Raw genomic sequence first — 55,323 nt, 5'->3', positions numbered from 1 at the left:
CTGCTGCAGCAGCGGCATTTCTGCGATCGTCTGGACAGCCAGTTGGCCCGTATTGCCGAGCAAGGCGGGGCTGCACACCGGCAGTGAGTGTTCCGGCATGAGGCGATGAGCCACGGTGCCGGACCAGTCGCCGTCGCCGAAGTAGATGGCCGCATCGAACTCGGTATCGGCGAAGAGGAAGGGGCGGGTGCGATTGGTCAGGTTGACGGTGATTTCCGGGTGCAAGGCCTGGAACTGACGTAGGCGCGGCAGTAGCCACTGGGTTCCGAAGGTCGGCACCAGCGCCAGCTCAATATTCTGAGCGCCCTGCTGCCCCATGACCGACAGGGTGTCGCGTTCCACCGCATCGAGCTGAGTGGCGACGCGGCGCGCATAAGACTGGCCTGCCTCGGTCAGCTTCACGCCTCGGCGTGAGCGGCGAAACAGCTCCAGCCCAAGGAATTCCTCCAGCCCGCCGATCTGTCGGCAGATGGCGCTCTGGGTCAGCGCCAGCTCCTCGGCGGCACGGGTAAAGCTCTGATGACGCGCCGCCGCTTCGAAGGCGACCAGCGCGGCGGTGCTGGGAATCTTGCGGCGCATTATGCGGCTGCCTCACTAATAGCCGAATATTCAGGCCGTTTAGCATACTCTGAAGTGAGTAAATCGCACAGATTGATGCGAATTACTCGTTTGCTGGGTGCGCCGGCAGCTTCTAGTATCAATCCATCCAATGCTGCACCGGGCCCTGTGCCCGGTTCATCGTCTACGACAAGAGGACCACCCATGGCCGGCAAAGCAAGCTTCAACTGGATCGACCCGCTGCTGCTCGATCAGCAGCTCACCGATGAAGAGCGCATGGTGCGTGACAGTGCCCAACAGTTCGCCGCCGACAAGCTGGCGCCTCGGGTCCTCGAAGCCTTTCGTCACGAGCGCACCGATGCAGCGATCTTCCGGGAGATGGGCGATACCGGTCTGCTTGGCGCGACGATTCCCGAAGCCTACGGCGGCAGTGGTCTGAACTATGTGTGCTACGGCCTGATCGCTCGCGAAGTCGAGCGTATCGATTCGGGTTATCGCTCGATGATGAGCGTGCAGTCTTCGCTGGTGATGGTGCCGATCAACGAGTTCGGCAATGAAGAAACCAAGCAGAAGTACCTTCCCAAGCTGGCCAGCGGCGAGTTCATCGGTTGCTTCGGCCTGACCGAGCCTAACCACGGTTCCGACCCTGGCTCGATGGTTACGCGGGCCAAGAAGGTTGATGGCGGCTATCGCCTGTCCGGCGCCAAGATGTGGATCACCAACAGCCCGATTGCAGACGTCTTCGTCGTATGGGCCAAGGATGACGAGGGCGCGATTCGCGGCTTCGTGCTGGAAAAGGGCTGGGAAGGTCTGTCTGCTCCGGCGATTCACGGCAAGGTTGGCCTGCGCGCCTCGATCACCGGTGAGATCGTCATGGATAACGTGTTCTGCCCGGAAGAGAACGCCTTCCCCGACGTGCGCGGCCTGCGTGGCCCGTTCACCTGCCTGGACTCCGCCCGATACGGCATAAGCTGGGGTGCCCTGGGTGCCGCCGAGTTCTGCTGGCACACCGCCCGCCAGTACACCCTGGATCGCCAGCAGTTCGGTCGCCCACTGGCGGCGAACCAGCTGATCCAGAAGAAACTGGCCGACATGCAGACCGAGATCACCCTGGCGCTGCAAGGCTGCCTGCGCCTCGGCCGGATGAAGGATGAGGGCACTGCGGCGGTGGAAATCACCTCGATCATGAAGCGCAATAGCTGCGGCAAGGCGCTGGACGTGGCGCGCCTGGCCCGCGACATGCTGGGTGGCAATGGCATCAGCGACGAGTTCGGCGTGGCTCGGCATCTGGTCAATCTCGAGGTGGTCAACACCTACGAGGGTACGCATGACGTGCATGCCTTGATTCTGGGCCGTGCGCAGACCGGCATTCAGGCGTTCTTCTAAGCGGTGCCGTAGGGTGGATGGCGCACTTCATCCACCTTCGGCTACGCCGACAACTTCAGCTCCGCTTGGTGGATGGGTAACGCGTCAGCTACGCGCCCCGATCCACCCTATGCTTTTCCTCGACCGGCTGCAGGCTGATGTCTGCGGCGCGGCGACAACACCTTGAGGCTTCATTCATGCCCGGCGCCCTTTCTCATATCCGCGTCCTCGACCTGTCACGTGTGCTCGCAGGCCCCTGGTGTGGGCAGATCCTCGGTGATCTCGGCGCCGAGGTGATCAAGGTCGAGCGCCCGCGCACGGGCGACGACACCCGCCACTGGGGGCCTCCATACCTGAAAGACCAGCAGGGCGAAAACACGTCGGAAGCCGCTTATTACCTGTCGGCCAACCGCAACAAGCAGTCGCTCACGCTGGATTTCACCCAGCCTGAGGGCCAGCGGATCATTCGTGAGCTGGTGGCCCAATGCGACGTGCTGCTGGAGAACTTCAAGGTCGGCGGGCTGGCGGCCTACGGGCTGGATTACGAAAGCCTGAAAGCAATCAATCCCAAGCTGGTCTATTGCTCGATCACCGGCTTTGGCAGTGATGGTCCATACGCCCAGCGTGCGGGCTACGACTTCATGATTCAGGGCCTGGGCGGCCTGATGAGCCTGACCGGGCGCGCCGAAAACGAAGAGGGCGCCGGGCCGGTCAAGGTCGGTGTGGCACTGACCGACATCCTCACCGGGCTTTACGCCACCGTTGGCGTGCTCGCGGCGCTCAACCGCCGGGAGCACAGCGGCGTCGGCCAGCACGTTGAACTGGCACTGCTGGACGTGCAGGTCGCCTGCCTGGCCAACCAGGCGATGAACTACCTGACCACCGGCGTGCCGCCCAAGCGCATGGGCAATGCCCATCCCAATATCGTGCCTTATCAGGATTTCCCGACGGCCGATGGCGACATCATTCTCACCGTGGGCAATGACGGTCAGTTCCGCAAGTTCGCCGAAGTGGCCGGGCACCCGGAGTGGGCTGATGATCCGCGCTTCGCCAGTAACAAGGCGCGCGTGGCGCATCGCAAGGAGCTGGTGCCGATGATCCGCCAGGTCACGGTGTTCCGCACCACGGCCGAATGGGTCGCGATACTGGAGCAGGCTGGCGTGCCCTGCGGGCCGATCAACGACCTGGCTCAGGTGTTTGCTGATCCGCAGGTGCAGGCGCGCGGACTGCGTGTCGAGATGCCGCATCCTTTGGCGGGCAGCGTGCCCCAGGTGGCCAGCCCGATTCGGCTGTCCGAGTCGCCGGTGGAATACCGCAAGGCCCCGCCGCTGCTCGGCGAACACAGCGAAGCCTTGCTGCAGCGGCTGCTGGGCTGTGCGCCCGAGCAGATCGACACGCTGCGTCGTGCCGGCGTGATCTGAGGTCGTTACAACCTGAACTCTCGGACCGCTCGGCTATCCTTATCCTGTACCCTGGATTTTTGGAAGGACGAGCGGATCATGCAGATGCAGCGTTATCGATTCACCTGGCAACTGACGGTTGTCCTGTTCATGTCCTGGCTGCTGGCCGGCTGTGGCATCAACAACATTCCGCAGTATGACGAGCAGGTGAAATCGGCCTGGGCACAGGTCGAGAACCAGTACCAGCGCCGCGCCGACCTCATTCCCAACCTCGTCGAGACGGTCAAGGGCTTCGCCCGTCAGGAACAGGACACCCTCACTGCAGTGACCGAGGCGCGCGCCAAGGCAACCTCGATCCAGATCAGCGCTGATGACCTCGACGATCCGCAGAAGATGCAGCAGTTCCAGCAGGCGCAGAGCCAGCTGACTGGCGCATTGAGCCGGCTGATGGCGGTGTCCGAGCGCTACCCGGATCTGAAATCCAACCAGAACTTCCTTGCGCTGCAATCGCAGCTCGAAGGCACCGAGAACCGTATCGCGGTCGCACGTCGCGATTTCATCGCCGCCGTCCAGCGTTACAACACTGAGATCCGGACCTTTCCCGGTCGCATCTGGCATACCCTGATGTACGGCGATATGCCCATCCGCGAGAACTTCGAGGCCACAACCGAGAACGCTGAACGGGCGCCGCAAGTGCAATTCCAATGATGCGTACGCTCCCCCTGATCCTCGCGCTGTTGTTCTGGGCGAGCGGCATCGCCGCTCAGGGCGTCGAGCTGCCTGCGCTGACCGGCCGAGTGGTCGATCAGGCCGAACTGCTCGATACGCAGGCCGAGGCGCGGCTGACCAGCATGCTCGCCGCGCATGAACAGGCCAGCGGCGAGCAGGTGGTGGTCGTCACCGTGCCGAATCTTCAAGGCCGCAGTATCGAAGAGTTTGGTGTCGAGCTGGGGCGTGAGTGGGGTATCGGGCAGAAAGACGAGGACACCGGTGCGCTGTTGATCGTTGCGCGTGATGATCGCCGAGTCCGCATTGAAGTCGGATATGGCCTGGAAGGCCGGCTGACCGATGCGCAGTCGTCGGTGATCATCAATCGCATCATCACACCCGCCTTTCGCGAGGGCGACTTCACCCGTGGGATTACCGAAGGCGCCGCGGCCATTATTCAGGTGCTGGGTGGCGATCCGCTGCGGACCGCTGCGCTGCCGCCGGCCATGCCGATGGGTGCGCAGCAGCCGGGCGGGCTCGGCATTCTTGGCTTCTTTCTGATGCTGGTAGCGATTTTCGTCATCGGTGGCGGCCGTGGTGGTCGCGGAGGCGGACGAGGTGCAGGTCGCGCGGTATTACTCGGTGCCCTGCTCGGTGGCATGGGCCGTGGTGGCGGTGGCGGCTTTGGCGGTGGCGGCGGATTCGGCGGCGGTGGCGGCGGCTTTGGCGGCGGCGGTGCTTCCGGTGGCTGGTAGCCGGCATGTGAACTCGATGGGGCCTGCCATGCAGGCTCGCCCCTTCAGATTAGAACGACAAGAGCCTCATCAATGATGGACATGCAATGACCCTTTTGAGCGAAAGCGAACTGCAGCAGGTGGCCGAGGCCATCGCCCGAGTGGAGCGCACAACGGATGCCGAGCTGGTGACCGTACTGGCCGGCCAGTCCGATGACTATCGCTATATCCCGCTACTCTGGGCGAGCTTGATTGCGCTGGTGCTGCCCGGTGCGCTGCTGTTCTTTACCGGTTGGCTGGCAGGCTGGCAGTTGTTGCTGGTGCAATGGCTGACCTTCCTGGTGCTGGCGGTACTGTTTCGAATCCCCAAGGTGACCAGTCGATTGATTCCTCGCTCGGTACGGCACTGGCGTGCCTGCAACCTGGCGCGGCGGCAGTTCATCGAACTGAACCTGCATCACACCGACGATGGCACCGGGATGCTGATCTTTGTCTCCGAAGCCGAGCGTTATGTGGAAATTCTGGTGGATCGAGGCATCTCCAGCCGCATCGACAACAGCGCCTGGGAGTCGATCGTCGAGACCTTTACCGCCCATGTACGCAACGGACGGGTGCTGGAGGGTTTTGTCGGCTGCATCGACGCGTGCGGCACGCTGCTCCAGCAGCACGTCCCGGCAACGCACGAGCGCAACGAGCTGCCGAACCACCTGGTGGTGCTGCCCTGAAGCCGGGATGCCGGCACTGCCGACATCCCTTCTGTCTCAAGCCGCGCTGCGCTGACGAGCAAGCAGCTCGCGTTCGCGCTGCAGGCCTCTCGCTAGACTGTGCTGATCGCTGCGGCGTGCGGCGGTGAGCAAGGTCTGGTCGATCAGGTCGCGCTGGGCGTGGCTGCCGCCAAATACATGAGCCTGGCTGCGGGCTGGCCTTAGCAAATCCACGCAACGCGCATATTGCCCATCGACGAACGCCGTCACTGCTTCGACCCCTGGAGCACCGATCATCGCTGTGAAGCGTGCATTGTCGTCGTCCTGCTGACAGGCGCGCCGCTGCGCTTCGCTTAGCCCGTCCAGCGATTGCCGACATCCACACCGCGCAATTGCAGGCGCCAGAGCAGCGAACTGGCGTCGATCAATTCCATTGCGAGGCTGCCCTGATGGCCATCGATCGGGCCGTCGTAGAGGGCCAGCACGGTTTCAAAATCCTCGTGCTCAAGATAGTGCAGGGCGAGGTGCCACCAATTGTGCACCGCGAGCATGCTGTCCTGCTGCCAGGCCGGATTGCCTCGCATCCAGGCGATGCCTTCCTCACGCCGGCCCTGCATCTCGAGCACGTGTGCGACGGCGTGCTGTGCCCAGGCATCATCGGGTTGCAGTGACACCGCTTCGCGGCCAACGCGCTCGCCGTGCAGGTAGTCGCCAGATTCTTCCAGCCCAAAGCCGTACATGCCGAGCACGGCGTGATAGCCCGGCACCGAGGATGACCAGTCCGGCAATACCCGCGCGATGCGGTCGCGCAGCATGCGCGCATCCCCGGTGAAGAAGTCCAGCTGATGGCCTGCCTGCAATGCCAGCAGGTCATGCGGATACTCGAGGCTGAGGTCTTCCAGCATGCGCCCGGACGCGTGCCAGCGGCCGTCGATCAACAGTTGCAGCGCCTGAATATGGCGCGCCTCCCGGTCGTTTTGCGGCAGAGCCCGGGCTTGGTCCAGCGAGGCTTGGGCAACGGGGATTCCAGCCGCTTCGGTGCCTAGCAAATAGAGCCAGGCATTGAGAACGTGGCCCATCACCAGTTCAGGAGAAGCTTCGAGTGCGGCTTCGGTGCTCGCCAGCGAGGCGGTGCGCAGGCAGCGGAACTGCTCCAGCGCCTGGTCAAGCAACGCCTGCGCTTGGCCGTTGCAGCCGGTCAGTTGGTAGCCATGTGCGTCTTTCATTGTTCTATGCTCCATGAGTCCAGTTCGTTGGCAGGTGCCAACGGAGCCCATAGTCGGGGTATGGGGCCGGTCGGACTAAAGCCATCCTGGAAACAAAACGGCCATTTCCGCCATGACACGCTCAGATCATGCTGAAAGACTGCCTCCCTTGACTGTCGCTCTTCTGGCGACACCGGATAGCACGGCTTCGACGCTGTTCGGTCTCTACGATCTGCTGTCGGGTGCCCGCCGCGACTGGCAGCATCTGATCAATCAGACCAGTGTCGATGCGCCTTTGTTGCCGCGGATCGTCAGCCGCGACGGGCAGCCGTTGCGTGTGTACAACGATGTCCTCGTGCACGCCCACGCCAGTCTGGACAGCATGGTCTCGGCCGATGTGGTGATTGTCAGTGATCTGGCCATCAGCCCCTGGGCGCCGCTGGATGATCGCTATGACCGCGAAGCGCAATGGATGCGCGAGCGTTACGAGGCCGGTGCGACGCTGGCTTCGGCCTGCTCCGGCGCCCTGCTGCTGGCGCGTACCGGCCTGCTGAAAGGCTGCGAAGGTGCCTCGCACTGGGGATATTACGATTGCCTGCGGCGGGAATACCCTGAGGTTCACTGGCAGCCGGACAAAGCGTTGGTTACCGCTGGCGTCGGCCAGCGGCTGGTGATGTCGGGCAGCGGCAGCAGCTGGCATGCGCTGGGATTGTTCCTCATTGCCCGCTTCGTTGGCGCCACGGAAGCCATGGAGGTCGCGCGGATGAATCTGCTCGACTGGGATGCGACCAGTCCGCTGGCCTACGCCGCGATGATGCGCACCAGTCAACTGGCCGATCCGGTCATTGCCCATTGTCAAGAATGGGCTGCTCAACATTACGAAGCCGACGCGCCGGTGGCGGAGATGGTGCGGATCAGTGGACTGCCGGAACGGACGTTCCAGCGCCGTTTCGCCCAGGCGACCGGGCTGTCGCCGCTGGACTACGTGCATACGCTGCGACTGGAGGAAGCCAAGCAATTACTCGAAAGCGGAGACCTCCCGGTTGAAGCGGTCGCCTGGGAGGTCGGCTATCAGGATGCCGGCTTTTTCGGTCGGCTGTTCCGGCGCAAGGTGGGCATGACGCCGGCGCAGTACCGGCGACGTTTCGGTGTGCTGGCGCGGCGCCTGGCTGGGGTGGCGACCATGCAGGCCGCGGCAGCAGAACCGCACTGAGCCGCTTGGCATACGACGCAGTGGCGGTCGCCAAGAAGCCCGCGTGAGTGATCGCGGGCGTCTGGTTCAGAGCATTCCGGGGCCGTCGTCCTCGGGTTGCTCAACCGGTGCCAGATCGATAAAGCCGTCGTTCTCCATGGCGCTGGCGGCCACCCGGTCGATGCTGCTCATGGCATGGCCGATGATCGAGCTGACGCGGGCCTCATGATGATGCTCGGGTAAGCGCGCGATGGCGGCGAGGACCTCTTCACCCGGCACGGTTTCCTCGGCCAGGAGTTTGTCAGCGATCTCATCCAGCGCCGGCTTGAGCTGCTGCAGCAGGGCCATGCATTCACGGTCGAGCTGCTTGAGCAGGTTGTCGGCCGCGCGGATGGATTCACCGGAGTCGAACTCGATATGCGCGTCGCGTACCGCCTGCAAACTGAGTAGCGAACCGTTCGGGCCCATGCCCAACGCGCCAACCATCGACAGGGCGATCTTGGAGGCTTCCTGCAGATCCTGACCGGCGCCCGAGGACACTTCGTGGAAATACAGCTGCTCGGCCCCACGGCCAGCCAGCAGCATCTGGATGCGGTTGCGCAGTTCGGATTCCATGTGCAGACGCTTGTCCTCGACGGGCGTTACCAGCGTCACGCCCAGCGCCTGGCCGCGCGGCAGAATGGTGACCTTTTCCACCCGACCGGTTTTCAGCGCGGCAGCGACCAGCGCATGACCGGCTTCGTGCACCGCGATGCGTTTGCGGTCGGTAGGCGACATGGGCGTCACGCCGGAAGGCTGTTCACCGATGCGGCAGGTTTCCACCGCGTCGACGAAATGCGCCATGCTCACGGACTTTGCGGCGCCTCGTGCGGCGAGCAGGGCGGCATGATTGGCGATGTAGGCGATGGCGGCGGGGGTCAGGCCCACGGTGTTGCGCGCCAATTGTGCGTAGTCCAGATCCTGTTCGGCGCGGATCTTGGCGGCGTACAGGCGGAACAGTGCCTCGCGGTCGTTCAGCCCTGGCAGGCCCACGGCAATGGAGCGGTCGAAGCGGCCTTCGCGCACCAGCGCCGGGTCCAGCGAGTTCGGAAAGTTGGTCGCACCCAGCACCAGTACACCGTTGGCGCCGTCGAAACCGTCCATTTCGGCAAGGAACTGGTTGATGATGCGGTTGCTCTCAGCGTCGCTGGAGCGCTGCTGTTCAGCGCGCTTGCCGATGCCGTCGATCTCGTCGATGAAGATGATGCACGGCGCCTGCTTGCGCGCGGTACGGAACAACGCCTTGACCTTCTGGATGCCAACGCCGAAATACATCGAGGAGAAATCGCTGCCGGTCACCTGAATGAAACTGGCATTGGATTCGGTGGCCAGTGCCTTGGCCAGCTGAGTCTTGCCGGTGCCCGGCTCGCCAGTAAGCAGCACGCCTTTTGGCGGGCGCGCACCCAGCGCGGTGTAGGCAGCCGGATCGCGCAGATAGGCGGTCACATCGCTAAGCGCCTGCTTGGCTTCGCTGGCGCCAATCACATCGGCAAAGCTGATGCCGCTGCCTTTGCGTTGGACCGGGAAGGCCTGGCTCTTGATTGCAAGGTAGGTGAGGGCGCCGATCAGCAACAGGATAAAGGGTGCATAGGGCACGACCGGCTTGTACCAGGGCGCTTCGCCGTCGGTTTCAAACATGGACAGCGGGAACAGCTCGCCTTGGCTGCTGGCGTATTGGTCGAGCAGCAGCTGAGCGACACGCCCGGACTGGTCCGGTACCCAGTAACGAAGCCCATCGTGCAGGCTGATAAAGACTGCATCCTTGCCCAGCGCGGCGCTGCTGATGCTGGCGCCACGCAGGTCAGCCATCAACACCGAAAGATCGCGGCGATTGGCTTCCCAGGGATCGGTAGATTGCTGCAGGGCCTCGAGCATGCTGGCGGCAGCGCCAGTCGCAGGGGTGGAGGGAGCAGCTGGCCGCAACTGCCAGAAGGCCACGCACGCGGCGATCAGCAGCAACAGGAAAACAGAGAGCACAGGGCCGCGGCGACCTTGTAGCAGACGTGGTGTTTTCATTTCACATCCAATCGGGAGGGCCCGATGTTCGACAAACAACCGCCGGAGGGCGGACCACAGTTGTTCACGGGAAAGTCCCGCGGCGCCAATTGGGTGGCGCAGCACAGTTCGGGCTTGTTGGATGCGATTTATATGCCGGACTGCGAATCGGGTTGCTGAACGCCGATAGCCGGCGAGAATACGGCAAGTGCCACCATACAAGCGGCTGCACGACGAATGGCAGGCCAGTTTTCGACGAATGACCGCTTAGTTGTGGAACGAAACGGCTGGGGCGGGGACGCACGCCGTAGCCCGTAGCCCGTAGCCCGTAGCCCGTAGCCCGTAGCCCGTAGCCCGTAGCCCGTAGCCCGTAGTCCGACCAGATCAAGCGCCGTACTCTTGAACGACCTCCTGAGGCGTGTTCACTCGCGCATGATCTCCGCTTGTCCATTCGGCTGGCCCGGCCGCGCGCACGCTGTAGTTGAAAAGCGCCCACGCTGCTCTGAAAAGAGAGATTTACGTGCAAAAACAAGCCGTTCCGATGAGCGGCCTGCTGGACGTCGGCTACCCCGCGCAATCAGGGAGGATTCGTAGTAAATAGCCTGGTTTTTCGCACCCAGAGCATTACCCGCACCATGTCCACCCTGACCGAGTTGGCGCAGCAGATTGCCGCGCTCTATCCATTGCAAGACAAGACCGCAGGCAAGCGTTACCGCATCGTCAGCCAGCTCGCCGGCATGACGGAGTTGGAGGAGATCGGCGGCATGCCGCGCTACGTCGACACCTGCCAACTCGACGACAAGGAACTATGGGATGGTCGCGTCGCCAGCTGATCAGAGCTAAGTGGCCGTCAACTGGCGGCTGCAGTGGGACGCTGCAGAAACTCGCTGATATCTACCTGATCGAGTTGCTCGGGCTTGAGATGGCGATGGCCATAGCTGAGGTGCAGTCCCGAGGAGAGGAACAGGGCAAAGAGGTCCGCATCGATATGGCCACGGTCACGCAGCCGCGCCAGGATGCGGATCGACTCACTCAGCGGTTTGGCCTTCTTGTAGGGGCGATCGCAGGCGGTCAGCGCCTCGAAGATGTCGGCGATGGCCATGATTCGTGCGGGTATCGATAGCTGATCGGGCCCCAGTTGCCGCGGATAGCCGGTACCAAGCAAGGTTTCATGGTGGGTGCCGGCATATTCCGGCACGCGCTGGAGGTTCTTGGGAAACGGCAAATTCTCCAGCATGACGATGGTCTGCACGATGTGCTCGTTGACCTTGAACCGCTCCTCGGCGGTCAGGGTGCCGCGGCTGACGCTCAGATTGTAGAGCTCGCCAAAGTTGAACTGATGTTCGGGCACGCTCATCTTGAAGCCGTACTTGGGGTCCAGCGCCTTGGTTTCGGCGCGTGGCATCAGGTGTTCTGGCTTGTCCGACAATAGCCTTTCGGAAGCCGGAAGCGGCTTGGCCGGGAAGCCTTCCAGGCGCGTCTCCTCCTCATGGGAAAGGCCCTGCCGGTCATCAAAGTGACGTGTCCAGCGCTGTTCGGCGATGCGCTGCAAGCGCTCGATCCGCTCCGGCGCCATCAGCTCGCCGCCGATGTTGCACTCTGCCACGAAGGTGAACTCCTCCTGCAAACGCGCCACCTCGGCGGCGTGTCGGGTCTCGACGGCTTCTGCTGGTTCGCCGGCCGCCAAGGCGGCGAGACGCTCGATCATGACGTCGCGTAGCAGGACTTCGAAGCGCATGCGGATCTCATGGATGCGGTTGTAGACCGTTTCCAGCTTGGTTGCCTTGTCGACGATGTGCTCGGGAGTGGTGACCTTGCCGCAGTCGTGCAGCCAGGCGCCGATGCGGAACTCCCGCCACTGCTCGTCGGTTTCGAAGCGGAAGTCCGCCAGCGGACCTTCCGCCGTCGCACTGGCCTGTTCCGCCAGCATCAGCGCGAGCTCAGGTACGCGGGCGCAATGGCCGCCGGTATAGGCGCTTTTGGCGTCGATTGCGCCTGCGAGGATCTCGATCATCGCGTCGATCAGCGCAGTTTGAGAGTCGATGAGGTTGTGGTTCTCCAGTGCGACGGCCGACTGGGAGGCCAGTGCTTCGACGAATCGGAGGTTCTGCCTGCTGAAGCGGGTGACGTCGCCACTGTTGGGATCGGTCGCGTTCATGAATTGCAGAACACCGAGCACTTCGCCGCCGTGCGCAACCAATGGTACGCAGAGCATCGAAACCGTACGGTAGCCCGATTCCATATCGAAGCGGCGGGTGCCGGAAAGATCGAAGCGCGTCTCGCTGTACACGTCGTCGATGATCACGGTTTCCCTGCGCAGGGCCACATAGGTCGACACGTGCCGCTCGTTGGGCGTGCCGGTGTCCGGATCGTGCAACGGCAGTTCGAATGCAGGTAATTGGTCAGCCTTCGAGCGCAGGGTAAAGCGCAAGCTGTCGTGGTCGGTCATCAGATAGAGCGTGGCGGCATCGGCGTTACAGATCCGCTTGCCTTGCATCAGGATGTGCTGGAGCAAACGGTGTTTGTCGCGCTCGGAAGACATCAGCATGCCGTTTTCGACCAGGCTCGCCAGTTTCTCTTGAGCCTCTTCCAGCGCCTGGTTCTGTGTGTGGATCGAGCGCCGCATGCTGTCGTGCTGGCGGTGCAGCTCGTCGAGCTCGCGAATCGGCGAGTGAGGACTGCTGTGGGGGCTGAAATCGAGCTCGCGGATGCGCCGTGTGTCTTCTGCCAGTGCGCCCAGCGAGCGGCGGATGCTCGCCAGGCACACGAACAGCAGTGGCAGGCTGAGAAACATCAACAGCAGCTCGACAAGCAGCACCCCGCGCAAGTCGAGCCACTCGAAGCCGGCCAGCAGAAGCACCGGCACGGTGGGTACGAGAATAAACATCGTCACCAGCGCTGAGGCCCAGGTCTCGTAGCTGAGCTTGTATTTGCTAGAGGTCATACTGCATCCTGCGGCGATTACTTGACGGAAATGCCAGGAAAACATCGGTGAGCGCAGTTAGAAACGCTGTGCACCGATTCGCAGGCCATTGGCCGACCACGGAGGTTACATTGATCATGGCCACTAGAAGCGCCCCAGTGGTAAAAATTGCCCGAACTGTGCTTGTCCTTGGCTTTATGGCGGCCTCTGGGCTGGCAGTGGCGGATGACATCAGCGAGCCCGTTGGTTACATCATGAAAGTCCAGGGCGAGGCGACCATGACCAGCCGTGGGCAGACCATCGAGGCGCGGGTAGGGCAGGCGGTCATCATCGGGGCGACACTGCGCACCGGTGCCCAGGGGTCGATGGGCGTCACGTTGAGCGACAACACGGTGATGTCGTTCGGCCCCAACAGCGAGTTCACGCTGGATGAGTACCAGTTTGAGCCAGCTCACGAAGAGCTGAAGCTGAGCGCGCAAATCAGCCGAGGTACGCTGAACTTCATCTCCGGTGTGATCGCAAAGCTGAAACCCGAGGCGGTCGAGCTGAAAACGCCGACCGGGACCATCGGAGTACGGGGTACGCATTTTCTGGTGAAGGTCAGCGAGTGAGGCGAATGCTACAGAGAACGTTTGCGCTGTTGTGTCTAGCGCTGCTGATGACAGGCTGCGCGACGGGCGACTATGTGGTGTTGCTGGAGAGTCCCGATGGCACCACCGGTGCCGTGGTCATCGAAGATGCACAGGGTCAGACGCGTCTTGATCGCAAGCATCAGGGTGCCGTGATCGGTTCACGGGGCTTCGGCTCTGGGCCTTTCGAGGTTGGCGACATGCGCATCGCTCGCGATTTTTCCGCCGCGCTGGCTGCACAGCCAGCGTTGCCTCAGCGGTTCCAGCTGTACTTCAAGATCGGTAGCGTTGAACTCACCGAAGAGTCTGAGCAGGCCATCGACCAGGTATTCGAGACGATCCGTCAGCGCGGTCCGTCTGCGGTCTCGGTGATAGGTCATACCGACACGCTCAGCGGCCCACGCTGGAACGAGCAACTGGGGCTGAGCAGGGCCCAGGCAGTCGCCGAGATGTTGCGTAAGCGTCATATCGATGTGATCGATCTCAGGGTTTCGTCGCATGGTGAGCGCAACCTGCTGATCAAAACCCGTGATGGCGTGTCCGAGCCGCGCAATCGTCGCGTGGAAGTCAGCGTCCGTTAAGAGATCTACTTATCTGTCATCACGATGAGCTCACCGTGTTGCCCGCTGCGCAACCGCTCGAGCTGGTAGCGCACCAGCGCATCATCCTGCCGCTGAATATCCAGCCGTTCGAATGCTTCGAGGGCGTCGCCCTCGTCCTCTGACAGTAGTTTGTGTGCCGCCTCGTACAGAGCGTCCGGTTGCGTTTCGCAAGGCTCGTAAAGACGGAGCGGCTGCTGCTTACCCTTGAGCAATACATTGCCGACCGGTCGCATCGGCGTGTCGGGGTTGGCATCGCGAATCGCCTGCGACACGCACAGCTCGGTGCCGAAATAACGGTTCACACCTTCGATCCGCGCTGCGACATTGACCGCGTCGCCGAGCGCACGGTAGTCGAACAGCGTCGAGCCACCGAAATTGCCTACCACTACGTCACCGCTGTGCACGCCAATGCGAGTGGGGCCAAGCGCAATTCCGGCGGTGTGCTGGGCGGCGGCATGCTCGCGAGTGAACCGGCGAATCTCCAAGGCGCAGGCGAGAGCGCGTTGCTGATGGTCGGGCTGCGCCAGCGGTGCGGAGAAAAGAATGGCCATACCGTCGCCCATGATGCGTTCCAACGTTCCGTGATGGCGGAAGGCGATCTGGATAATGCCCTCCAGATATTCATTGAGCATGCTTACCACTCGCTCCGGCGGTTGCCCCTCCATCAGCCGGGTCGAATCTGTCAGGTCTGTGAAGACGAAGCTGCAGCAGCGCCGCTCGCCACCCAGGCGCAACTGTTCCGGGTGGCGTACCAGATGCTCGACGAGGTTCGGTGAGATATAGCGGGAGAAGGCTGCGCGCACCCAGCGCTGCTGCTGTTCGCTGGCACGATGGCGAGCAATGCTGGCGCCAAGGTAGGTGATGGCCAGACCCAGGCTTGGGCTGAGCGCATCGAACAGCAAGCCATGGCGTGAGTAGGCCCACCAGGCAATGACATTCAGCGTCGCCAGCAGCCCAGCCGATACCAGGGCACCCGTCAGAGCTCCGGTGGCAAGCGTAATGCCGCAGAGCACAAGGGCGGCGAGAAGGAGAGTCACAGCCTCGATCGGGTTGGCCCAGTAAGGACGTTGCAGCGGTGCTCCAAACAGAGCTTGCTCGATCGCCTGCGCATGCACCTGTACGCCGGGAAGCATGCCGCCAAGCGGGCTGAAGCGTAGGTCCTGCAGCCCTTGCGCCGAGCTGCCTACCAGCACGATAGCGCCCTGCAGTCTGGGGTCGGGACGTCCTTCGAACAGCTGCCATGCCGGCAAGTTCTGTGCGCTCATGTCGGCGCGATAGTGCACCCAGAGTTCGCCGCGACGATTGGTCGGCAGAGCGATACGGCCAATGCTGACCTGAGCGACGTCACCGCGTGAATCGGCGTCGACCCGGTAGAGGTTCTGCTTTAGAAAGACGCGTATCGCTTCGGCCGGGAGCGATGGCAGCAGATGATCGTCAACCTTGATCATCAGCGGCACGCGCCTTACCACGCCGTCCCCGTCCGGTTGGAACGTCATGGCGCCGCTTCCTGCCGCTGCCGATTCCAGTTCCGACAATGCCGTGGCGGTGCCGGCGTAGATCGGAAAGGCGGGACGATGCCCATCAGCCTGCAGCTGCACGGCGAAGCGGTTGATGGGCGTGGATCGGGTCGGCGAGCGCGTCGCTGCAAAGCCGAGAACACTGGGCTGGCGCTCGAGTGCCTCGGCGAATAGCCGGTCATGATCCGGCAGTTGCTTCAGTTGCGCAGCGAGATCGGAAGGGAGCCGTTCGTGGAGTTGCGTCGGGGAGCTGCGGTCCGGTTCGGCGAACAGCACGTCGAATACCACAACGGCAGCGCCAGCCTCACGCAGCCGGTCCAGCAGCTGCGCCATCTGGTCCCTGGGCCATGGCCACTGACCGAGACGCGCGAGGCTGTCTTCGTCGATGTCCAGGACCAGCACGTTGGTTTGTGCCGGCGCTGGCCTAGGCTGCCATCGCTGATACTGGTCGAACAGACTGTTGCGCAGTGTTTGCAGCAGCATCGGTTCGGTGAGGTAGAGCACGCATGCTGCCAGCAAGCCAACGCTGGCAAGCAGCAGGCGTGGTGCCAAGCGGCCGGGTAGAGTCATCAGTCGCGCTCCCTGCAACCGGCCGACAGGCTGGCCCGATTACTCGAGTACCAGAACGGCGTCCATTTCGACTTGCGCGCCCTTGGGCAGTGCAGCGATGCCGATGGCAGCGCGGGCGGGGTAGGGCTGCTGGAAGTAGCGGCTCATGACCTCATTGACGGTGGCAAAGTTGCCGAGATCGGTGAGGAAGATGTTCAGCTTGACGATATCTTTCAGCGATCCGCCAGCGGCCTCGGCGACGGCCTTGAGATTCTCGAAGACCTGCACGGTCTGGGCTTCGAAGCCTTCCACCAGCTCCATCGTCTTGGGATCCAGCGGGATCTGACCGGACATGTAAACGGTATTGCCGGCTTTGATCGCCTGGGAGTAGGTGCCAATGGCGGCGGGTGCGTTGTCGCTGTGGATCACGGTCTTGCTCATGGGGTGCTCCGATAGAAGAGTGCGGCCCCAGAGGATACGGGCTGCAGCGAGCGGGCAAAAGCCCCGTGACGAGCGTGGAACTGGTGGAGTCGCTAGGCCTTCATCCGGGTGATGCGCATGACGCCCTTGATGGCGCGAAGCTTCTTGATGACGCGGGCGAGATGTACCCGGTCGTGAACGCTGACCACCAGCTGGACCACGCTGATGCGACCGTCGCGCTCGTCCATGCCGATCTTCTCGATGTTGCCGTCGGCAGCATTGACGCTTCCCGCCAGCAAGGCGATCAGGCCGCGCTGGTGCTCCAGCTCGACCCTCAGCTCGACGTTGAACTCGCCGGTGACGTCCTTCGACCAGGACAGCTGGATGCATTTGTCCGGGTTGTGCCGTACATCGGCAATGTTCCGGCAGGTGTCGAGGTGCACCACCATGCCTTTCCCGGCCGACAGATGACCGACGATGGGGTCGCCAGGAATCGGCGTGCAGCACTTGGCATAGTTCAGCACCAGGCCCTCAGTGCCACGGATAGCCAGCGGGCCTTCATCGCTCGGTGCCTGTTCGCCGTCACTGGCGAGCAGACGCCGGGCAATCACGTAGGCCATGCGATTGCCCAGCCCGATGTCTTCGAGCAGGTCCTCGATGACGTCCATGTGGTACTCGTTGAGTACCGTGCGGATGCGTTCTTGGGAAATGCTTTCAAGGCTGGTTTCGAAACCGGTCAGTGCCTTGTTCAGCAGGCGCTCGCCGAGATTGATCGATTCCGAGCGGCGTTGCAGCTTCAGTGCATGGCGGATATGCGTCCGCGCCTTGCCGGTGACAACAAAATTCAGCCAGGCCGGGTTGGGGCGAGCGCCCGGCGCGGTCACAATCTCAACGGTGCAGCCGCTTTCAAGGGCCTGCGAAAGCGGCGCCAGGCGCCGATTGACGCGGCAGGCGATGCAGGTGTTGCCGACGTCGGTGTGCACCGCATAGGCGAAGTCCACTGCGGTGGATCCCTTCGGCAGCTCCATGATGCTGCCCTTGGGAGTGAAGACGTAGACCTCGTCGGGAAAGAGGTCGATCTTGACGCTCTCGATGAATTCCAGCGAATTGCCGGCGCGTTCCTGCAACTCCAGCACGCCTTTGAGCCATTGGCGTGCGCGGGCGTGCGTGCCCTTGGGAGCCTCTTCCCCGTTGGATTTGTACAGCCAGTGTGCGGCGATGCCATTGTTGGCCATCTCTTCCATCTCGCGAGTGCGGATCTGGATCTCGATGGGCACCCCGTGCATACCGAACAGCGTGGTATGCAGAGACTGGTAGCCGTTGGCCTTGGGGATTGCGATGTAATCCTTGAAGCGGCCCGGGAGGGGCTTGTAGAGACTGTGTACCGCGCCGAGTACGCGATAACAGGTATCGACCTTGTCGACCACGATGCGGAAGGCGTAGACATCCATGATCTCGTTGAACGCCTTTCGCTTGCCGCGCATCTTCTTGTAGATGCTGTAGAGGTGCTTCTCGCGGCCGACGACTTCGCCTGCCAGGCCGTCGCGTTCAAGGCAGTGAGTCAGCGACTGCTCGATCTTTTCGACGATTTCGTTGCGATTGCCGCGCGCGCGACGCACCGCGGCGCGGATCCGCTCCGAGCGCATCGGGTGCATGGCCTTGAAACCCAAATCCTCGAATTCCACGCGCATGGCGTGCATACCCAGGCGGTTGGCGATGGGCGCGTAGATTTCCAGGGTTTCCTTGGCAATGCGTCGACGTTTCTCGCCTGCTAGCACCTCAAGGGTGCGCATGTTGTGCAGGCGGTCAGCGAGCTTGACCAGGATCACGCGAATGTCGCGTGCCATGGCCATGGCCATTTTCTGGAAGTTCTCGGCCTGAGCTTCGGCCTTGGTTTCGAACTTCATCTGGGTGAGCTTGCTGACGCCGTCCACCAGCTCGGCGACGGTTTCACCAAATTGTGCGGTGAGCGCTTCCTTGGCAATGCCGGTGTCTTCGATGACGTCATGCAGCATCGCGGCCATCAGGCTCTGATGGTCCATGTGCATGTCAGCAAGGATGTTGGCTACCGCAAGGGGATGGGTGACGTAGGCTTCACCGCTGCGCCGACGCTGACCATCGTGGGCCTGCTCGGCGTAGAAATAGGCACGGCGGACCAAGTTGACTTGGTCGTCGCCGAGATAGGTCGACAGGCGATCAGCGAGAGCGTCTATGGCTGGCAAGGAATTGCTCCTCGCCGGCGCTGCACTGTGACTGCGGTTCGACTTCGACCTGGCATTTAATCAGAGGGCCTCGTTGGGCTCTTCCTCGTACTGAACGAACAGCGGTTCGTCGTCGACGATGTCGTCCTGAGCGATGACGTCATAGTCCACCAGGCCAGAAGCGATTTCACGCAGTGCCACGACGGTCGGCTTGTCATTTTCCCAGGCTACCTTGGGCTCTTTGCCACCGGTGGCCAGTTGGCGCGAGCGCTTGGTCGCGAGCATGACCAGCTCGAAGCGGTTATCTACGTTGTCCAGGCAATCTTCAACGGTAACGCGGGCCATGGTGTTCCTCATCAATAACGGTAAAGCGTGCCCGAATGGGCGAGCGGACGGGATAGTCTAAAAAATCACCAGCCAATAGGGAAGCGGTAAAAGCGCAAAGCCGCTCCGGGCATCCAGGCTCAAGCAGAAGCGCGAGGCTTCTGCCGCTCGTCGGCGCCAGCCGCCCCCCACATTGTTTACAGTTTTGCAGTCGCCGCTTTCAGGCGAGCAGTTGCCCGAGCAGCGCTTCGAAGCGCTGCTGCTGTGCGGTCTGTAGAAGCTGGTTGGCGCGGAAGATTGCCTGCAGATCGATCAGCGCGTGGGCGAAGTCGTCGTTGATCACCAGATAATCGTATTCCACGTAGTGAGTCATTTCGCTCACGGCTTCACGCATGCGTTTTTCGATCACCTCATCACTGTCCTGGCCGCGGTTGGTCAGCCGCTGGCGCAGGGCCTCCTGGGTGGGCGGCAGGATGAAGATCGACTTGGCCTGGGGCATCAGACGCCGAACCTGCTGTGCGCCCTGCCAGTCGATCTCAAGGATCAGATCGAAACCTTCGCTCAACGTCTGCTCAAGCCAGCGCTGCGAGGTGCCGTACAGATTCCCGAATACTTCGGCGTGTTCGAGGAATTCGTCGTGCTCCAGGCGTTCCAGAAACTCCTCACGGCTGACGAAGTGGTAGTTGACGCCATCCACTTCTCCGGGACGCATAGGCCGAGTCGTATGTGAAACCGAAACCCGAACCTGCGGTTGCGCATCGAGCAGTGCCTTGACCAGGCTGGTCTTGCCGGCCCCGGAAGGCGCGGAAACGATGTAGAGCGTACCGGTGGAGGCTGCCATGTAATTCTCTTTGCGGATTGCTGACTAGGATCTGGCGGTCTTGGCCCGTCGAGTAGGCCAAGCTTAGTTGCTATTCGATGTTCTGGACCTGCTCGCGCATCTGCTCGATCAGTACCTTGAGATTGACCGCTGCCTGGGTGCTGCGCGTGTCGAATGCCTTGGAGCCCAGTGTGTTGGCTTCGCGGTTGAGTTCCTGCATGAGAAAATCCAGACGGCGACCGGCCGCTCCGCCGGACTTCAAAACGCGGCGTACTTCAGTGACGTGGGTGCCAAGACGATCAAGCTCTTCGGCCACGTCGCTCTTCTGCGCCAGCATCACAAGCTCTTGCTCAAGGCGCTGAGGATCCAGCTCGGCGCGCATTTCCACGCAGCGGTCCAGCAGTTTCTGACGCTGCGCCGCGAGCATCTGTGGAACCTGGCTGCGGAGTGTGGCGGTTTCCGTGCCGATAACATCAAGGCGTTCGTTGATCAGGCGGGCAAGTTCTTCGCCTTCGCGCAGGCGGCCGGCTTTCATCTGCTCCAGCGCCTGATGAAACAACTGCAGAGCGGTGTTGTTGAGTGCTTGCGGGTCCGCAGCGTCGCCGACCAGCACGCCTGGCCAGGAGAGAATCTCCAGCGGGTTCAGCGGCGCGGGCTGTTTAATCATTGCCGCGACGCTTTCAGCGGCAGCGATCAGCTGGCCTGCCCGTTGGTGATCGACCTGCATGGAGCGACCTGCTGCATCTTCGGCAAAGCGCAGGGTGCATTCGATCTTGCCGCGGGATAGCCCCTTGCGCAGTGCTTCGCGAATGGCGCCTTCGAGGTCGCGGAAGGACTCGGGCAGGCGCAGGTGCGGTTCAAGATAACGGTGATTGACCGAGCGGATCTCCCAGCTCAGGGTGCCGTGCTCGCCGGCCTGCTCGGCACGGGCGAAAGCGGTCATGCTGTAGATCATGGGAAACCTCTCGATACGGTGGCGAAAGGCGGAGGATTGTAAAGGAAAACGCGGTCAGTGACGCCGGTGCGTCGTTAACTGCCGTCAAGGCCGTTTGGCGAGTGGGGTGCTCGATTCAGTCGCTGGCTCGTGAGTCGAGTGGCTTGACGGTGGCCCTTACCGTAGGTCAGGCCTCTATAATGCAGGTCAATTCACTCAGAATCAGGAAAGCCTCATGAAGCGTCCCAGTGGCCGCGCTGCCGATCAGCTGCGATCGATCCGCATTACTCGCAACTACACCAAGCACGCCGAGGGTTCGGTTCTGGTGGAGTTCGGCGACACCAAGGTGATTTGTACCGCCAGTATCGAGAATGGCGTGCCGCGCTTCCTCAAGGGGCAGGGGCAGGGCTGGCTAACTGCGGAATACGGCATGTTGCCGCGAGCTACTGGCGAGCGTAACCAGCGTGAAGCCAGTCGCGGAAAGCAGGGCGGGCGCACCCTGGAAATCCAGCGATTGATCGGCCGTTCGCTGCGGGCATCGCTGGACATGAGCAAGCTGGGCGAGAACACCATCTATATCGACTGCGACGTGATACAGGCGGACGGCGGTACGCGTACTGCATCAATTACCGGAGCGATGGTGGCGCTGGTCGATGCGCTGAAGTTGCTGAAGAAGCGCGGCGGGTTGAAGGGCGGCGATCCTCTCAAGCAGATGGTCGCGGCTGTCTCGGTAGGGATGTATCAAGGTGAGCCGGTCCTGGATCTTGATTACCTGGAGGATTCGGCCGCCGAGACGGACCTCAACGTGGTGATGACCAGCGGCGGCGGTTTTATCGAGGTGCAGGGCACCGCAGAGGGCGCGCCGTTCCAGCCGGATGAGCTCAATGCCATGCTTGGTTTGGCTCAGGCCGGTATGCAGGAGCTGTTCGCTCTGCAGCAGGCCGCGCTAGCCGACTAATCAGAAGGAGAACGCCATGTCTGACCAAGAATTGATTCCGGTACCGTCTGCCCAAGCGCGGCAATGGGCCATGTTCTGTCATTACTCGGCGTTCTTCTGGTTTCTGGTGCCAATGATCGGCAACGTCCTGGGGCCGTTGATCGTCTGGCAGCTGAAGAAGGATATGGATCCGTTCGTCGATGAGCAGGGCAAGGAGGCACTGAACTTTCAGATCACCTTCAGTATCTTGCTGATGATCTGTGGTGTGTTGGCCTGGATACTGATCGGTTTTCCGCTAATGGCGCTGATCAGCGTGGTAGCTCTGGTACTGGTTGTGATTGCTGGCATCCGTGCCAACGAGGGCAAACCCTATCGTTATCCGTTCTGTTGGCGGATCGTTAAATAGGGTTTAGCTCAGATTGTCCCAGCCAGCGCGCGCCTAGGTCGGGCGCGTGCTTGTTAAGTAGTTAGAGGCTCAGCGTCCAGTCGTAATCCACGACCAATGGGGCGTGCTGGGAGAAGCGCGGCTGGCGCGGCAGGCGGGCGTTACGGACGAAACGGCGCATGCCGGATGTCAGGATTTGATAATCGAATCGCCAGCCGAGGTTGAGCATCTGAGCCTGCTCGGTATCGGGCCACCAGCTGTAGAGATCGCCCTCTCGAGTGACTTCGCGCAGCGCATCGATGTAACCCATGTTGCCAAAAATCTCATCCAGCCACGCACGCTCGGGCGCTAGAAAGCCAGTCGCCTGCTGGCAGTCGCGCCAGTTCTTCACATCCAGCTTCTGATGCGCGACGTATAGTGAGCCGCAATAGATATATTCGCGACGCTTGCGGCGCTGCTTGTCGAGGTAATGGGCGAAATCGTCCATGAATTTGAATTTCTGATTTAGGTCTTCATCCCCGCCACGGCCGGTTGGCAATAGCAGCGTGGCGATGCTGACCTTATCGAAGTCGGCCTGCAGATAACGGCCGTAACGGTCGGCAGTTTCGAATCCGAGGCCCATGATCACAGCCTTCGGCTGCAGCCTGGAGTACAGCGCGACACCGCCCTGTTCGGGGATTTCAGCATCGACGGTATAGAGAAAATAGCCGTCAAGCTGGTAGGCCGGATCGTCGAGTTCTACTACGGAGGCGCGGGTATCCTGCAGGCAGATGACATCGGCATTCTGCGCTTGCAGCCAGCTGAGCAAACCCCGCTGCGCCGCCGCTTGAATGCCATTCACGTTGACGCTGATGATCCGCATAAATGGCCCCTAAAAACACGTGCGTGTATGATAACCCAAGCTCTTTGCAATTAGCTAAATCAGTGTCTTCCGGGAATATTCTTCATGCAGGCGTATCAGCGCGAGTTCATTCGCTTCGCCATCGAGCGCGGGGTTTTGCGCTTCGGTGAGTTCACCTTGAAGTCCGGGCGCACCAGCCCCTACTTCTTCAACGCCGGATTGTTCGACAGTGGCGCGGCGCTGGCACAATTGGGCCGCTTTTACGCCGCAGCTGTTGCCGACAGCGGCATCGATTTCGATGTGATCTTCGGGCCAGCCTACAAAGGTATTCCTCTGGCGGCGGCAACGGCCATCTCCCTGGCGGAGCATCACCAGCGTGACCTGCCTTGGTGTTTTAACCGCAAGGAAGCCAAGGACCATGGCGAAGGAGGTACGTTGGTCGGCGCGCCTCTTAATGGTCGCGTGCTGATCGTCGATGATGTGATCACCGCAGGGACCGCTATTCGCGAAGTCATGCAGATCATTCAGGCCCAGGGTGCGCAAGCCGCTGGCGTGCTGATTGCGCTGAATCGACAGGAGCGGGGCCAGGGTCAGCTGTCTGCCATTCAAGAAGTAGAGCAGGACTATGGCATGCCCGTCGTGAGCATAGTTTCTCTCACTCAGGTGCTGGAGTTCCTGGGACAGGATGAGCAGCTCAAGCGGCACTTACCTGCCGTCCAAGCGTATCGCGATCAATATGGCATTTGAGAACTGCGTGCTCGGCCGGTCAGGCCTGATAGGTTGACCTGATCAACGCTATTTCCGACGTTCTGCTTTTTGTCAGTTACTGACCAATTGTGGCTGGTCCGGCGTCCAAAAGCGGTCGTCAGTGCGTTGCTGTCGTAGCCGGCCGGCCTCCCGAGTGTAATTGGTCGGACCGCTTCAGGCGAGCGGTGCCCAGCCAAGCACCTTGCGACTCACGCTTGACCGCTTGCTTATGCAAACCAAAGGGCAGGTCCGCGCAGTTGGTGTGCTTATTGCTGCGCAACTGTGACGAGGTTTGTATAAGCTGAGACCCTTCGGCATTAAGAAGAAACAGGCATTTGGGGCTCGCAGTGCCGCACGCACCGATACGGTAGAGGCTGAAGTATGCGAATAGGGAACAGCGCACTGTTGCTGTTGGGTTTACTGGCCTCGACGGCTGCGCAGGCTGAGCTGTATCGGTATGTCGATGACAAGGGCGTTGTGGTCCTTGATCGACATGGTGTGCCGCCGCAGTTCATTGGTCGCGGTTATGAAGTCCTCAACGACCAGGGCCGCGTGACGCAGGTTGTGCCACCAGCGCCGACAGCGCAGGAACGCAAACTGCTGCTGGAAGCCAAAGCCCGAGCTGAGACTGATGCACAGTTGCTGAGACTGTATGCCAGTGTCGCTGATGTGGAGCGTGCCAAGGCGCGCAGGCTGTCAGAACTCGACAGCATTATCGGTATCACCCGCGGCAACCTCCAGTCTCTGCGGACGCAACAGGCGAACCTGCAGAGCCAAGCGGCCAATCATGAACGTGCTGGTCGGAAAGTGCCCGAGCAACTACTCGTACAGATCGACAACCTCGCCAAAGAGCAGGCCAGCCTGAGACGGGATGTCGAACGCTACAAGCAAACCCGAAAGCAGGCCGAAGTGAGCTACGGTCGGGAGCGTGAGCGAGTGGCCGAGTTGCTCGGTCAGTCGGAGTAGCAGGACCAAAGCCCGACGAAAAAAGCCCGGCTTTTCATCCGAGAAGCCGGGCTTTTTCATGGCTTTTTCAGTGAGGGGCTGAAGCCTTTCGATTGGTGATCAGCGTGCCGACACCGATGTCGGTGAAGATCTCCAGCAACACCGCATTGGGAACGCGGCCATCAATAATGTGTGCACTGTGCACGCCGCCTTGTACCGCCTCCAGCGCACAGCGAATCTTTGGCAGCATCCCGCCGTAGATCGTGCCGTCAGCAATCAGGTCGTCGACTTGCGCGGTGGTCAGCCCGGTCAGGACCTGGCCCTGTTTGTCCATCAGACCGGCAATGTTGGTCAGCAACATCAGCTTTTCGGACTGCAACGCCTCAGCGACCTTGCCGGCCACCAGGTCGGCATTGATGTTGTAGGACTCGCCGTCCGGACCAACGCCGATGGGCGCAATGACCGGAATGAAGTTGCCGCGGACGAGCATTTCCAGCAGCTCGGTATTGACCCCGGTGACTTCGCCAACCTGACCGATGTCGATGATTTCCGGTGAGGTCATTTCAGGTGTCTGGCGCGTGGCCTTAAGCTTCTTCGCGCGGATCAGCTTGGCGTCTTTACCTGTCAGTCCGATGGCTGCGCCACCGTGCTGGTTGATCATGCTCACGATGCTCTTGTTGACCTGTCCGCCGAGCACCATCTCCACCACGTCCATGGTCTGGCTGTCGGTGACCCGCATGCCGTCGATGAAGTGGCTTTCGATGTTCAGACGCTTGAGCAGATCGCCGATCTGCGGGCCGCCGCCGTGCACCACCACCGGGTTAATACCTACCGCTTTCATCAACACGATGTCGCGCGCAAAGCCGGTCTTCAGCTCCTCGCTTTCCATCGCATTGCCGCCGTACTTGATGACCAGCGTCTTGCCGACGAATCGGCGGATGTAAGGCAGCGCTTCGGAAAGGACCTGGGCGAATTGGGTGGCGGCTTCACGGCTGAGGGTCATGCAGGGCTCCGCAAGTCAGAACGGCAGGGTGAGATCAGGCGCGACAGTATAGAGCTGGGCGCGGAAGACGTCCTGTATGCGCTTGAGTTCTGCCTCGGTTTCGGCTTCAAAACGCAGCACCAGTACCGGAGTAGTGTTCGAGGCGCGCACCAGGCCCCAGCCTTTCGGGTAATCGACCCGCACACCGTCGAGGGTGGTGATGTTGGCGTCGCCCCAATGGGCGTCGCGATGCAGCGACTCGATGATGGTGAACTTGCTTTCTTCGGTGACCTGAATATTGATCTCGGGTGTCGAGATATCGTTCGGGAAAGCCGAGAAGACCTGCTCCGCGTTGCGCTTGTCCTGGCTGAGGATCTCAAGCAGGCGCACGGCACTGTAGATGCCGTCATCGAAGCCGTACCAGCGCTCCTTGAAAAAGATGTGTCCGCTCATCTCGCCAGCGAGCAGCGCACCGGTTTCCTTCATTTTCTTCTTGATCAGTGAGTGCCCGGTCTTCCACATGACCGGACGACCGCCGTAGCCACTGATTAGCGGTGTCAGGCGGCGTGTGCATTTGACGTCGAAGATGATGTCGGCGCCGGGGTTGCGCGACACGACATCCTTGGCGAACAGCATCAGCAGGCGGTCGGGGAATACTACGCTGCCCGCATTGGTCACCACGCCGACGCGATCGCCGTCGCCGTCGAAGGCCAGACCGAGGTCTGCATTCTCTGATTTCACCTTGGCGATCAGATCCTCGAGGTTCTCCAGCTTGCCTGGGTCCGGGTGATGGTTGGGGAAATTGCCATCGACCTCGCAGAACAGCGGAATGACCTTGCAGCCCAGGGCTTCAATGAGTTGCGGCGCGATGACGCCTGCAACGCCGTTGCCGCAGTCCACCACCACCTTCATCGGCTTGGCCACGGCGATATCGTCGCGGATTCGCTTGAAGTAGCTTTCCAGCACGTCGACCTGTTCGGCCTGGCCGACACCTTCGCTGAGGTTGCCGGTTTCGATGCGCTGGCGTAGCGCCTGGATCTGCTCGTTGGCGAGGGTGTCGCCCGCAATGACGATCTTGAAGCCGTTGTAGTCAGGCGGGTTGTGGCTGCCGGTGAGCATCACGCCGGATTTTCCGGCCAGAACATTGGCGGCGTAGTAGAGCACTGGGGTCGGGACCATGCCGACGTCGCTGACGCTGCAGCCGCTGTCCACCAACCCTTGGATCAGGTGCTGGACCAACTCAGGGCCGGACAGGCGTCCGTCGCGGCCGACTGATACATTTGGCTCGCCCTGAGCCAGGCTTTCGGACCCTACTGCCCGGCCTATCCAATACGCGGTTTCGGTGGTCAGGCTGTCGCCGACCACGCCACGGATGTCGTAGGCGCGGAAGATGCTTGCAGGCAGTTGCGGGGCTTTAGCGGCGCTCATTGCAGTTTCTCGCTCCTTGGTATCGAGGCCAAGCCAGTCCTGGTCCTCGTCGAGAATGTCGATATCGAGAATGTCGGTGTCCTGGAAAAGAGGGTCGACATATTCGGTAGATGGGGGTTGCGTGACCGCGGCCTGCTCTGTGGTCGGTGCTTTGGTCGACGCCACTCCGGCGGCGCGAAGTCGCAATCGGACCAGGCTTTTCGCCAGTGCATCAAGCGCTGGCAGGCTCAAAGTCGGTGTTTTGATGGTCTTGCCGTTGGAGAGTTCCTGAACCATCTGGCCCAGATGCAAGACATCTTCGCGAAGCCTCCGTTGCTGTGCGCTAAGCACTGCCTGCAGGCCGAGCAGCAAGCCGAACAATGCCGCCAGCGCCGCCACTAGGACGAGTACTGGCGAAAGGCCCCCTGCGCCAAGCGCCGGTGCCGGCAGGAAACTGATCTTCCAGTTCGGGTTGTTGCTCGGCAGGTCTATCGCGGAACCGTCCAGTCCCGCTCCGCCACGCTGCACCAGCAACTGTGTCGGGGCGCCGCTGAATTCTTGAACCAGCCGCAGCTGCCCGGCTTCGCTTGGCAGCTGCGGCAGGGTCGCCAGGAAGCGTTCCAGGCTGGTGACCAGCAGCAGTGTGCCCTGAACCGGCTGCTCAGGGCTCGGGCGCAATGCGGCGGCGCTGTAGAGCAGCCAGCGTGACCCAACCTTGAAGGCTTCGGTAGCAGGCGTTTGCCCATTTTCGGCGCGCTGCAGCATATCCAGCGCGGCAAAATTCAGGGGCCCGGGCCGGCCGGCATCCGTTCGCGCCTGGCCGCGAAGGCTGAGGTGGGCATCGATGACGCCGTCCCGATAGTTCAGCTCACGTTCGACGGCGCGTATCTGCTGCGGCTGTTCGCTGCGCAGCGCCTCGAGCAGTTGCGGATCGCTGGCGGCGGCGCGCGTGTCTTCGGCCAGTTGGCGCAGGGCCTGATTGATCGCCGAAGCCTGACTTTGGCCCCATGCCTCGGCAAGCGTGCTGGCTTGCTGCTGTTGACTGCTCTGTTGGGCAGTCCAAAGCAACGCACCCGCCACCACAAAGCCCAGCAGTCCTGGGATCAGGCCGGGTGCGAGGGTCTTAAGGCCGACGCTTCGGCGCGGGCGGGGTGCGGCGGCATCGGCAGGATTGAGAACGGTGTCGTCCTTGGCGGTGCGCTTGAAGAGTTTCATGGAGCCCCTCGGTTCGTCCTGAAAAAAGGCGAGAACTATCTCAGTGGCTGCCCGAGTGGCCGAAGCCGCCGGCGCCACGCTCACTGTTGTCGAACTCATTTACCAGTTCGAACTGCGCTTGGATCACCGGGACCAGCATCAGTTGGGCGATGCGTTCTCCTATGGCGATGTTGAAGCTGGTCTGGCCGCGGTTCCAGCAGGAGACCATCAGCTCGCCCTGGTAGTCGGAGTCGATCAGGCCGACGAGATTGCCCAGCACGATGCCATGCTTGTGGCCGAGGCCAGAGCGCGGCAGGACCAGCGCCGCGAGGTTTGGGTCGGCAATGTGAATGGACAGGCCGGTAGGGATCAGCAAGGTCTGCCCAGGCTCCAGTGTCGTATCGGCTTGCAGCATGGCGCGTAGATCGAGTCCGGCAGAGCCGCTGGTGGCGTACTCGGGCAGCGGGAAATCCTTGCCAAGACGGGGGTCGAGAATCTTCGCTTGAAGTTTGTGCATGGTCAGGCCTGATGGTAACGGTCGGCGATAAAGGCGATCAGTTGGCGAGCGATATGTCCCTTGCTGGCTTGGCTGAAGCGGGTTTCGTGTTGCTGGCGGTCAATCACCGTGACGGCGTTTTCTTCGCTGTTGAAGCCAATGCTCGGGTTGGCGACATCGTTGGCCACGATGAGGTCGAGGTTCTTGTCCCGCAGTTTGCGCGTGGCGTACTCCAGCAGGTTTTCCGTCTCGGCCGCGAAGCCGACGCTGAAAGGTCGGTCTGCCCGCCCGGCCAGCGTGGCAAGGATGTCGGGGTTGCGGACCATCTGCAGAAGCAAGCCGTCGCCCTTGGTTGGGTCTTTTTTCAATTTGTGCGGTGCGACCACTTCTGGCCGATAGTCGGCAACCGCTGCGGCGGCAATGAACAGATCGCACGGTATCGCTGCTTCGCACGCGGCAAGCATGTCCCGGGCGCTTACCACATCGATGCGTTGAACGCGGTCGGGGGTTGGCAGAAACACCGGGCCGGCGACCAGCGTTACGCGTGCACCGGCTTCGGCGGCGGCCTCGGCCAGGGCGAACCCCATCTTCCCGGAGCTGTGATTGGTGATGTAGCGCACCGGATCGATGTTTTCCTGAGTCGGGCCGGCAGTAATCAAAAGATGCTTTCCGGTCAGCAGACTGCGTTCGAAACAATCAGCAGCGGCCTGAGCCAGATCATCCGCTTCGAGCATACGGCCGAGACCGACATCGCCGCAGGCCTGGCTGCCGGATGCGGGGCCGAACAGGCGGATCCCTCGCTGCTCCAGCAGTGCGCGGTTGGCTTGGGTGGCAGGATCCGCCCACATGGCCTGATTCATTGCGGGCGCCAGCGCGACCGGTGCGTTGGTCGCGAGCACGAGGGTGGTCAACAGGTCGTTGGCGACACCCTGAGCCAGGCGTGCCATCAAGTCGGCAGTTGCGGGCGCCACCAGTACCAGATCGGCCCAGCGCGCCAGTTCGATATGCCCCATGGCTGCTTCGGCAGCAGGGTCGAGCAGATCCATATGTACAGGATGGCCGGACAGGGCCTGGAGGGTCAGCGGCGTAATGAATTCACGACCGCCGCTGGTCATCACGACGCGCACTTCGGCGCCCTGGTCGCGTAGCCGGCGTACCAGCTCCGCGCTCTTGTAAGCGGCGATGCCGCCGCCGACGCCCAGGACGATGCGTTTACGATAAAGCCGCTGCATAGGCCTGCCTTGTAACGGGGTGAGAACTGGTTCCGGCGAAGGCCGGTTGCCGTGGATAAAAGGCCGCTAAGATAGCACAGCGCCCTCAGAGGACGAGGGGCTCGCTCGACATGGAGGTGACATGAGCATTCGAGACTGGCCGGCGGCGGAACGGCCGCGGGAAAAGCTGTTGGAGCAGGGTGCAGCGGCCCTGTCCGATGCGGAGCTGTTAGCCATATTCCTGCGCACCGGCGTGGCCGGGAAAAGCGCGGTGGATCTGGCGCGGCATCTACTCAATGAGTTCGGCAGTCTGCGGGCTTTACTGGAAAGTGATCTCGTCCAGTTCAGTGAGCACCTGGGCTTGGGGCCGGCCAAATTTGCTCAGCTGCAGGCCGTGCTGGAAATGGCGAGGCGGCACCTGGCGGAGCGCATCCGGCGGGATTCGGCGCTGGAAAGCCCGCAGGCCGTGCGCGATTATCTCAAGGCACGCCTGCGGCATGAGCCGCTCGAACTCTTCGGCTGTCTGTTTCTTGACTCCAAACACAGGGTGCTGGCTTTCGAGGTGCTTTTTCACGGCACCATCGACGGGGCCAGTGTGTATCCCCGTCAAGTGGTCAAGCGCGCGCTGGCGCACAATGCCGCAGCGGTCATTCTGGCCCACAATCATCCCTCGGGCGTGGCCGAGCCGAGCCAGGCTGATCGGCAACTGACGCGCAGGCTCAGCGATGCGCTGGGGCTGATCGATGTGCGGGTGCTCGATCATTTCATCGTCGGCGATGGCGAGCCGCTGTCCATGGCCGAATATGGCTGGATGTGAGCCAGCCATGTTCAGGCCAGCAGCGGTATCAGCAGCAACGGGACCAACACGCTAAGGACGAAGCGGCCGTTCCAGCCGACGGCGATGCGCCAGGGCGAGAGCTGCGCGTGGCGCGCCAGTAATACCGCAGAGGGGCCGTAGGGCGAGAGCAGCATCGCCAGCGAAAACCCGAACAGCAGCGCCACGGCCGGCTGCGTTACCGCCAAGCCCTGGCTAGCTAGCTGTGCCAACAAGGCTGCGCACACGTTCAGCGATATCAATGGTGCGACGCCGAGCAGCGCCATCGCCATGACTGCCAGTGCACCGACCGCACCCAGCCCGAACAGTATCAGCGGCGTGTTTCCCAGCTGATCCGCAAGGTGATGCACCGGTAACACGGCGGCTACCAGGCCGGCGAGCAATGCTGAGCTGGCAAAAATGAACGTCTCGTTGCGCATTCCGATGAGTGTTTCGCTTACCTCGCGGAACACCTGGCGCGGCGCTATCCGCTGCCAGAGGAGGAAAAGGATGACGGCGCTTGGGACCAGCAACATGGCTGCCTGGGTGGCGGACAGCCAAGTCAGCGCTGCCAGCAGGGCGATCAAGCTGATACCGATCAGGCTGCCGATCAGCAATCCACCCAGGCGACCGCCGGGCTGCTGTGTTTGTGCGCCGAGGTTAGTGTCGGGGGCCTCGGCCAGCTGTTGCAAGCGTCGGTTCTCAGCTGGCCATCCGAATAGCAGCAGGAGCAGGCCGCCAAGCATCCCGAAGGGAAGCAGCGTGCTCCAGCTGAGGCCTGGGAGTTCGCGTGTCAGGATCGCCACCGCAACGCTGGTCGGCGCGAGCAAGGGCACCAGCGCGAATCCGCGCAAGGCGGTAACCATGACCCCACGGCGGCCTTCGCGTCGTTGAGTGTCGTTGTAGGGGCGGCGCTGGAGGTGATTTTCCAGCGAGCCGCATATCAGGTTAAGCATGCCGAAACTGAGCACCGAGCTGATCGCGAAGGTGCTCAGCAGATAGCCTGGGTAGAGCCACGCCCGCGGGCCTGCCAGCAGCAGGCGATGCAGCTCGCTGAGTTGGTGCAGACGCTTGACCAGGCAATGCATCAGGCCCAGCGCGCCGATAAAGGCCGCGTAGTAGGCGGCCGACGACAATATGCGTGCGCCCTGCTGCCAGCTTGCTTCGCCTGAAAGCAGCCAGTACCCGAGTAGCGCCGCGGTGACTATTCCGAGGCGCCGCGGGTAGGGCATCAGCGAGCGCCAGTGCCAGACGAAGAACAGGCCCAGCAGGGCGCCGCTGATCACGCTCAGCGGCTGGATTCGGGTTATCAACGCCAACAGCTCGAACAATAGAGCCAGTGGCAATAGTGCGACCATCTAGGCGGGCAGCTCCCGGCGAAGAGCGCCACGCTTGAACACGCCTTCGCCGAACGCGATCAGCCGATCCTGTTCATCCAGCAAGTCGCAGCTGGCCATGAACACCTTATGTCCAGACGAACGACATCTGGCTTGGGCTCTGATGCGACTGCCCTCAGCGGCTGCGCTGCTGAAATTGATGTTCATCGACAGCGTCAGCGCCACCCGGCGGTCGGCCGGGTCGGCTTCCCAGGTGCCGCACAAGCCCATGGCGACATCCATCAAGGTCGCCATGACACCGCCGTGCATGTTGCTGGCATTGTTCAGATGGCGTGGCAGAAGATCCAAGGCGAGGGTGGCGTGCTCACGGCCATAAGCCAGCAGCTCGCAGCCGATGTCCTGGAAGAAACCGGTAACGGAGGCGTGGACCTGCAGCAGTTGGTCAGATGAGTAGTCGGTTGCGGACATGGCGTTCGATCACGGATGGCTTGCTAAGGAGACTGGCAGTCTTTAGGCTCGTGGTCAATTAGATGGAATAACGTTTCGCAGTGCGAAATAAAGATTGAGTATAAGCGGTCGCTTGCAACGCCATCTCTATTAAGGAGGTTTCCATGTTTTCCCGTATCGGCATCATCGGCGCCGGCGCCATGGGGCGCGGCATCGCGCAGCTTTTCGCCAGCGCTGGCCAGCAGGTTTGGCTCTACGACAGTCGCCCCGAAACCGTCGATCAGGCCTTGCAGTTCAATCGCGAGCTGCTCGAGCGCAGCGTAGCCAAGGGGCGCATCAGTGCCGATGAGCTGACAGCAATCCTTGAGCGCATGCAGCCGGCGCATCAGCTGGCCGAACTGGCCGGCTGCGACCTCCTGATCGAAGCCATCGTGGAAAACCTGGAAGCCAAGCAGAGTCTGTTCGTCGAGCTGGAAGGCTTGATCGCTGCCGATGCCGTCCTCGCGACCAACACCTCGTCGCTGTCAGTCACCCGCATCGCCAGTGCCTGCAAGCGGCCCGAGCGAGTGGCGGGTTACCACTTCTTCAACCCGGTGACGCTGATGAAGCTGGTCGAGGTGGTTCGCGGTGAACGGACTGACCCGTCCGTGATCGAGCGGCTGGTGCAACTGGCCGAGCACGCCGGGCACTTTCCCGCCATCACCCCGGACACCCCCGGTTTTCTGGTCAACCACGCCGGTCGCGCTTATGGCACCGAGGCGCAGCGGATTCTCAGCGAGGGTATCGCCACGCCGGAACAGATCGACCGCATCCTGCGTGACGGCCCAGGGTTTCGAATGGGCCCGTTCGAGTTGTTCGATCTGACCGGGCTGGACATATCCCATGCTGTGATGGAATCGGTGCATGACCAGTTCTACTACGACCCGCGCTACACCCCGTCCTATCTCGCTGCTCAGCGGGTGGCGGCCGGGTTGCTCGGACGCAAGACCGGCCAGGGCTTCTATCGCTACGAAGAGGGGCAGCAGATCCGCTCGCCGGAGCCCCGCTACGAGCCGGTGACCATTGACCGACCGTTCTGGCTCGACAGTATCGAACCCGCGCTGCGCAGCCAGATCGGCTCAGTCCTGCAACAGGCAGGCGCGGTGCTGGAGGACGGTGCCGAGCCTTCGGACCAGGCAATCTGCCTGATCACGCCGCTGGGTGAGGATGCCAGCAGTTGCATCGAGCGGCTGGCGCTGCCCGCAGTGCGCACCATTGCGCTGGACCCGTTCAGCGACCTCGACAAACGCCGCGTGCTGATGCGTCAGCCCGCGCTCGATCCGGAGCTGGAGGCGCAGGCACGTCAGGCGTTGGGGGCCGACGGTGTGCCCGTAGAAGTCATCAACGACTCGCCGGGCTTCGTCAGTCAGCGCATCGTGGCCAGTATCGTCAATCTGGGGTGCGAGATCGCCCAGAAGGGCATTGCCTCTCCGGAAACACTCGACCGCGCTGTAACGGTGGCCCTCGGCTATCCAAAGGGTCCGCTGGGGTTTGCTGCGCACTACAACCCGGCCCGAATCCTGACCATTCTCGAGGGCATGCAGCGCTGCTACGGGCAAGAGCCGCGCTATCGCCCAAGCCCTTGGTTGCGGCGCCGGGTGCAGCTCGGTCTGCCGCTGACGGCGCCAGATCAGGCGCGCTAAGGCGAACGCCTGAGCGCAAGTTCAGACTAAGCGCCGCTTAAGGTTGGCTGCATCCAGCCGCTAAACCGGTGAGTCTGCCGCGCCGGACGATTGCAGGGGTTGCGCAATCGTGCCGTGCTCGGCAAGGCCATGTGCCACCAAGGGACAATGTTCTTTGTTGGCAGAGGTGGTACAACGCCTTTTTACCGGATGAAAACAAGAGGCCACCGATGCGCCCAACCTTCCGCCTACACCCAAAGGCCTGTCTGTTGCACGCGACGGCGTTGTTGGGATTGCTGCTGTTTCATGGCTGGATGGAGCTGCCGTTCTATCTGACGGCGATTTCAGTTCTGCTACTGGCCCTTTGGCCCTGGCTGGGTCCGTGGCGCACAGCGGCAAAAGCCCTAGTTGCTGAAGACGCTAGCGAGCTGAGCTCCGCTGCGCTGAGCAAGAGTCTCTCCCGGCATACCTGCCATAACGCGCTGTCGGCTGCTCAAGTGTCGTTCAGTGCTGAACAACTGGCGGCACGGCTACAGTCGCAGCTGGTCGCGGTCAGCGAGATTGCCAATGGCGCCGAAGCGATGACCGCGACGGAGCAGGGCAGCGCTGCCCGAGCGCGGCAGGCTTTGGAGGCGGCCGAGGCCGTGCGGCGCAGCAGTGATACCGGCCGCGTTGAGCTCCAACACGCTATCGAACGTATGCAGCAGCTCAGCGCACAGACCGAGGCCAGCCGCGAACTGCTTGATGGGCTCTCGGCCCGTACCGAAGAGATCCGTCAGATCACCGAGGTGATTCAATCCATCGCCAGCCAGACCAATCTGCTTGCGCTCAATGCCGCGATCGAAGCCGCGCGCGCCGGTGAAGCCGGGCGTGGCTTTGCCGTGGTCGCTGATGAGGTGCGCAACCTGGCCGGACGCACCAGTAGTGCTACCGAAGAGGTCGGTCGGATGGTCAGCGATATCCGTGAGCAAAGTGGCGCGGTGGTCAGCCATATTCAGAAGCAGGCCAGTGAACTGGACGAGGCTGCCGCTCAGATCGCAGGGACGGGTACGCAGCTAAGCGGAATTGCTGATCTGGCTGGCAATGTCGAAACCCAGGTGGCGGAGATCGCGGCCGGCACGGCAAGCAATCATGAGCGACTGGCGCAGTTGTTCGTCGCGCTAGAGCAGTTGCGTGGCGACGCACTGGAGAGCGAGACCCAGACGCGCCAGCTCGAACAGGCGGCAGAGAAGCTCGTCGAGCAGGCGGAAACGGTCAGCGAGCAGCTCGCCGAGGTCCAGCTGGATGCCTACCATCAAAACGTTTTCGACCTGGCGCGCGAAGGCGCGGCGGCCATCGGTGCGCGTTTCGAGGCGGACCTGCAAGCCGGGCGCTTGACTCTCGAAGATCTGTTCGACCGCAATTACCTGGCGCAGCCGGGCACCAACCCGATTCGTTACAACACCCGCTTCGATCGCTATGCCGACGAGGTACTACCTGCGATTCAGGAGCCCTTGCTCGCGCGCAGCGAGGCGCTGGTTTACGCCATCGCCACCACACCCGACGGCTACGTTCCGACCCACAACCGTGCTTTTAGCCAGCCGCCGGTGGGCGATCCTGAGATCGACAAGGTCAAGAGCCGCAGCAAACGCCTGTTCAATGACCGCACCGGAGCGCGCTGCGGAAGCCACGAGCGCAAGGTGCTGTTGCAGACCTACAGCCGTGATACCGGCGAGCTGATGCATGACCTTTCGGTGCCGATCATGGTTGGCGGGCGCCATTGGGGTGGTCTGCGATTGGGCTACCGTCCGGAGCCCTAGCGGAACGCGGTGCGTTTGGCACAAGCGCCGTGGCCTTTGGCACTCAATGACCGGCGGAAGCCGCGCGGCGTCCCGCCAAGCTGACTAAGCTTGCCAGTCAGGCTATCCGGAGTCCGCAATGAAAACGCTCACCGACCACCTTGCCCAGTACGCGGCCTATCACCGAGACCCTCGAAACCTGCTCAGCCATTTCATCGGCATTCCGATGATCGTCCTGGCTGTCGCGGTGCTGCTATCGCGACCAGGTCTGGAGGCGTTCGGACTTTGGCTAAGCCCGGTGGCGCTGGTCGCATTAATCTCGACACTGTTCTATCTGCGGCTGGACCTGCGCTTCGGCCTGCTGATGGGGGCAGTGCTGCTGCTCTGCGTGTGGGTCGGCGCAGCGCTTGCCCAGCAGTCGACAACACTATGGCTGACCGCCGGGGCGGGTTTGTTCGTGCTCGGCTGGATCATTCAGTTCATCGGTCACTACTTCGAAGGGCGCAAGCCCGCATTTGTCGACGACCTGACCGGGCTGATAATCGGGCCGCTGTTCGTGGCGGCGGAACTGGGCTTCATGCTCGGTCTGCGCGAGCCCCTGCGCCACGCTATCGAGGCGCGGGTTGGCCCTGTGCAGCTGCGGCAGCAGCCGGCTGATGCGTGAAAACGGTGTGCGCTCAGTCGGGTGCGAGCGCCATCCACTGGTTGCTGAGGCTGCGCGCGTGGCGATCAACCATGATCGGGGCGAAGGCGCGGCCTGAGGCGGTGTTGAAGCTGTTGTTACCGCTGTTCATGTCTTCGAGCGCGACCTTGAGAAATTCCCAACGCGTCTTCAACTTGGCGATGGCCGCATTCGATTTGCTGTCCAGCGCCGCCAGTTGCTCGTCGATCGACGGTACGAGGCGGCGCTCGTCCTGACCGAGGTAGGTGTCCGGCTGTTCGCGAGCGGTTTCGAATGAGCCGACATAGGCGCGGCTCAGGTACTGAACGGTAAGGTATTCCACCTTGGCCGGAAGCTCGGCACGCACGTCGGCGCCTTGCTGGCTACGCACTGCCGTCAGGAAATCGCGTAGCGCCTTGCTCATCTGCAACGGCCAGCCCCAGGGCATGTCGTCCTCTTCACGGCCGAAGCTCGCGCCTTCACGCAGCGTTGTCTGCAGGACCTGATGCAATTGGTGCAGGTCATTGCGGGCGCCGGGAAAGCTGTCGACCGTTTCAGCTAGCGACTTGAGGTCGCTCTCCATTCGCGCCAGGTGCGCTTTCTGAAAGCCTTCACCTCGATAGAGCAACAGGCTGCTGGTGGCGCGGTTGGCATGGATCTGCATGCTTTCCAGCGCGGTGAAGGTCTGAGCGTGGGCAGGATTGAGCAGCGCTGGAAACCAGCACGCCAGCAAAACCACCATCCATAGCCACTTGCGATGAGTCATGTTGCGCTCCCTTTTTATTTTTATAGAAGCAGGTGCCAGGCTGTAGAACCAGCACGGCATAGGTTCGGTAGCCTAGCCAAGGGGTGGCGCTCTGGTATCACACAAAGGGATTAATTCTGCGGGGGCGGCCATTTGCGCGGCAAGATTGGCGGAAGTGACACGAAACCCCTTGCGCTTATTGCAGTATCAGAGCATCCGCTCCAGTCCGATCATTCGGCTGAACCAGGCATTGAACCGTCGCCATGCGCCGCCCGGTTCGTGCAGTAGCACCTTTCGTTGCCCGTCATCCTCAGCGATCCAAATCAACCGCGCATCGCCGTTTCGCTCGATCAGTCGCACTTCATAGCTGACGGCGGGCGAAGTACCCTGCTGCGTGAGCTTGTGCACCTCGCTGGCCAGTTCGGAGCTGTCGATAAGGATGCCCACCTCGGTGTTCCACAACACTGAGCGGGGATCAAAGTTCAGCGAGCCGAGGAAGACCTTCTCCTGATCGAACACAGCAGCTTTGCTGTGCAGGCTGGATTCGGAATCGCCAGTGATGCTGAAGCGGGTCTCCTGGTCCGGTTGTCGGCGCAGTTCGTACAGTCTTACCCCCGCTTTCAGCAGCTCGGCGCGGTAGGGTGCATAACCACCATGCACGGCGGGCACGTCGGTGGCTTCGAGGGAATTTGTCAGAATCCGTACTGCAACACCGTTACTGGCGTGTTCTGCCAGGTAGTCGGCGCCTTGCTCGGTGGGTACGAAGTAGGCCGAGATCAACGTCAGGGATCGTCGAACCCCATCCATGCTGGGCTGAAGCTGAGTGGTCAGCAGCAGGCTTTCATCGGGGATGCCGGGCGCTTCGATCTTGTCAGGGTGATCCCAGAGCGCTTCGCCAGGTGCCCAGATGAGATCGCTCAGCCAGTGACTAGGCCGGGGCTGCAGCTCACTCATCAGGTGCTGATAGCGGCGCTCGTTCTTGCGTCGTTCAGCCTGCAGATAATCAGTGATATCGCGTCGCGCCCGCTCGAGGTCCGCTTTGCTGGGGGGATCGCGCAAGAACTGCTGGATCGGCACGCTCAGCGAATGGTTCCAGTACTGGTCGAAGCTGACCACCAGCTGCTCGGCGACCGGGCCGGCGGCGAGCAGGTCGATATCGGTGAAGTTGAAGCTCTGGTCGGCATCGAAGTATTCGTCGCCCAGGTTGCGCCCGCCGACAATGGCCAGGCTGCCGTCGGCAAGCATCAGCTTGTTGTGCATGCGTCGATGTTGCTGGGAGAGGTTGAGCAGCCGACCCAGCGAGCGGGTAATCAAAGTGCTGCGGCCGATATGCAGCGGATTGAACACGCGGATCAGGATGTTCTGGTGTGCTGCCAGAGTGGCGATCTGATAATCGCTGCCATCGCTGGTGGTGTCATCGAGCAGCAGACGCACCCTGACGCCACGGTCGGCGGCGCGCAGGACTTCTTCTATAAGCGCTCGGGTGCTGAGCCCATCGTGGACGATGTAATACTGCACATCGAGGCTCGTCCTGGCCTGACGAATCATCTGCATGCGCGCCGCAAAGGCTTCGGCGCTGTCGGACAGCAGGCGAAATCCGGAGGTGCCCGCAGGCTGCGATGCTGCCAGCGCCTCGACTCGCTGGGCCAGAACCGAATCCTGAGCGGGCAGCGCATAAGAAGTAGGGGTGGGCGTAATCTGGCCGGCACAGCCAGCCAGCAACAGCACTGCCACAAGTAGCAGGCGCATGCGCAAGTTCACTCCTGTCGATTTTTATGTTTCCTCGACAGATTGGACGCCAGCGCAACGGCGAAATTCAGAACTCGTCTTTAAGCCGGTGCCAGAGCATGCCCAGGGCTAGGAGCGGTGAGCGCAGCCGCTGACCACCAGGGAAGGTCGGGTGTGGCACGCGGGAGAACAGGTCGAAGCGCCCCTCGAGTTGTCCGCTGATGGCTTCGGCCAGCAGGCGTCCGGCCAGATGCGTGGCGTTCAGGCCATGCCCGGCATAGGCCTGGGCGAAGTACACGTTTGGTTGGTCTGGGAGTCGCCCGATCTGAGGAAGGCGGTTGGCGCCAATCCCGATCATGCCGCCCCACTGGAAATCGATGCGGGTATTACGCAGGCGGGGGAACACCTCAAGCATCTTTGGCTGCATGTAGGCGGCGATGTCCTTTGGGTCGCGTCCGGAGTAGTGGCAGGCGCCGCCAAATAGCAGTCGGCCGTCGGCCGACAGGCGAAAGTAATCCAGCGCTACGCGTTGATCGCAGACAGCCATATTCTGCGGCAGCAATTCCTGTCTGACCTCTTCAGGCAGCGGCTCAGTGGCGATGATGTAACTGCCGGCGGGTAGCACCTTGCCGGCCAGCGATTTGTTCAGCGAACCCAGGTAAGCATTGCCGGCCAGCACGAGCTGGTCGGCGCGCACGCTGCTCTGCGCTGTATGCACGCGGACCTGCGGGCCATAGTCTATCCGTTCGACCGCGGATCGCTCGTAGAGCCGGACCCCGAGCGACTGCGCCGCAGCCGCTTCGCCCAGTGCCAGGTTGAGTGGATGAAGATGGCCCGAGCCCATGTCGATCAGGCCGCCCACATAGCGATCGGAGCCGATGACCTCGCGCATGGCCTCCTTTGGTACTCGTCTTAACGGATGCGGGTAGCCAAGACGCAGAAGATCGGCGTAATCCGCATCGAAGCCGTCAAGGTGACGCTGTTTCGTTGCAAGATCGCAGTAACCCCAGGTCAGGTCGCATTGAATGGTGTAACGCTCGATGCGCTCGCGCACGATGTCTACCGCTTCAAAACCCATGCGCTTGAGATCGTCCACGCCCCTGTCACCCAGCACCGGCTGAAACTGCTCGACGTCGTGCCCGACGCCCCGAATCAGCTGCCCGCCGTTGCGGCCGCTGGCGCCCCAACCGATGCGGTGGGCTTCCAGCAGCACCACGGAAAACCCGCGTTCGGCCAGTTCGATGGCCGTGTTGAGGCCGCTGAAGCCACCGCCGACGATGCAAACGTCGGCGCTCTGTTCGCCTTGCAAGGGCACGAACTCAAGCGGCTGATTGGCAGTGGCGGCGTAGTAGGACGCGGCGTGATCGTGGGAATTGGAGGCCGAGTGGCGGTTTGTCATGGTTGAGCCTTGGACGGTTTGCCTGGCCGAAGGGTAGACCGGACAGGTGCCGCTGGGCAAAAGCGTAACACTTCGGGTCAATCCGGCACGGGCAGTTCCAGGGACTCCTTTACCTCTTCCATGACGATGTAACTCTTGGATTCGCGCACATGCGGCAGTTTGAGCAGGATGTCACCTAGCAGTTTGCGATACGACGCCATTTCCGAGATCCGGGCCTTGATCAGGTAGTCGAAATCGCCTGACACCAGGTGGCACTCAAGCACATGCGGCAGTTTCAGCACGGCACGGCGGAACTCCTCGAAGATGTCGCCTGACTTGTAGGCCAGGCTGATCTCCACGAATACCAGCAACCCACCCTTCAGATGCTGAGGATTCAGCCTCGCGGTGTAGCCCATGATGATGCCTTCCCGCTCCAGGCGCCTGACGCGCTCGGTGCATGGCGTGGTCGACAGACCGATGCGCTCGCCCAGTTCGGTAAACGGCATGCGCCCTTCAGCCTGTAGCAAGCGAAGGATTTGCCGGTCGATCTTGTCCAGTTCGCGGCGGGTCTGGTGCTTGGTTCGCATAGGCGTATCGCCTCTGAGATAGATGTTATAGGCGTGAATTAATCGCAAATATAGCCGTTTATATAGCGAAAACCACTGCTGGCTGCTTTCTATACTCCGCATTATCAGTGATTAGAAAAAGCCCGGTAGCACGGGTGGGAGGCAGCGATGCGTGTTCTGGTGATGGGTAGCGGCGTGATTGGCACCACCAGTGCCTACTATCTGGCGCGAGCGGGCTTCGAGGTCGTGGTAGTTGATCGTCAGCCAGCCGTGGCGATGGAAACGAGCTTTGCCAATGCCGGCCAGGTCTCTCCTGGCTACGCATCACCCTGGGCCGCGCCCGGCGTACCCCTGAAAGCCATGAAGTGGCTGATGCAGCGCCATGCGCCGCTCGCCATCAAGCTCACCGGCGATACCCAGCAATACCGGTGGATGGCGCAGATGCTGCGCAATTGCACTGCGGCGCGCTATGCGGTGAACAAGGAGCGCATGGTTCGGCTGTCCGAATACAGTCGCGATTGCCTCGACGAGCTGCGTGCAGAAACCGGTATCGATTATGAAGGCCGGCAATGCGGCACGACCCAGCTGTTCCGCACCCAGGCCCAGCTGGATAATGCGGCCAAGGACATCGCCGTGCTACAGGCGTCCGGCGTGCCCTATGAGCTGCTCGATCGCGCAGGCATTGCGCGGGCCGAACCGGCGCTTGCCAGGGTTTCGGACAAGCTCAGTGGCGCGCTTCGCCTGCCTAACGATCAGACCGGCGATTGTCAGATGTTCACCACCAAACTTGCCGAAATGGCTCGCGAGTTGGGCGTCGAGTTCCGCTTCAATCAAGACATTCAGCGGCTGCAGTTCGCGGGTGACCGGCTCGAAGGCGTCTGGATCGATGGCAAGTTGGAAACGGCCGATCGCTACGTGCTGGCGCTGGGTAGCTACAGCCCGCAGATGCTCAAGCCGCTTGGCATTCGCGCGCCGGTATACCCGCTCAAGGGTTATTCGTTGACCGTGCCGATCAGCGACCCTGCGATGGCGCCAGTTTCAACCGTGCTCGACGAGACCTACAAAGTCGCCATCACCCGCTTCGATCAACGCATACGGGTTGGCGGTATGGCAGAAATTGCTGGCCACGATCTTTCGCTCAATCCGCGGCGTCGCGAGACCCTGGAAATGGTTGTCGGCGATCTGTTTCCACAGGGCGGCGATCCCTCCACTGCCGAACTCTGGACCGGCCTGCGCCCGGCCACGCCGGACGGCACGCCAATCATCGGTGGTACAAGCTATCGCAACCTGTATCTGAACACTGGGCACGGTACTCTTGGCTGGACCATGGCCTGTGGTTCTGGCCGCTTGCTGGCCGATATGCTGGCGAGAAAGCGCACGCAGATCAGTACCGACGGCCTCGATATTTCCCGCTACGGCACCAACAAGGAATCGCACAAGCATGCCCATACAGCGCCTGCACACTAACGCTCGCATGAGTCAGATCGTCATTCACGGCAACACGGTCTATCTGGCCGGTCAGGTGGGTGAGGACATGAGCGCGGGAATCGAGCAGCAGACCCGCGAGACGCTCGACAACATCGAACGCCTTTTGCGGCAGGTGGGTACCGATAAGCAGCACATCCTATCGGTGACTATTTATCTGAAAGACATCGATGCCGATTTTGCCGGCATGAACGCCGTCTGGGATCAATGGTTGCCAGAGGGCGTCGCCCCGGCCAGGGCCACGGTCGAGGCCAAGTTGTGCGAGCCGGAGATCCTGGTCGAACTGTCAGTGGTGGCTGCGCTGCCGGCATAACCGGATCGCTGCACGGCACGACCTGTCATTTCGTCCCGTTGTGTTGAAAATACTGAACGCCCTCGCCATCATAGCGCCCTCAGCAATCGCTCTTATTGGGGGCTCCCGTATTGGACGTCGGTGTTCGACTGCAAACCATCCGCAAGCTCAAGGGTTTGTCCCAGCGTGAACTCGCCAAACGTGCGGGCGTTACCAACAGCACGATTTCCATGATCGAGAAAAACAGTGTCAGCCCGTCGATCAGTTCGCTGAAGAAGGTGCTGAGCGGCATCCCGATGTCGCTGGTCGAGTTTTTCTCCCCTGATTTTGAGCAGGACAGCGATACCCAGGTGGTCTACAAGGCTGGGGAGCTGATCGATATTTCCGACGGCGCTATCAGCATGAGGCTTGTGGGCAAGGCACATCCGGGGCGCGCGATCGCTTTTCTTGCCGAAACCTATCCGCCTGGCGCCGATACTGGCACGGACATGCTGGCACACCAGGGCGAAGAAGCCGGCATGCTGGTCGAGGGGCGCCTGGAGCTAACGGTGAGCGGCCAGACCTATCTATTGGAAACAGGCGACAGCTACTACTTCGAGAGCAGCAAGCCGCATCGCTTCCATAACCCGTTTGACGCGCCGGCGAAGCTGATCAGTGCCACCACGCCGGCCAACTTCTAGCCGGTACCGCTGGCCCATGCCTTTGTCAGACGCTCTATGCGACAAAGCGTCGCTGGGGATGACAGGGCCTTTCGTATTGTTTCGGCGGGCATGGCTTGCCGTTATACTGACCGCCGCTCGCGATACCGTGGCCGCGGGCGTGTCTAGCCACATGAGGGTATAAGGTGAACCTGATTAAGAAGATCCTGGTAGCACAGACTGCCGTACTGGCCCTGTGGGCAGTGAGCGCTCAGGCTGCGACCAACGACGACATCGCCGAGCGCCTGAAGCCGGTGGGCGAGGTTTGTATTCAAGGTGAAGAGTGCGCTGCGGCCGGTCCGGCTGCTGCTGCCGCCGGCGGCGGTGGCCTTAGCGCTGAAGAAGTGGTCGGCAAGTTCTGCAATGCCTGCCACGGCACCGGTCTGCTGAACTCGCCAAAAGTCGGCGATACGGCGGCCTGGCAAGTGCGTGCTGATGAGAAGGGCGGTCTGGATGCGCTGTTGGCCAACGCTATCACCGGTATCAACGCCATGCCGCCGAAAGGCACTTGCGCTAGCTGCTCGGATGACGAGCTGATGGCTGCAATCAAGCAGATGTCCGGTCTCTAAGCTTCAGCCGGTCAGATCGAGCCGCCTCCGGGCGGCTTTGTCGTGTCTGGAGGGGAGAAAAGCTGCGCCGCAGCGGGTCGAATCTTGAAACCCGTTCCCTGGGCCAAGGCGATTGTTGGTCCAGGCAAGCAGATGAGGTGCCCATGCCCAGTTCCGCCCCGCAACCCGAGCAACTGCACTTTTCCAGCGACGGTCGTACTCCAAACAGCTCGCATCCTGTGCTGGTCTACCGGCAATTGCCGCTAGCCGGAAACGACTACGCTGGCGCGTTCGAAAATCTGTTCAACAGCCATCTGTGGCCGGCCCAATGGCGTGCCGGCGTGTATGACTACCATCATTACCATTCCACTGCGCACGAGGTGCTTGGAGTTTCCTGTGGTTCGGCGCGGTTGAAGCTCGGCGGCGAACAGGGGCAGGAAGTCGAGGTGCGTGCGGGCGATGCGCTGGTGCTGCCAGCCGGGACCGGCCATTGCCAGCTCAGCGCCAGTGATGATTTCGAAGTGGTCGGCGGTTACCCGCTAGAGCAGCGATACGACCTGCTGCGGCCGGATGAAGGCAATCATGACGAGGCGCAAGCGCGCGCTCAACGGGTCAGCGTACCGGTAAGCGATCCGGTAGCTGGCACGCAGGGCGCGCTGGTTGATCTGTGGCGCAAAGAGTAAGCCGCAGGAGCCGCGCGGGGCGCTTACTCGACGAATACCACCTGACCGTCGCTGAGGGCGGCCACGCGAGCCAGGGACTCGACGCGGAAGCCCGCTTCTTCCAGTTCCTGACGGCCCGCCTGAAACGACTTCTCGATGACGATGCCAAGCCCGGCGATGCTCGCGCCCGCCTGCTGAATGATCGAAATCAAACCCTTGGCCGCTTTGCCGTTGGCGAGAAAGTCGTCGATGACCAGCACACGGTCGTTGGGCGACAGGTGATTGGTGGAGATTGCGATGGTGCTCTCGACCTGCTTGGTAAAGGAGTACACCGAAGCCGTCAGTAGATGATCGGTCAGAGTCAGGGACTGATGCTTGCGGGCAAAGATGACCGGTACGCCCAGCTCCAGGCCTGCCATGATCGCCGGCGCGATGCCCGAAGCTTCAATCGTGACGATCTTGGTGATCTTCTCATCGCGGAACCGGCGGGCAAATTCCTGGCCGATCTGCTGCATCAGCACGGGGTCGATCTGATGGTTCAGGAAAGCATCGACCTTGAGTACGCGGTCGGAAAGTACGATGCCTTCATTGCGGATCTTCTGTTTCAGCTGTTCCACGAACGCGCTACCTCAAGCGTGAGCGGCCGGGTTTGCCTGATGAATCGGGGCGCCGAAAACCAGTTGGGCGCTGCGCCATGGAGGCGAGCGCCCAGCTCGTTTCGATCCAGCGTCCGTTCATCACGGCTTACCGCAGCCTGGAAAGCCGCGCATTCTCGCTCATTTCGGTGCGCGGGTCCAAGTGGACCGTTCAGTCCGCTATTTCGATCGACAGGCGGCGAAAGCGCGCCGCTTCGCCGTGGTGTTGCAGCACCAGGTGTCCTTCGGCAGCCTGGGCAAAGCGCGGATAGCCGCTGAATTTGCTGTTGGCGATGTGCTTATGCAAGGTCGGGTCATCGAGGCGATAGCGCAATACGCGTCGCCCGTCCAGCCAGTGCTCAATCTCGCCGTCGCGCACACTCAAGGCGGCCTCGATGAACTGCTCGGGCTCGATCGGCGTCTCCAGCTCAGGCCGCAGTAACCCGTACAGTGCACCGTTGCGTGTCATCGGCTCGCGGCCATCGGGATGGCCCCGGTCGTCGAGCAATTGCATCTCTGGACCGCTGTGCCAGCTCAGTTGCGCCTCTTCTTCGACGCGACAGAACAGCCCGGAATTGCCAGCTACTGGCAAGGCAAACTCCAGACGTAGCACAAAGTCGCGGTAGCGCTCTCGTGAAATCAGGTCGACCCGGCGCGTGCCGGCGATGGCCTGAAGTTCGTCGCCCGCTGCGCGCCAGCAATCAATGGGAAATTCGTCGCCGTGCCAGGCGCGCCACTGAGACGCGTCGAGTCGCTCGATCATGTGCTTATCCGAACAGTTGCTGTTTACGCCGCAGCCAACGGTAGCCATACGGGCCGAGTCGAATCTTTAGCGGCGAGCCTTCGGGCTGGTCATAGTCGTAATCGGCGAGCACGTCGACCATGTCTTGCAGGTCATCGGCTTCGATGGTCACCGTCGTTTCCTGATCCGCCAGGTTAACCAGCATAAGCACCGTCGAGCCGTTGTCATGGCGAATGGCAAACACCGCCGGGTCGTCGACCTCGACGGTAGAGCGTTTGCCGATGCCGATCTCGCGCAGGCCAATGCGCGTGCGGATCATGTTGCCGGTGCGGGCCATCAATGAGTCACTGCGCAAGGTCTGGGCGAAGACGTTGACCTTCTCGAAGCTGAACGGACCTTCATCAATCAGCGGCGCCGCCAGTTCACCCGTGGTGCAGGAAAAACCGGCGTTGGGCTCGTTGGACCATTGCATGGGGGTTCTTACGGCCTGGCGTTCGGGACGCTCCATGTCGTCGCCCATGCCGATCTCTTCCCCGTAGCGGATGATCGGCGTGCCGGGCAGCGAGAACAGCAGCGCGTGGGTGGCGGCGATGCGACGCTCGTCGCCGTCGAGCATGGGCGCAAGGCGTCGGCGGATGCCGCGATTGTAGGCGCGCATCTTCGGGTCGGGCGCGAAGGTGTCCATCACCTCCTTGCGTTCATCTTCATCCAGCCGGTCAAGACTCAGCTCGTCGTGATTGCGAATCCACAGGGCGTACTGCGAATGGCTGGGCGGCAGCGGCTGACCATTGAGCGCGCGGGTCAGGGGCTCGGCCTGTTGCCGCGCCAGCGCCAGGAACAGGTGGTTGTTGGTCCAGAAGTCCAGCAGCAGGGTGACGCGGTCGGCCTCATCGCCAAAGTACTCCACGTATTTTTCCGGGTCGGTGTCGATCTCACCAAGCAGTACCGTCTCCGGCCGGCGCATGGTGACGAAGTCGCGCATGTGTTCGAGCAGCCAGTAACCCTTTTTGAGATCGCCGCCGCCGGCCTGGCGCACCATGTGCACCGCGGCATCGATACGGAAGCCGGAGACGCCCAGGCGCAGCCAGAACGACATGATCCTTTCGATCTCGTGGATCACCCGCGGGTTGGCCAGGTCCAGGTCCGGCTCGTGCTTGTAGAACAGATGGCGATAGTACTGACCGGCTTCCTCGTCCCAGGTCCAGATACTGTCCTCCACGGTTGGAAAGATCGGCGCCATTGAGTCGTCGGGCTCGTCCGCCCAGATGTAGTAGTCGCGGTAGGGCGAGTCGCGATCTCGGCGCGCTTCCTGAAACCATTTGTGCTCGCTGGAGGTGTGCTGCACCAGCAGCTCGACGATCACGTGCAGGCCGAGCTCTTCGGCTTTTTCCAGCAGCGCGACCATGTCGGCCAGGTCGCCGAATTGCGGGGCGATCTGCAGGTGATCGGTGACGTCATAACCCGCGTCGAGAAACGGCGAGGCGTAGCAGGGCATGATCCAGACGGCGGTGGCACCCAGGCCGCGGATATAGTCCAGGCGTTCGGTGATGCCTTTCAGATCACCGCAGCCATCGCCGTTGCTGTCGCGGAACAGAGCGGGATCGACCTGATAGATCACCGCGTTGCGATACCAGAGTGGGCGCATGCTCAATCCTCCGTCGGGCGCAGGATGACCGCCTGCAGCGAGTTCAATGTTCCGCTATAGGGCTCGCCTTCGCCGACCCCATCGCTGGCAACTTCTACTTGCCAGGCACCGGCGTGCGGGTAAGCGTGGGAGTGTTCGGCGAAATTGATGCAGACGAGCCGACAGTCATTGCCGAGCTGTCTGCGATAGACCAGCACTTCAGGATGTGACGGTAGCTCCTCGAAACTGCCGTAATGCAGCGCCGGGCTGGCCTTGCGTGCCGCCAGCAGGCGTTGGTAGAGCGCGAACACCGAATTGGCAGCACCGGTCTGGCGTTCTGCAGCGAGCTCGTCGGCTTCGGGTGGGAAAGGTAGCCAGGGCTCGGCGCCGCTCCAGCCGTGCGGTGGCTCCGCTTGCCAGGGAATGGGCGCACGGCAGCCATCACGGCCGCCCGGATCGACACGGGTATCGGCGGTGATCAGCGCATCCTCCAGCCCCAGTTCCTCGCCCTGATAGATGAACGGTGTGCCGCGCAGGGTCAACAGCAGCACCGCCGCGGCGCGGGCGGCCTGCTCGGAGCCCTTGTAGCGGCTGCGCTGGCGTACGTTGTCGTGGTTGGACAGGACCCAGGTCGGCCAGGCCCCGGACGGTTGCAGCCAGTGTTCGACCTCACGGATGCAGGTGCGAAACAGCACCGGGTCCCAGGGCGCGTCGAGCGGGTTGAAGTTGAAGGCCAGATGCAGCTCGTCGCCGGCGCCGTAATACTGCAGCACGCGCTCGGTCGAGCGGATATTTACCTCGCCCACCAGCATGCGGTCGCCGGGATAGCTGTCGACCAGCCGGCGCAGGCCACGCAGGACTTCATGGCTGTAGGGCTGGTCGTTGAAATCCGACAGTGGCTGACCGGCCTGGCAGCGGGGATCGTCGGCGAAGCTTGGATCCTTGCCTGTGCAATGAATGACATCGATGCGAAAGCCGTCGACGCCGCGGTCGAGCCAGAAGCGCAGCACGTCATGCATGGCCGCGACCACCTCCGGGTTGCGCCAGTTGAGGTCCGGTTGCTTGGCCAGAAACAGGTGCAGGTAGTACTGCTGGGTGTGTTCGTCCCAGGTCCAGGCGCTGCCGGCACCCAGCGCGGCGCGCCAGTTGTTCGGCTGATCGCGCCAGATGTACCAGTCGCGCTTGGGGTTGTCCCGCGAGCTGCGCGACTCGACGAACCAGGGGTGCTCGTCGGAGGTGTGGTTGGGCACAAAGTCCAGCAGCACGCGAATGCCGCGGGCATGCGCTTCGGCGATCAGCCGGTCGATGTCGGCCAGCGAGCCGAACAGCGGGTCGATGTCGCAGTAATCACTGATGTCATAACCGGCGTCGGCCATCGGCGAGCGAAAGATCGGCGACAGCCAAAGGGCGTCGACACCCAGCTGTTGCAGGTGATCGAGATGGCGCAGCACGCCGTTGAGGTCACCGATGCCGTCGCCGTTGCTGTCGGCGAAGGAACGCGGGTAGATCTGGTAAATGGTGGCGCCTTTCCACCAGGGTGCATGGGATGACTCGCTCATTGCTCGTAGCCCTTTTCCGGTGTGCGGCAAGCCCGGCGCAACGGACCTGTGAGACTTACGACTGACGAGCGGTGCTCCGGTTTCCGCTATTCGTTGATCTCCGTCGGACGGTACTGAACGCGACCCGGGATACTCCGACTAACCTTCACCAGCCTCAACGACACCAGGAGACCGCCATGTTGCGTATTGCTATCAACGGTTATGGCCGTATCGGCCGAGCTGTACTGCGAGCCCTGTTCGAGCGAAATCTGGAAAATCAGATCCACATCGAAGCGATCAATGACCTCAGCGAGCGGTCGGCCATGGCCCACCTGACGCGCTTCGATACCACTTTTGGCCGGTTCCACGGCCAGGTCGATCTGCGCGATGACGTGATGCAGATCCGCGGCCAATCGATCCGACTGCTGCAGGAGCGTGACCCTACGCAGCTACCCTGGAAGCAGTTGGGCGTCGACGTTGTGCTGGAGTGCACCGGCAAGTTCAAGAAGCGCGACCTGATCGACCAGCATTTGCAGGCGGGTGCACAGCGGGTGTTTGCGTCGCACCCGCTCGATGGCGCAGACCTCACGGTGGTCTACGGCGTCAATCACGAGCTGCTGGGCGATCAAAAGGTGATTTCCAATGCCTCCTGCACCACCAACTGCCTGGCACCGCTGGCCAAGGTGCTGCATGACGCGGTAGGCATCCGCCAGGGGCTGCTCAACACGGTGCATTCCTACACCAACGACCAGAGCCTGCTGGACAAGGCGCACAAGGATCTCTACCGCGCCCGTGCGGCCGCGGAGTCGATGATTCCCTCGACCACCGGCGCGGCGAAGGCCATCGGCCTGGTGCTGCCCGAGCTGGCCGGGCGGCTGGATGGCCTGGCGGTGCGGGTGCCAACGCCCAATGTGTCGCTGGTCGACCTGACCTTCACTGCCGAACGTGCGCCGGGCAGCGTTGAAGCGATCAACCAGATTCTGCGCGACGGTGCGCAGAAGATGCCGCTCGGGGTGATGGAGTGCAACGACCTGCCGCTGGTATCCCGCGACTTCTTTGGCCATCCGACCTCGTGCGTGGCCGACCTCAGCCATACCCGCGTGCAGGGTGATCTGGTCAAGGTGCTGGCCTGGTACGACAACGAATGGGCCTTCTCCAACCGCATGCTCGATGTGCTGCTGCACTGGGGCGACGGCAAGGCGCAGGCTAGCTGAAGGTAAACGCATGAGCAGAGGCGAGGGTATCTGGGCGCAACCGTTGGCAGACTTTCGCGCCACGGCGGCGGCTGACAAGCCGACGCCCGGTTGCGGTGCGGCCGCCGCTGTCACCGCCGACATCGGCTTGGCACTGGTGGTGAAGGGGCTGCGCATCAGTGAGGCGCACGGTGCCAACCCGGCGCGCCTGCAATTGCTGCAGGCCGCTGAAGCGTTGCTGGGCCGACCGGGGACCTTTGCCGACGACGACATGCAGGCCTTTAGTGACTACCTTAGCGCTGCCCGTGATGGCGAAGTCGAGGACAAGCAGGCGGCAGCGCGTCAGGCCTGTGCGGTGCCACTGGCCCTGGCGCATTGCTGTCTGGAGGCGCTCGAACTTGCCGTCGATGCCTGGCCGCTTACCGACCCGAACGTGCAAAGCGATGTTCAGGCAGGGGCCGTGCTCATTCATGCGGGGCTCAGTGCGGCGCTGATCAACGTCGATGCCGATATGCCGAGCCTCGACAGCGGAGCGACACGTGAACAGGCCGGGCAGACACGCCGACGCCTGCAGAGCGAAGGCGATGCTTTGCTGCGGCGGCTGGCCGATCCTGGCAGGTAGCGGTTCCCCAAGAAGTCTTGGAAGCTCAGCGGCTTCTGCTCGCCTGTAGCGCTCGGAGTTTGGCGTCTACTTGGTAAAACGCGAGCAGGCTCGCTACTGCGAGATCAGTGACCGATCCGGCGGCTGCTCTCTTTTGTAGGCGCTTGCTTGCTGGCGAACCAAGCCAAAACCCTAAGGCGTGCGCCGAAGTAATGGCTGATGACCTATAACGAGAAAAAACGTCTCGTTTTAGGTTGACGGCTACGTGGGTTGTTTCTAGTCTCAGAGCCAAGTGAGACGAAAGGTCTCAACATAACAATCGAGACCAGCGTCATCTCGGGCTTCGTTCGGCGCTATCGCCGGTGTAGTACGTCCCGTGACCGCCCCCCGGAGAACACCATGAGCCACCGCATCGTCCTGCCGCGCCTGATGGAAGTCGGCGCCGGCGCCAGTCAGCAGATTGTTTCCGTACTCCAGAACCTCGGCTGCAAGCGGCCACTGATCGTCACCGACCGGATGATGGTCGAGTTGGGCTACGTCGCGCGGATCAGCGAAACCCTGGCCAAGGCCGATATCCCCAGCGACTGCTTCGCCGACACCCTGCCTGAGCCGACCGCCGCGTCGATCCGTGCCGGCGTCGACATGGTGCGTGCCGGCAGTTACGACTCGATCATCGCGCTGGGCGGCGGCAGCCCGATTGACTCGGCCAAGGCCATCGGCATCCTTGGCAAGTTCGGCGGCGAGATGCGCGATTACCGATTTCCACGCGATGTCAGTGAAGCGGGCCTGCCGCTGATTGCCATTCCCACTACGGCGGGCACCGGCTCGGAAGCCACGCGCTTCACTATCATCACCGACGAAACCAGCGACGAGAAAATGCTCTGCGCCGGCCTTGGCTTCATGCCGGTGGCCGCGCTGATCGACTACGAACTAACTCTCTCGCTACCGCCGCGCGTGACCGCTGATACCGGCATCGATGCGCTGACCCATGCCATCGAGGCCTACGTCAGCCGCAAGGCCAGTCTCTACAGCGATTCCCAGGCGCTTGAGGCCATGCGCCTGCTGGCGCCGAACTTGCGACCGGCGTTCCACGAGCCCGGCAACCGCCAGGCCCGTGAGGCGATGATGCTCGGCGCGACACTGGCGGGCATCGCCTTCTCCAATGCCTCGGTGGCGCTGGTGCATGGCATGAGTCGGCCGATCGGTGCGTTCTTCCATGTGCCGCACGGACTGTCCAACGCCATGCTGCTGCCGGCGATCACCGCGTTTTCCATTCCCGCCGCGCCCGAGCGCTATTCCGACTGTGCCCGCGCCATGGGCGTGGCGGCGCAAACCGACAGCGTCGAAGCGGCCAATGAAAAGCTGCTGACCGAGCTGCGCGCGATCAACCAGGAACTGCAGGTGCCCAGCCCCGAGCAGTTCGGCATTACCCGCGAGCGCTTCTTCGAATTGCGCGAAACCATGGCCAAGCAGGCGCTGGCCTCGGGCTCGCCCGGCAACAACCCGCGCGTGCCTACCGAAGCGGAAATCATCGACCTCTACGAAACCGTCTGGAACCAGGAGTGACCCATGCAGACCCTCGGCAACCTGATCAACAACGAGGCCGTCGCTGGCCGCTCCGAACGCCACGCGACCGTCTATAACCCTGCCACTGGCGAGCCGCGCCTATACGTGTCGTTGTCCTCGGCGGATGAAACCCGCGAGGCCATCGGCGCGGCCCAGGCTGCTTTTGATGGCTGGTCGAAGACGCCGCCGCTGGTGCGTGCCCGCGTCATGTTCCGCTTCAAGGCGCTGCTTGAAGCGCGTCGCGACGACGTCGCCCGGCTGATCTCTCTGGAGCACGGCAAGGTTTTTTCAGACGCTCAGGGCGAAGTCACTCGCGGCCTTGAAGTGGTGGAGTTCGCCTGCGGCATCCCACATCTGCTCAAGGGCGAGTTCTCGCCCAATGTCGGGCGCGACATCGATTCCAACTCGCTGATGCAGCCGCTGGGCGTTTGCGTCGGCATCACCCCGTTCAACTTCCCGGCCATGGTGCCGCTGTGGATGCTGCCGGTGGCCATCGCCTGCGGGAATACTTTTGTCCTCAAGCCTTCGGAAAAGGACCCGAGCGCGACCATGCTGCTTGGGGAGCTGCTGGCCGAAGCCGGACTGCCGGCGGGCGTGCTGAACATCGTTAACGGCGACAAGGAAGCGGTGGACGTGCTGCTGACCGATGAGCGCGTGCAGTCGGTGAGTTTTGTCGGCTCGACGCCGATTGCCGAGTACATCTACAGCACCGCCTCGGCGCACGGTAAGCGCTGCCAGGCCCTGGGCGGCGCCAAGAACCACATGGTGATCATGCCCGACGCTGATCCGCAGCAGGTGGTCAGCTCGTTGATGGGCGCCGCCTACGGTTCGGCCGGTGAGCGGTGCATGGCCATCTCGGTGGCGGTCTGCGTCGGCGACGAAGTGGCCGACAACCTGGTCGAGATGCTCAAGGGCGAAATCGGCCAGATGCGCACCGGCCCGGGCACGGGTGTCGAGCCCGAACCGCACATGGGGCCGCTGGTCACCCGTGAGCACCAGCAGAAGGTATCCGGCTACATCGAGCTGGGCGTGGAAGAGGGCGCGACACTGGTCTGTGACGGGCGCGGGTTGAAGGTCGAGGGCTACGAGAACGGCTTCTACGTCGGTCCGACCCTGTTCGACCGGGTGACGCCGCAGATGCGTATTTACAAGGAGGAGATCTTCGGGCCGGTACTGGCCGTGGTACGGGTGCAATCCTTCGACGAAGCGCTGAAGCTGGTCAACGAACACGAATTCGGTAATGGCACCTCAATCTTTACCCGTGACGGCGACACCGCACGGCAGTACGAGGAAGAGGTGAAGGTTGGCATGGTCGGCGTCAACGTACCGATCCCGGTGCCGATGGCGTTCCACTGCTTTGGCGGCTGGAAACGCTCGATCTTCGGCCCGCTGAACATGCACGGTCCGGACGGCGTGCGTTTCTTCACCCGGATGAAGACCGTGACCCGGCGTTGGCCTACCGGCATCCGCGCCGGGGCGGATTTCTCCATGCCGACGATGAAGTAGGCACTTGCAGGGGGGGCGTCTTGGCGTCTTGGTGGGCTGAAGCCCAGCCTACAGAACCGGGCATGCACGGGCGGCGGAAGTGCGCCCCCTTCCTCGATGAAAATCGTCATGGTGCGGGCAGAGGTCGTCCGCCCTTGGTGCGAATTTATCGATGCGGATCATGAATAGACGCGCGTAGGGTGGGCTTCAGCCCACATGCGTCGATACACCCATCCCGCGCCATGGCGGTCCACTCTTTTGAACTACAAGGCAGACGATGCGCAGCACTTCCCGCGAAAAAGGCTCTTCCATCACCCGTGTGCTGGAAATCATCGAAGCCGTGGCTGGCGCAACGGAGCCGCTGACACCCAGCGCGCTGGCGGAAAAACTGGATATTCCGAAGGCCAGCGCCCATCGCCTGGTGCAAACACTGGAGAAAGAGGGTTTTCTGCAGTTCGGCCTGCGTGGCGGCCTGCTGCCGGGCGATCGGCTGCACGCCACGGCGGTGAATATCCTCGGCAGTGGTCGGCACAAGGCCTTGCGTCAGGCAATCCTGCGCCAGCTGTCCGACGAGATTGGCGAAACCTGCGGCCTGTCCGTGCCCGATGGTTTGGACATGCTCTATTTCGACCGGGTGCAGACCAACTGGCCGCTGCAGATCAACCTGCCCATCGGCAGCCACACGCCGCTCTGGTGCACCGCCAGCGGCAAGCTCTATCTCGCTTCGTTGCCGGATGATCAGCTCGAGCGGATCCTGCCGCGCCTGCCGATTCGGCAGCTGGCGCGCAATACGCTGACCGACCTCAGTGCCTTGCGTGACGATCTGGTGCGGATTCGCGAAGAGGAACTGGCCACCGATTCGGAGGAGTTCATCGACGGCATGGTCGCCTGCGCCGTGCCGGTGCGCGATGGCCGTGGCGAACTAAGCGCCTGCCTGTTCACCCATGCGCCGGTGATTCGCTGCTCGATGGAGTCGCTGCTGGTGTTCGTGCCGCGCCTGCGGGTGGCGGCCGGGGAGCTCGAGGCGATTGTCAGCGGTTGAGGTGCCGTAGATACCGTCTTCCCCATTACCGAGCAAGGGCCAGTTGAGGGTCGAAACGCTGGCCCGATTTAAGTACCCCATAGGCGATGTGCAGCAGCTTGCGCATCGCTGCACAGACGATTTGTTTTCCGGA

53 protein-coding genes and 1 pseudogene (1 of these 54 only partly in view) are annotated in these 55,323 nt (G+C 62.1%); 27 read left to right on the top strand and 27 right to left on the bottom strand.

The window, feature by feature from the left end:
* On the bottom strand, positions 1–579 hold the 5' portion of the coding sequence (locus tag CXK96_RS17735) for a LysR substrate-binding domain-containing protein (RefSeq protein ID WP_102837759.1). The gene continues 327 nt to the left of window position 1, outside the view; only the first 579 of its 906 coding nucleotides appear in the window; the start codon lies at positions 577–579; its stop codon lies beyond the left edge, outside the window.
* A gap of 183 nt (positions 580–762) precedes the next feature.
* Here CXK96_RS17735 and CXK96_RS17730 point away from each other — a divergent pair, with 183 nt between their 5' ends.
* The 5 genes from CXK96_RS17730 (at position 763) to CXK96_RS17710 (ending at position 5,490) form a co-directional block, all read left to right on the top strand.
* Complete coding sequence (locus CXK96_RS17730) at positions 763–1,944, top strand: acyl-CoA dehydrogenase (RefSeq protein ID WP_102837758.1); 1,182 nt, start codon at positions 763–765, stop codon at positions 1,942–1,944.
* Between the two features lie 176 nt (positions 1,945–2,120).
* Positions 2,121–3,344, top strand: coding sequence for a CaiB/BaiF CoA transferase family protein (locus CXK96_RS17725; protein WP_102837757.1), 1,224 nt, complete (start codon positions 2,121–2,123; stop codon positions 3,342–3,344).
* 78 nt (positions 3,345–3,422) lie between these two features.
* Positions 3,423–4,031 carry a LemA family protein gene (locus tag CXK96_RS17720; RefSeq protein ID WP_102837756.1) on the top strand — a complete coding sequence of 203 codons (609 nt, stop codon included), beginning with the start codon at positions 3,423–3,425 and terminating at the stop codon, positions 4,029–4,031.
* Entirely contained in the window at positions 4,028–4,786 is a 759-nt protein-coding gene (locus CXK96_RS17715; RefSeq protein WP_180981554.1) for a TPM domain-containing protein, read from the top strand. The genes CXK96_RS17720 and CXK96_RS17715 overlap by 4 nt, the downstream gene beginning before the upstream one ends.
* Before the next feature lie 86 nt (positions 4,787–4,872).
* A complete protein-coding gene (locus CXK96_RS17710) occupies positions 4,873–5,490 on the top strand; it encodes a TPM domain-containing protein (RefSeq protein WP_102837755.1) in 618 nt (205 codons plus the stop codon).
* A 36-nt stretch (positions 5,491–5,526) separates the two neighbouring features.
* Here CXK96_RS17710 and CXK96_RS21035 read toward each other — a convergent pair whose 3' ends face one another.
* Positions 5,527–5,766, bottom strand: coding sequence for a hypothetical protein (locus CXK96_RS21035; RefSeq protein ID WP_258005605.1), 240 nt, complete (start codon positions 5,764–5,766; stop codon positions 5,527–5,529).
* A gap of 56 nt (positions 5,767–5,822) precedes the next feature.
* Positions 5,823–6,695 carry a tetratricopeptide repeat protein gene (locus CXK96_RS17705; RefSeq protein ID WP_256061657.1) on the bottom strand — a complete coding sequence of 291 codons (873 nt, stop codon included), beginning with the start codon at positions 6,693–6,695 and terminating at the stop codon, positions 5,823–5,825.
* Between the two features lie 148 nt (positions 6,696–6,843).
* On the opposite strand from CXK96_RS17705, the gene CXK96_RS17700 reads away from it, so the two are divergent.
* Positions 6,844–7,887, top strand: a complete 1,044-nt coding sequence (locus CXK96_RS17700; RefSeq protein ID WP_256061656.1) for a GlxA family transcriptional regulator — start codon at positions 6,844–6,846, stop codon at positions 7,885–7,887.
* Between the two features lie 66 nt (positions 7,888–7,953).
* Here the strand turns inward: CXK96_RS17700 and CXK96_RS17695 are convergent, their stop codons facing one another.
* Positions 7,954–9,921 (bottom strand): AAA family ATPase, encoded by a 1,968-nt coding sequence (locus tag CXK96_RS17695; protein ID WP_102837753.1) that lies wholly within the window; start codon positions 9,919–9,921, stop codon positions 7,954–7,956.
* 614 nt (positions 9,922–10,535) lie between these two features.
* Between CXK96_RS17695 and CXK96_RS17690 the strand changes: the two genes are divergently transcribed.
* On the top strand, positions 10,536–10,733 hold the full coding sequence (locus tag CXK96_RS17690) for a hypothetical protein (RefSeq protein ID WP_102837752.1): 198 nt from the start codon (positions 10,536–10,538) through the stop codon (positions 10,731–10,733).
* 17 nt (positions 10,734–10,750) lie between these two features.
* Here CXK96_RS17690 and CXK96_RS17685 read toward each other — a convergent pair whose 3' ends face one another.
* Entirely contained in the window at positions 10,751–12,844 is a 2,094-nt protein-coding gene (locus CXK96_RS17685) for an HD family phosphohydrolase (RefSeq protein WP_102837751.1), read from the bottom strand.
* 116 nt (positions 12,845–12,960) lie between these two features.
* Between CXK96_RS17685 and CXK96_RS17680 the strand changes: the two genes are divergently transcribed.
* On the top strand, positions 12,961–13,434 hold the full coding sequence (locus CXK96_RS17680) for a FecR family protein (RefSeq protein ID WP_234484317.1): 474 nt from the start codon (positions 12,961–12,963) through the stop codon (positions 13,432–13,434).
* A gap of 5 nt (positions 13,435–13,439) precedes the next feature.
* Positions 13,440–14,033 (top strand): OmpA family protein, encoded by a 594-nt coding sequence (locus CXK96_RS17675; protein ID WP_102837749.1) that lies wholly within the window; start codon positions 13,440–13,442, stop codon positions 14,031–14,033.
* 5 nt (positions 14,034–14,038) lie between these two features.
* Here CXK96_RS17675 and CXK96_RS17670 read toward each other — a convergent pair whose 3' ends face one another.
* The 6 genes from CXK96_RS17670 to CXK96_RS17645 all read right to left on the bottom strand — a co-directional run bounded on the left by CXK96_RS17670 (position 14,039) and on the right by CXK96_RS17645 (position 20,840).
* Entirely contained in the window at positions 14,039–16,141 is a 2,103-nt protein-coding gene (locus tag CXK96_RS17670) for a CHASE2 domain-containing protein (RefSeq protein WP_102837748.1), read from the bottom strand.
* Between the two features lie 39 nt (positions 16,142–16,180).
* Positions 16,181–16,561 carry a RidA family protein gene (locus CXK96_RS17665; RefSeq protein ID WP_102837747.1) on the bottom strand — a complete coding sequence of 127 codons (381 nt, stop codon included), beginning with the start codon at positions 16,559–16,561 and terminating at the stop codon, positions 16,181–16,183.
* A gap of 92 nt (positions 16,562–16,653) precedes the next feature.
* On the bottom strand, positions 16,654–18,762 hold the full coding sequence (gene spoT / locus CXK96_RS17660; RefSeq protein WP_102837746.1) for a bifunctional GTP diphosphokinase/guanosine-3',5'-bis pyrophosphate 3'-pyrophosphohydrolase: 2,109 nt from the start codon (positions 18,760–18,762) through the stop codon (positions 16,654–16,656).
* Positions 18,763–18,822: 60 nt separating this feature from the next.
* Positions 18,823–19,086, bottom strand: coding sequence for a DNA-directed RNA polymerase subunit omega (gene rpoZ, locus CXK96_RS17655; protein WP_021207191.1), 264 nt, complete (start codon positions 19,084–19,086; stop codon positions 18,823–18,825).
* A 199-nt stretch (positions 19,087–19,285) separates the two neighbouring features.
* The gene (gene gmk, locus CXK96_RS17650; RefSeq protein ID WP_102837745.1) at positions 19,286–19,906 is read right to left on the bottom strand and encodes a guanylate kinase; all 621 of its coding nucleotides are present in this window, start codon (positions 19,904–19,906) and stop codon (positions 19,286–19,288) included.
* A 70-nt stretch (positions 19,907–19,976) separates the two neighbouring features.
* Positions 19,977–20,840, bottom strand: a complete 864-nt coding sequence (locus CXK96_RS17645; RefSeq protein ID WP_102837744.1) for a YicC/YloC family endoribonuclease — start codon at positions 20,838–20,840, stop codon at positions 19,977–19,979.
* A gap of 214 nt (positions 20,841–21,054) precedes the next feature.
* Here CXK96_RS17645 and rph point away from each other — a divergent pair, with 214 nt between their 5' ends.
* Positions 21,055–21,777 carry a ribonuclease PH gene (gene rph, locus CXK96_RS17640; RefSeq protein ID WP_102837743.1) on the top strand — a complete coding sequence of 241 codons (723 nt, stop codon included), beginning with the start codon at positions 21,055–21,057 and terminating at the stop codon, positions 21,775–21,777.
* A 16-nt stretch (positions 21,778–21,793) separates the two neighbouring features.
* A complete protein-coding gene (locus CXK96_RS17635; RefSeq protein ID WP_102837742.1) occupies positions 21,794–22,162 on the top strand; it encodes a DUF4870 domain-containing protein in 369 nt (122 codons plus the stop codon).
* A gap of 61 nt (positions 22,163–22,223) precedes the next feature.
* On the opposite strand, the gene CXK96_RS17630 is transcribed toward CXK96_RS17635, so the two are convergent.
* Positions 22,224–23,003 carry an exodeoxyribonuclease III gene (locus CXK96_RS17630; protein ID WP_102837741.1) on the bottom strand — a complete coding sequence of 260 codons (780 nt, stop codon included), beginning with the start codon at positions 23,001–23,003 and terminating at the stop codon, positions 22,224–22,226.
* Between the two features lie 84 nt (positions 23,004–23,087).
* Between CXK96_RS17630 and pyrE the strand changes: the two genes are divergently transcribed.
* A complete protein-coding gene (gene pyrE / locus CXK96_RS17625) occupies positions 23,088–23,729 on the top strand; it encodes an orotate phosphoribosyltransferase (protein WP_102837740.1) in 642 nt (213 codons plus the stop codon).
* A gap of 381 nt (positions 23,730–24,110) precedes the next feature.
* Positions 24,111–24,695: a DUF4124 domain-containing protein gene (locus CXK96_RS17620; RefSeq protein WP_180981553.1), complete on the top strand. Its 585-nt coding sequence runs from the start codon at positions 24,111–24,113 to the stop codon at positions 24,693–24,695.
* A gap of 67 nt (positions 24,696–24,762) precedes the next feature.
* On the opposite strand, the gene argB is transcribed toward CXK96_RS17620, so the two are convergent.
* The 4 genes from argB to coaBC all read right to left on the bottom strand — a co-directional run bounded on the left by argB (position 24,763) and on the right by coaBC (position 29,985).
* Positions 24,763–25,677, bottom strand: a complete 915-nt coding sequence (gene argB, locus CXK96_RS17615) for an acetylglutamate kinase (RefSeq protein ID WP_102837739.1) — start codon at positions 25,675–25,677, stop codon at positions 24,763–24,765.
* 15 nt (positions 25,678–25,692) lie between these two features.
* Positions 25,693–27,084, bottom strand: a complete 1,392-nt coding sequence (algC, locus tag CXK96_RS20825) for a phosphomannomutase/phosphoglucomutase (protein WP_219807540.1) — start codon at positions 27,082–27,084, stop codon at positions 25,693–25,695.
* A gap of 1,234 nt (positions 27,085–28,318) precedes the next feature.
* The gene (gene dut / locus CXK96_RS17605; protein WP_102837737.1) at positions 28,319–28,774 is read right to left on the bottom strand and encodes a dUTP diphosphatase; all 456 of its coding nucleotides are present in this window, start codon (positions 28,772–28,774) and stop codon (positions 28,319–28,321) included.
* Between the two features lie 2 nt (positions 28,775–28,776).
* Entirely contained in the window at positions 28,777–29,985 is a 1,209-nt protein-coding gene (gene coaBC, locus CXK96_RS17600) for a bifunctional phosphopantothenoylcysteine decarboxylase/phosphopantothenate--cysteine ligase CoaBC (protein ID WP_102837736.1), read from the bottom strand.
* A gap of 121 nt (positions 29,986–30,106) precedes the next feature.
* Here coaBC and radC point away from each other — a divergent pair, with 121 nt between their 5' ends.
* Positions 30,107–30,781 (top strand): RadC family protein, encoded by a 675-nt coding sequence (gene radC, locus CXK96_RS17595; RefSeq protein ID WP_102837735.1) that lies wholly within the window; start codon positions 30,107–30,109, stop codon positions 30,779–30,781.
* 11 nt (positions 30,782–30,792) lie between these two features.
* Here radC and CXK96_RS17590 read toward each other — a convergent pair whose 3' ends face one another.
* Complete coding sequence (locus CXK96_RS17590) at positions 30,793–32,136, bottom strand: hypothetical protein (RefSeq protein WP_102837734.1); 1,344 nt, start codon at positions 32,134–32,136, stop codon at positions 30,793–30,795.
* Positions 32,137–32,583: a PaaI family thioesterase gene (locus CXK96_RS17585; protein WP_102837733.1), complete on the bottom strand. Its 447-nt coding sequence runs from the start codon at positions 32,581–32,583 to the stop codon at positions 32,137–32,139. It lies immediately after the preceding gene.
* A 143-nt stretch (positions 32,584–32,726) separates the two neighbouring features.
* Between CXK96_RS17585 and CXK96_RS17580 the strand changes: the two genes are divergently transcribed.
* The 3 genes from CXK96_RS17580 (at position 32,727) to CXK96_RS17570 (ending at position 36,665) form a co-directional block, all read left to right on the top strand.
* Positions 32,727–34,244 carry a 3-hydroxyacyl-CoA dehydrogenase gene (locus CXK96_RS17580; RefSeq protein WP_102837732.1) on the top strand — a complete coding sequence of 506 codons (1,518 nt, stop codon included), beginning with the start codon at positions 32,727–32,729 and terminating at the stop codon, positions 34,242–34,244.
* A gap of 209 nt (positions 34,245–34,453) precedes the next feature.
* Positions 34,454–36,022 (top strand): methyl-accepting chemotaxis protein, encoded by a 1,569-nt coding sequence (locus CXK96_RS17575; protein ID WP_102837731.1) that lies wholly within the window; start codon positions 34,454–34,456, stop codon positions 36,020–36,022.
* A 118-nt stretch (positions 36,023–36,140) separates the two neighbouring features.
* Positions 36,141–36,665, top strand: coding sequence for a DUF962 domain-containing protein (locus CXK96_RS17570; RefSeq protein ID WP_102837730.1), 525 nt, complete (start codon positions 36,141–36,143; stop codon positions 36,663–36,665).
* A gap of 13 nt (positions 36,666–36,678) precedes the next feature.
* Here the strand turns inward: CXK96_RS17570 and CXK96_RS17565 are convergent, their stop codons facing one another.
* From CXK96_RS17565 to CXK96_RS17550, 4 genes are all read right to left on the bottom strand, one after another.
* A complete protein-coding gene (locus CXK96_RS17565; RefSeq protein ID WP_102837729.1) occupies positions 36,679–37,428 on the bottom strand; it encodes a hypothetical protein in 750 nt (249 codons plus the stop codon).
* Positions 37,429–37,614: 186 nt separating this feature from the next.
* Positions 37,615–39,162: a phospholipase D family protein gene (locus CXK96_RS17560; RefSeq protein WP_102837728.1), complete on the bottom strand. Its 1,548-nt coding sequence runs from the start codon at positions 39,160–39,162 to the stop codon at positions 37,615–37,617.
* 61 nt (positions 39,163–39,223) lie between these two features.
* Positions 39,224–40,534 (bottom strand): NAD(P)/FAD-dependent oxidoreductase, encoded by a 1,311-nt coding sequence (locus CXK96_RS17555; RefSeq protein WP_102837727.1) that lies wholly within the window; start codon positions 40,532–40,534, stop codon positions 39,224–39,226.
* Between the two features lie 77 nt (positions 40,535–40,611).
* Positions 40,612–41,100 carry an Lrp/AsnC ligand binding domain-containing protein gene (locus tag CXK96_RS17550; RefSeq protein ID WP_021207170.1) on the bottom strand — a complete coding sequence of 163 codons (489 nt, stop codon included), beginning with the start codon at positions 41,098–41,100 and terminating at the stop codon, positions 40,612–40,614.
* A 147-nt stretch (positions 41,101–41,247) separates the two neighbouring features.
* On the opposite strand from CXK96_RS17550, the gene dadA reads away from it, so the two are divergent.
* From dadA to CXK96_RS17525, 5 genes are all read left to right on the top strand, one after another.
* Entirely contained in the window at positions 41,248–42,546 is a 1,299-nt protein-coding gene (gene dadA, locus CXK96_RS17545) for a D-amino acid dehydrogenase (protein ID WP_102837726.1), read from the top strand.
* Positions 42,521–42,877 (top strand): RidA family protein, encoded by a 357-nt coding sequence (locus tag CXK96_RS17540; RefSeq protein ID WP_102837725.1) that lies wholly within the window; start codon positions 42,521–42,523, stop codon positions 42,875–42,877. Before dadA ends, CXK96_RS17540 begins: the two co-directional genes overlap by 26 nt.
* 110 nt (positions 42,878–42,987) lie before the next feature.
* Positions 42,988–43,536: a cupin domain-containing protein gene (locus CXK96_RS17535; protein WP_102837724.1), complete on the top strand. Its 549-nt coding sequence runs from the start codon at positions 42,988–42,990 to the stop codon at positions 43,534–43,536.
* Between the two features lie 164 nt (positions 43,537–43,700).
* Positions 43,701–44,123 carry a c-type cytochrome gene (locus CXK96_RS17530; RefSeq protein WP_102837723.1) on the top strand — a complete coding sequence of 141 codons (423 nt, stop codon included), beginning with the start codon at positions 43,701–43,703 and terminating at the stop codon, positions 44,121–44,123.
* A gap of 143 nt (positions 44,124–44,266) precedes the next feature.
* A complete protein-coding gene (locus CXK96_RS17525) occupies positions 44,267–44,785 on the top strand; it encodes a cupin domain-containing protein (protein ID WP_102837722.1) in 519 nt (172 codons plus the stop codon).
* 23 nt (positions 44,786–44,808) lie between these two features.
* Here the strand turns inward: CXK96_RS17525 and CXK96_RS17520 are convergent, their stop codons facing one another.
* The 4 genes from CXK96_RS17520 to CXK96_RS17505 all read right to left on the bottom strand — a co-directional run bounded on the left by CXK96_RS17520 (position 44,809) and on the right by CXK96_RS17505 (position 49,324).
* The gene (locus tag CXK96_RS17520) at positions 44,809–45,381 is read right to left on the bottom strand and encodes a xanthine phosphoribosyltransferase (RefSeq protein ID WP_045431064.1); all 573 of its coding nucleotides are present in this window, start codon (positions 45,379–45,381) and stop codon (positions 44,809–44,811) included.
* 190 nt (positions 45,382–45,571) lie between these two features.
* Complete coding sequence (locus CXK96_RS17515) at positions 45,572–46,162, bottom strand: 3-keto-disaccharide hydrolase (protein WP_102837721.1); 591 nt, start codon at positions 46,160–46,162, stop codon at positions 45,572–45,574.
* Between the two features lie 4 nt (positions 46,163–46,166).
* Positions 46,167–47,786: an alpha-amylase family protein gene (locus tag CXK96_RS17510; protein WP_102837720.1), complete on the bottom strand. Its 1,620-nt coding sequence runs from the start codon at positions 47,784–47,786 to the stop codon at positions 46,167–46,169.
* 2 nt (positions 47,787–47,788) lie between these two features.
* On the bottom strand, positions 47,789–49,324 hold the full coding sequence (locus CXK96_RS17505; protein WP_102837719.1) for an alpha-amylase family glycosyl hydrolase: 1,536 nt from the start codon (positions 49,322–49,324) through the stop codon (positions 47,789–47,791).
* A gap of 176 nt (positions 49,325–49,500) precedes the next feature.
* Between CXK96_RS17505 and gap the strand changes: the two genes are divergently transcribed.
* The 5 genes from gap to CXK96_RS17480 all read left to right on the top strand — a co-directional run bounded on the left by gap (position 49,501) and on the right by CXK96_RS17480 (position 55,190).
* On the top strand, positions 49,501–50,517 hold the full coding sequence (gene gap / locus CXK96_RS17500; RefSeq protein ID WP_102837718.1) for a type I glyceraldehyde-3-phosphate dehydrogenase: 1,017 nt from the start codon (positions 49,501–49,503) through the stop codon (positions 50,515–50,517).
* Positions 50,518–50,527: 10 nt separating this feature from the next.
* A complete protein-coding gene (locus CXK96_RS17495; protein ID WP_102837717.1) occupies positions 50,528–51,118 on the top strand; it encodes a cyclodeaminase/cyclohydrolase family protein in 591 nt (196 codons plus the stop codon).
* A 378-nt stretch (positions 51,119–51,496) separates the two neighbouring features.
* Positions 51,497–52,663, top strand: coding sequence for an iron-containing alcohol dehydrogenase (locus tag CXK96_RS17490; RefSeq protein WP_102837716.1), 1,167 nt, complete (start codon positions 51,497–51,499; stop codon positions 52,661–52,663).
* A 3-nt stretch (positions 52,664–52,666) separates the two neighbouring features.
* Positions 52,667–54,169 carry a CoA-acylating methylmalonate-semialdehyde dehydrogenase gene (locus tag CXK96_RS17485; RefSeq protein ID WP_102837715.1) on the top strand — a complete coding sequence of 501 codons (1,503 nt, stop codon included), beginning with the start codon at positions 52,667–52,669 and terminating at the stop codon, positions 54,167–54,169.
* Positions 54,170–54,425: 256 nt separating this feature from the next.
* Complete coding sequence (locus CXK96_RS17480) at positions 54,426–55,190, top strand: IclR family transcriptional regulator (protein ID WP_102837714.1); 765 nt, start codon at positions 54,426–54,428, stop codon at positions 55,188–55,190.
* A gap of 25 nt (positions 55,191–55,215) precedes the next feature.
* Here the strand turns inward: CXK96_RS17480 and CXK96_RS21030 are convergent.
* Positions 55,216–55,323 (bottom strand): annotated as a pseudogene (locus CXK96_RS21030) (IS110 family transposase); the annotation flags it as partial.

It is taken from the genome of Stutzerimonas stutzeri (assembly GCF_002890895.1).
GTDB lineage: Bacteria > Pseudomonadota > Gammaproteobacteria > Pseudomonadales > Pseudomonadaceae > Stutzerimonas > Stutzerimonas stutzeri_AB.
Note: the sequence above shows the minus strand (reverse complement) of the source record. Positions and strands in the feature narration are given on the sequence as shown.

Bases quoted from the DNA above. Each gene is read 5' to 3' on its own strand.
- CXK96_RS17730 (WP_102837758.1), top strand. From the start codon at position 763: ATGGCCGGCAAAGCAAGCTTCAACTGGATCGACCCGCTGCTGCTCGAT.
- CXK96_RS17725 (WP_102837757.1), top strand. From the start codon at position 2,121: ATGCCCGGCGCCCTTTCTCATATCCGCGTCCTCGACCTGTCACGTGTG.
- CXK96_RS17720 (WP_102837756.1), top strand. From the start codon at position 3,423: ATGCAGATGCAGCGTTATCGATTCACCTGGCAACTGACGGTTGTCCTG.
- CXK96_RS17715 (WP_180981554.1), top strand. From the start codon at position 4,028: ATGATGCGTACGCTCCCCCTGATCCTCGCGCTGTTGTTCTGGGCGAGC.
- CXK96_RS17710 (WP_102837755.1), top strand. From the start codon at position 4,873: ATGACCCTTTTGAGCGAAAGCGAACTGCAGCAGGTGGCCGAGGCCATC.
- CXK96_RS21035 (WP_258005605.1), bottom strand. From the start codon at position 5,766: ATGATCGGTGCTCCAGGGGTCGAAGCAGTGACGGCGTTCGTCGATGGG.
- CXK96_RS17705 (WP_256061657.1), bottom strand. From the start codon at position 6,695: ATGAAAGACGCACATGGCTACCAACTGACCGGCTGCAACGGCCAAGCG.
- CXK96_RS17695 (WP_102837753.1), bottom strand. From the start codon at position 9,921: ATGAAAACACCACGTCTGCTACAAGGTCGCCGCGGCCCTGTGCTCTCT.
- CXK96_RS17690 (WP_102837752.1), top strand. From the start codon at position 10,536: ATGTCCACCCTGACCGAGTTGGCGCAGCAGATTGCCGCGCTCTATCCA.
- CXK96_RS17685 (WP_102837751.1), bottom strand. From the start codon at position 12,844: ATGACCTCTAGCAAATACAAGCTCAGCTACGAGACCTGGGCCTCAGCG.
- CXK96_RS17680 (WP_234484317.1), top strand. From the start codon at position 12,961: ATGGCCACTAGAAGCGCCCCAGTGGTAAAAATTGCCCGAACTGTGCTT.
- CXK96_RS17675 (WP_102837749.1), top strand. From the start codon at position 13,440: ATGCTACAGAGAACGTTTGCGCTGTTGTGTCTAGCGCTGCTGATGACA.
- CXK96_RS17670 (WP_102837748.1), bottom strand. From the start codon at position 16,141: ATGACTCTACCCGGCCGCTTGGCACCACGCCTGCTGCTTGCCAGCGTT.
- CXK96_RS17665 (WP_102837747.1), bottom strand. From the start codon at position 16,561: ATGAGCAAGACCGTGATCCACAGCGACAACGCACCCGCCGCCATTGGC.
- rpoZ (WP_021207191.1), bottom strand. From the start codon at position 19,086: ATGGCCCGCGTTACCGTTGAAGATTGCCTGGACAACGTAGATAACCGC.
- gmk (WP_102837745.1), bottom strand. From the start codon at position 19,906: ATGGCAGCCTCCACCGGTACGCTCTACATCGTTTCCGCGCCTTCCGGG.
- CXK96_RS17645 (WP_102837744.1), bottom strand. From the start codon at position 20,840: ATGATCTACAGCATGACCGCTTTCGCCCGTGCCGAGCAGGCCGGCGAG.
- rph (WP_102837743.1), top strand. From the start codon at position 21,055: ATGAAGCGTCCCAGTGGCCGCGCTGCCGATCAGCTGCGATCGATCCGC.
- CXK96_RS17635 (WP_102837742.1), top strand. From the start codon at position 21,794: ATGTCTGACCAAGAATTGATTCCGGTACCGTCTGCCCAAGCGCGGCAA.
- CXK96_RS17630 (WP_102837741.1), bottom strand. From the start codon at position 23,003: ATGCGGATCATCAGCGTCAACGTGAATGGCATTCAAGCGGCGGCGCAG.
- pyrE (WP_102837740.1), top strand. From the start codon at position 23,088: ATGCAGGCGTATCAGCGCGAGTTCATTCGCTTCGCCATCGAGCGCGGG.
- CXK96_RS17620 (WP_180981553.1), top strand. From the start codon at position 24,111: ATGCGAATAGGGAACAGCGCACTGTTGCTGTTGGGTTTACTGGCCTCG.
- argB (WP_102837739.1), bottom strand. From the start codon at position 25,677: ATGACCCTCAGCCGTGAAGCCGCCACCCAATTCGCCCAGGTCCTTTCC.
- algC (WP_219807540.1), bottom strand. From the start codon at position 27,084: ATGAGCGCCGCTAAAGCCCCGCAACTGCCTGCAAGCATCTTCCGCGCC.
- dut (WP_102837737.1), bottom strand. From the start codon at position 28,774: ATGCACAAACTTCAAGCGAAGATTCTCGACCCCCGTCTTGGCAAGGAT.
- coaBC (WP_102837736.1), bottom strand. From the start codon at position 29,985: ATGCAGCGGCTTTATCGTAAACGCATCGTCCTGGGCGTCGGCGGCGGC.
- radC (WP_102837735.1), top strand. From the start codon at position 30,107: ATGAGCATTCGAGACTGGCCGGCGGCGGAACGGCCGCGGGAAAAGCTG.
- CXK96_RS17590 (WP_102837734.1), bottom strand. From the start codon at position 32,136: ATGGTCGCACTATTGCCACTGGCTCTATTGTTCGAGCTGTTGGCGTTG.
- CXK96_RS17585 (WP_102837733.1), bottom strand. From the start codon at position 32,583: ATGTCCGCAACCGACTACTCATCTGACCAACTGCTGCAGGTCCACGCC.
- CXK96_RS17580 (WP_102837732.1), top strand. From the start codon at position 32,727: ATGTTTTCCCGTATCGGCATCATCGGCGCCGGCGCCATGGGGCGCGGC.
- CXK96_RS17575 (WP_102837731.1), top strand. From the start codon at position 34,454: ATGCGCCCAACCTTCCGCCTACACCCAAAGGCCTGTCTGTTGCACGCG.
- CXK96_RS17570 (WP_102837730.1), top strand. From the start codon at position 36,141: ATGAAAACGCTCACCGACCACCTTGCCCAGTACGCGGCCTATCACCGA.
- CXK96_RS17565 (WP_102837729.1), bottom strand. From the start codon at position 37,428: ATGACTCATCGCAAGTGGCTATGGATGGTGGTTTTGCTGGCGTGCTGG.
- CXK96_RS17555 (WP_102837727.1), bottom strand. From the start codon at position 40,534: ATGACAAACCGCCACTCGGCCTCCAATTCCCACGATCACGCCGCGTCC.
- CXK96_RS17550 (WP_021207170.1), bottom strand. From the start codon at position 41,100: ATGCGAACCAAGCACCAGACCCGCCGCGAACTGGACAAGATCGACCGG.
- dadA (WP_102837726.1), top strand. From the start codon at position 41,248: ATGCGTGTTCTGGTGATGGGTAGCGGCGTGATTGGCACCACCAGTGCC.
- CXK96_RS17540 (WP_102837725.1), top strand. From the start codon at position 42,521: ATGCCCATACAGCGCCTGCACACTAACGCTCGCATGAGTCAGATCGTC.
- CXK96_RS17525 (WP_102837722.1), top strand. From the start codon at position 44,267: ATGCCCAGTTCCGCCCCGCAACCCGAGCAACTGCACTTTTCCAGCGAC.
- CXK96_RS17515 (WP_102837721.1), bottom strand. From the start codon at position 46,162: ATGATCGAGCGACTCGACGCGTCTCAGTGGCGCGCCTGGCACGGCGAC.
- CXK96_RS17510 (WP_102837720.1), bottom strand. From the start codon at position 47,786: ATGCGCCCACTCTGGTATCGCAACGCGGTGATCTATCAGGTCGATCCC.
- CXK96_RS17505 (WP_102837719.1), bottom strand. From the start codon at position 49,324: ATGAGCGAGTCATCCCATGCACCCTGGTGGAAAGGCGCCACCATTTAC.
- gap (WP_102837718.1), top strand. From the start codon at position 49,501: ATGTTGCGTATTGCTATCAACGGTTATGGCCGTATCGGCCGAGCTGTA.
- CXK96_RS17495 (WP_102837717.1), top strand. From the start codon at position 50,528: ATGAGCAGAGGCGAGGGTATCTGGGCGCAACCGTTGGCAGACTTTCGC.
- CXK96_RS17490 (WP_102837716.1), top strand. From the start codon at position 51,497: ATGAGCCACCGCATCGTCCTGCCGCGCCTGATGGAAGTCGGCGCCGGC.
- CXK96_RS17485 (WP_102837715.1), top strand. From the start codon at position 52,667: ATGCAGACCCTCGGCAACCTGATCAACAACGAGGCCGTCGCTGGCCGC.
- CXK96_RS17480 (WP_102837714.1), top strand. From the start codon at position 54,426: ATGCGCAGCACTTCCCGCGAAAAAGGCTCTTCCATCACCCGTGTGCTG.